This is a genomic window from Yeosuana aromativorans, assembly GCF_014646655.1.
GTDB lineage: Bacteria > Bacteroidota > Bacteroidia > Flavobacteriales > Flavobacteriaceae > Yeosuana > Yeosuana aromativorans.
The window spans coordinates 57,672-115,342 of sequence record NZ_BMNR01000003.1 but is presented as its reverse complement, the minus strand read 5'-3'; the positions used below and the strand labels follow the sequence as shown (position 1 = coordinate 115,342).

48 protein-coding genes (1 of these 48 only partly in view) are annotated in these 57,671 nt (G+C 34.9%); 29 read left to right on the top strand and 19 right to left on the bottom strand.

The annotated features are described in order from the left end of the window. Positions 1–9: 9 nt before the first annotated feature. The 5 genes from IEW94_RS07365 to IEW94_RS07345 all read right to left on the bottom strand — a co-directional run bounded on the left by IEW94_RS07365 (position 10) and on the right by IEW94_RS07345 (position 10,200). A complete protein-coding gene (locus IEW94_RS07365; protein WP_188651560.1) occupies positions 10–2,772 on the bottom strand; it encodes an alpha-amylase family glycosyl hydrolase in 2,763 nt (920 codons plus the stop codon). Positions 2,773–2,839: 67 nt separating this feature from the next. Next, entirely contained in the window at positions 2,840–4,516 is a 1,677-nt protein-coding gene (locus IEW94_RS07360; RefSeq protein ID WP_188651558.1) for a SusE domain-containing protein, read from the bottom strand. A gap of 18 nt (positions 4,517–4,534) precedes the next feature. Beyond that, positions 4,535–5,662, bottom strand: coding sequence for a SusE domain-containing protein (locus IEW94_RS07355; RefSeq protein ID WP_188651556.1), 1,128 nt, complete (start codon positions 5,660–5,662; stop codon positions 4,535–4,537). A 15-nt stretch (positions 5,663–5,677) separates the two neighbouring features. Beyond that, on the bottom strand, positions 5,678–7,279 hold the full coding sequence (locus IEW94_RS07350; protein ID WP_188651555.1) for a RagB/SusD family nutrient uptake outer membrane protein: 1,602 nt from the start codon (positions 7,277–7,279) through the stop codon (positions 5,678–5,680). Between the two features lie 11 nt (positions 7,280–7,290). Further along, positions 7,291–10,200 (bottom strand): SusC/RagA family TonB-linked outer membrane protein, encoded by a 2,910-nt coding sequence (locus tag IEW94_RS07345; protein WP_188651552.1) that lies wholly within the window; start codon positions 10,198–10,200, stop codon positions 7,291–7,293. Between the two features lie 277 nt (positions 10,201–10,477). On the opposite strand from IEW94_RS07345, the gene IEW94_RS07340 reads away from it, so the two are divergent. From IEW94_RS07340 to IEW94_RS07230, 23 genes are all read left to right on the top strand, one after another. Then, positions 10,478–11,551, top strand: coding sequence for a LacI family DNA-binding transcriptional regulator (locus tag IEW94_RS07340; RefSeq protein ID WP_188651544.1), 1,074 nt, complete (start codon positions 10,478–10,480; stop codon positions 11,549–11,551). A gap of 130 nt (positions 11,552–11,681) precedes the next feature. Further along, on the top strand, positions 11,682–13,043 hold the full coding sequence (locus IEW94_RS07335; RefSeq protein ID WP_188651542.1) for an MFS transporter: 1,362 nt from the start codon (positions 11,682–11,684) through the stop codon (positions 13,041–13,043). A gap of 3 nt (positions 13,044–13,046) precedes the next feature. After that, complete coding sequence (gene pgmB / locus IEW94_RS07330) at positions 13,047–13,742, top strand: beta-phosphoglucomutase (protein WP_188651540.1); 696 nt, start codon at positions 13,047–13,049, stop codon at positions 13,740–13,742. A 95-nt stretch (positions 13,743–13,837) separates the two neighbouring features. Further along, positions 13,838–16,144 carry a maltose phosphorylase MdxK gene (gene mdxK, locus IEW94_RS07325; protein ID WP_188651538.1) on the top strand — a complete coding sequence of 769 codons (2,307 nt, stop codon included), beginning with the start codon at positions 13,838–13,840 and terminating at the stop codon, positions 16,142–16,144. An 18-nt stretch (positions 16,145–16,162) separates the two neighbouring features. After that, on the top strand, positions 16,163–18,091 hold the full coding sequence (locus IEW94_RS07320) for a glycoside hydrolase family 13 protein (protein ID WP_188651536.1): 1,929 nt from the start codon (positions 16,163–16,165) through the stop codon (positions 18,089–18,091). A 1-nt stretch (position 18,092) separates the two neighbouring features. Beyond that, on the top strand, positions 18,093–19,067 hold the full coding sequence (locus IEW94_RS07315) for an alpha/beta hydrolase (RefSeq protein ID WP_188651534.1): 975 nt from the start codon (positions 18,093–18,095) through the stop codon (positions 19,065–19,067). Position 19,068: 1 nt separating this feature from the next. Beyond that, positions 19,069–21,456, top strand: a complete 2,388-nt coding sequence (locus IEW94_RS07310; protein WP_188651532.1) for a glycoside hydrolase family 31 protein — start codon at positions 19,069–19,071, stop codon at positions 21,454–21,456. Between the two features lie 3 nt (positions 21,457–21,459). Next, the gene (locus tag IEW94_RS07305) at positions 21,460–22,890 is read left to right on the top strand and encodes an alpha-amylase family glycosyl hydrolase (protein WP_188651530.1); all 1,431 of its coding nucleotides are present in this window, start codon (positions 21,460–21,462) and stop codon (positions 22,888–22,890) included. A 68-nt stretch (positions 22,891–22,958) separates the two neighbouring features. Then, a complete protein-coding gene (locus IEW94_RS07300; protein ID WP_188651528.1) occupies positions 22,959–23,825 on the top strand; it encodes an acyl-CoA thioesterase in 867 nt (288 codons plus the stop codon). Between the two features lie 13 nt (positions 23,826–23,838). Continuing rightward, positions 23,839–24,507, top strand: a complete 669-nt coding sequence (locus tag IEW94_RS07295) for a glycerophosphodiester phosphodiesterase (RefSeq protein ID WP_308423688.1) — start codon at positions 23,839–23,841, stop codon at positions 24,505–24,507. After that, positions 24,504–25,715, top strand: a complete 1,212-nt coding sequence (locus IEW94_RS07290; protein ID WP_188651524.1) for a BaiN/RdsA family NAD(P)/FAD-dependent oxidoreductase — start codon at positions 24,504–24,506, stop codon at positions 25,713–25,715. The genes IEW94_RS07295 and IEW94_RS07290 overlap by 4 nt, the downstream gene beginning before the upstream one ends. Then, positions 25,716–26,255: a DUF1697 domain-containing protein gene (locus IEW94_RS07285; protein ID WP_188651522.1), complete on the top strand. Its 540-nt coding sequence runs from the start codon at positions 25,716–25,718 to the stop codon at positions 26,253–26,255. After that, the gene (mvaD, locus tag IEW94_RS07280; RefSeq protein ID WP_188651520.1) at positions 26,256–27,335 is read left to right on the top strand and encodes a diphosphomevalonate decarboxylase; all 1,080 of its coding nucleotides are present in this window, start codon (positions 26,256–26,258) and stop codon (positions 27,333–27,335) included. A gap of 27 nt (positions 27,336–27,362) precedes the next feature. Then, positions 27,363–28,292 (top strand): mevalonate kinase family protein, encoded by a 930-nt coding sequence (locus tag IEW94_RS07275; RefSeq protein WP_188651518.1) that lies wholly within the window; start codon positions 27,363–27,365, stop codon positions 28,290–28,292. Positions 28,293–28,343: 51 nt separating this feature from the next. Then, the gene (locus IEW94_RS07270) at positions 28,344–29,249 is read left to right on the top strand and encodes a geranylgeranylglycerol-phosphate geranylgeranyltransferase (RefSeq protein WP_188651516.1); all 906 of its coding nucleotides are present in this window, start codon (positions 28,344–28,346) and stop codon (positions 29,247–29,249) included. A 73-nt stretch (positions 29,250–29,322) separates the two neighbouring features. Then, positions 29,323–30,195 carry a pseudouridine synthase gene (locus tag IEW94_RS07265; RefSeq protein WP_188651514.1) on the top strand — a complete coding sequence of 291 codons (873 nt, stop codon included), beginning with the start codon at positions 29,323–29,325 and terminating at the stop codon, positions 30,193–30,195. Between the two features lie 333 nt (positions 30,196–30,528). Next, on the top strand, positions 30,529–31,929 hold the full coding sequence (locus IEW94_RS07260) for a type III PLP-dependent enzyme domain-containing protein (protein WP_188651512.1): 1,401 nt from the start codon (positions 30,529–30,531) through the stop codon (positions 31,927–31,929). Then, entirely contained in the window at positions 31,919–32,845 is a 927-nt protein-coding gene (locus IEW94_RS07255; protein ID WP_188651510.1) for an arginase family protein, read from the top strand. Before IEW94_RS07260 ends, IEW94_RS07255 begins: the two co-directional genes overlap by 11 nt. Beyond that, positions 32,832–33,809, top strand: a complete 978-nt coding sequence (locus IEW94_RS07250; RefSeq protein WP_188651509.1) for a deoxyhypusine synthase family protein — start codon at positions 32,832–32,834, stop codon at positions 33,807–33,809. The genes IEW94_RS07255 and IEW94_RS07250 overlap by 14 nt, the downstream gene beginning before the upstream one ends. 2 nt (positions 33,810–33,811) lie before the next feature. Next, a complete protein-coding gene (locus IEW94_RS07245; RefSeq protein WP_188651507.1) occupies positions 33,812–34,141 on the top strand; it encodes a hypothetical protein in 330 nt (109 codons plus the stop codon). An 11-nt stretch (positions 34,142–34,152) separates the two neighbouring features. Continuing rightward, positions 34,153–34,383 (top strand): hypothetical protein, encoded by a 231-nt coding sequence (locus IEW94_RS07240; RefSeq protein ID WP_188651505.1) that lies wholly within the window; start codon positions 34,153–34,155, stop codon positions 34,381–34,383. A gap of 9 nt (positions 34,384–34,392) precedes the next feature. Then, a complete protein-coding gene (locus IEW94_RS07235) occupies positions 34,393–34,806 on the top strand; it encodes a VOC family protein (protein ID WP_188651503.1) in 414 nt (137 codons plus the stop codon). A gap of 186 nt (positions 34,807–34,992) precedes the next feature. Next, positions 34,993–35,325: a hypothetical protein gene (locus tag IEW94_RS07230; protein WP_188651501.1), complete on the top strand. Its 333-nt coding sequence runs from the start codon at positions 34,993–34,995 to the stop codon at positions 35,323–35,325. Positions 35,326–35,346: 21 nt separating this feature from the next. Here the strand turns inward: IEW94_RS07230 and IEW94_RS07225 are convergent, their stop codons facing one another. Both IEW94_RS07225 and IEW94_RS07220 read right to left on the bottom strand, forming a co-directional pair. Next, entirely contained in the window at positions 35,347–36,675 is a 1,329-nt protein-coding gene (locus IEW94_RS07225) for an MptA/MptB family glycosyltransferase (RefSeq protein WP_373286598.1), read from the bottom strand. Positions 36,676–36,707: 32 nt separating this feature from the next. Then, on the bottom strand, positions 36,708–37,820 hold the full coding sequence (locus IEW94_RS07220; protein WP_188651499.1) for a TolB family protein: 1,113 nt from the start codon (positions 37,818–37,820) through the stop codon (positions 36,708–36,710). Between the two features lie 89 nt (positions 37,821–37,909). On the opposite strand from IEW94_RS07220, the gene IEW94_RS07215 reads away from it, so the two are divergent. Then, a complete protein-coding gene (locus IEW94_RS07215; RefSeq protein ID WP_188651497.1) occupies positions 37,910–39,136 on the top strand; it encodes a M20/M25/M40 family metallo-hydrolase in 1,227 nt (408 codons plus the stop codon). On the opposite strand, the gene IEW94_RS07210 is transcribed toward IEW94_RS07215, so the two are convergent. From IEW94_RS07210 to IEW94_RS07200, 3 genes are all read right to left on the bottom strand, one after another. Next, a complete protein-coding gene (locus IEW94_RS07210) occupies positions 39,133–40,638 on the bottom strand; it encodes a cellulose synthase family protein (protein WP_188651495.1) in 1,506 nt (501 codons plus the stop codon). The genes IEW94_RS07215 and IEW94_RS07210 overlap by 4 nt on opposite strands. After that, the gene (locus IEW94_RS07205; protein ID WP_188651493.1) at positions 40,635–41,327 is read right to left on the bottom strand and encodes a glycosyltransferase family 2 protein; all 693 of its coding nucleotides are present in this window, start codon (positions 41,325–41,327) and stop codon (positions 40,635–40,637) included. Before IEW94_RS07205 ends, IEW94_RS07210 begins: the two co-directional genes overlap by 4 nt. Positions 41,328–41,443: 116 nt before the next feature. Beyond that, on the bottom strand, positions 41,444–41,875 hold the full coding sequence (locus IEW94_RS07200; protein WP_188651491.1) for a hypothetical protein: 432 nt from the start codon (positions 41,873–41,875) through the stop codon (positions 41,444–41,446). Positions 41,876–41,977: 102 nt separating this feature from the next. On the opposite strand from IEW94_RS07200, the gene IEW94_RS07195 reads away from it, so the two are divergent. Both IEW94_RS07195 and IEW94_RS07190 read left to right on the top strand, forming a co-directional pair. After that, the gene (locus IEW94_RS07195; RefSeq protein ID WP_188651489.1) at positions 41,978–42,985 is read left to right on the top strand and encodes a glycoside hydrolase family 113; all 1,008 of its coding nucleotides are present in this window, start codon (positions 41,978–41,980) and stop codon (positions 42,983–42,985) included. Between the two features lie 97 nt (positions 42,986–43,082). Then, entirely contained in the window at positions 43,083–43,817 is a 735-nt protein-coding gene (locus IEW94_RS07190) for a metallophosphoesterase family protein (RefSeq protein WP_188651487.1), read from the top strand. Here IEW94_RS07190 and IEW94_RS07185 read toward each other — a convergent pair. The 9 genes from IEW94_RS07185 to IEW94_RS07145 form a co-directional block, all read right to left on the bottom strand. Next, on the bottom strand, positions 43,814–44,506 hold the full coding sequence (locus tag IEW94_RS07185) for a TIGR04283 family arsenosugar biosynthesis glycosyltransferase (RefSeq protein ID WP_188651485.1): 693 nt from the start codon (positions 44,504–44,506) through the stop codon (positions 43,814–43,816). The genes IEW94_RS07190 and IEW94_RS07185 overlap by 4 nt on opposite strands. Then, positions 44,499–45,203, bottom strand: a complete 705-nt coding sequence (locus tag IEW94_RS07180) for a DUF547 domain-containing protein (RefSeq protein ID WP_229669480.1) — start codon at positions 45,201–45,203, stop codon at positions 44,499–44,501. The genes IEW94_RS07185 and IEW94_RS07180 overlap by 8 nt, the downstream gene beginning before the upstream one ends. Then, complete coding sequence (locus tag IEW94_RS07175; RefSeq protein ID WP_188651483.1) at positions 45,200–46,084, bottom strand: sterol desaturase family protein; 885 nt, start codon at positions 46,082–46,084, stop codon at positions 45,200–45,202. The genes IEW94_RS07180 and IEW94_RS07175 overlap by 4 nt, the downstream gene beginning before the upstream one ends. A gap of 66 nt (positions 46,085–46,150) precedes the next feature. Further along, positions 46,151–46,963 (bottom strand): purine-nucleoside phosphorylase, encoded by an 813-nt coding sequence (locus IEW94_RS07170; protein WP_188651482.1) that lies wholly within the window; start codon positions 46,961–46,963, stop codon positions 46,151–46,153. Then, positions 46,956–47,633 (bottom strand): TIGR04282 family arsenosugar biosynthesis glycosyltransferase, encoded by a 678-nt coding sequence (locus IEW94_RS07165; RefSeq protein ID WP_188651480.1) that lies wholly within the window; start codon positions 47,631–47,633, stop codon positions 46,956–46,958. The genes IEW94_RS07170 and IEW94_RS07165 overlap by 8 nt, the downstream gene beginning before the upstream one ends. A 1-nt stretch (position 47,634) precedes the next feature. Continuing rightward, the gene (locus IEW94_RS07160; protein ID WP_188651478.1) at positions 47,635–48,126 is read right to left on the bottom strand and encodes a rhodanese-like domain-containing protein; all 492 of its coding nucleotides are present in this window, start codon (positions 48,124–48,126) and stop codon (positions 47,635–47,637) included. A 3-nt stretch (positions 48,127–48,129) separates the two neighbouring features. After that, positions 48,130–49,185: an arsenosugar biosynthesis radical SAM (seleno)protein ArsS gene (gene arsS / locus IEW94_RS07155; RefSeq protein WP_188651476.1), complete on the bottom strand. Its 1,056-nt coding sequence runs from the start codon at positions 49,183–49,185 to the stop codon at positions 48,130–48,132. 60 nt (positions 49,186–49,245) lie between these two features. Further along, positions 49,246–49,581: an arsenosugar biosynthesis-associated peroxidase-like protein gene (locus tag IEW94_RS07150; RefSeq protein WP_188651474.1), complete on the bottom strand. Its 336-nt coding sequence runs from the start codon at positions 49,579–49,581 to the stop codon at positions 49,246–49,248. Positions 49,582–49,680: 99 nt separating this feature from the next. Beyond that, a complete protein-coding gene (locus IEW94_RS07145; protein ID WP_188651466.1) occupies positions 49,681–50,109 on the bottom strand; it encodes a hypothetical protein in 429 nt (142 codons plus the stop codon). A 219-nt stretch (positions 50,110–50,328) separates the two neighbouring features. Between IEW94_RS07145 and IEW94_RS07140 the strand changes: the two genes are divergently transcribed. The 3 genes from IEW94_RS07140 to IEW94_RS07130 all read left to right on the top strand — a co-directional run. Next, positions 50,329–53,127 carry a helix-turn-helix and ligand-binding sensor domain-containing protein gene (locus tag IEW94_RS07140; RefSeq protein ID WP_188651464.1) on the top strand — a complete coding sequence of 933 codons (2,799 nt, stop codon included), beginning with the start codon at positions 50,329–50,331 and terminating at the stop codon, positions 53,125–53,127. A 229-nt stretch (positions 53,128–53,356) separates the two neighbouring features. Further along, positions 53,357–56,380 carry a SusC/RagA family TonB-linked outer membrane protein gene (locus tag IEW94_RS07135; RefSeq protein ID WP_188651462.1) on the top strand — a complete coding sequence of 1,008 codons (3,024 nt, stop codon included), beginning with the start codon at positions 53,357–53,359 and terminating at the stop codon, positions 56,378–56,380. A gap of 11 nt (positions 56,381–56,391) precedes the next feature. Further along, positions 56,392–57,671, top strand: the 5' portion of a protein-coding gene (locus IEW94_RS07130) for a RagB/SusD family nutrient uptake outer membrane protein (RefSeq protein ID WP_188651460.1). The gene runs 244 nt beyond the window's last position; the window shows 1,280 of its 1,524 coding nt (coding positions 1–1,280); its start codon is at positions 56,392–56,394; the stop codon falls past the right edge of the window.

The following is a 57,671-nucleotide window of genomic DNA, read 5'->3' as shown; positions in this document are numbered from 1 at the left end:
ATCTAAAATTTAAAACTTGATTAATTTAGAAGACGTTTCTTCTAATTGGTTGTTTTTGGCTTTAATGATATATATTCCTTTGCTTAAAGTTGAAATATTAAAAAGATGTTCTTTGCCAAATTCACCTTTAAATGATTTAATGAGTTTCCCGGTCAAATCATAAATCTGTAAACTATTTATAGTTTTATTGATTTTAAAACTATTTGTTACTGGATTAGGATAGATTTTAATGGAATTGCTCATTAAACGTTCTTTAACATCTAAGCTTTGGCTTTGGGAGTATAATCTATATTCACCTGGTTGAAGACTTAATGAGGCCGTTGGGTTTGTCACATTTATTGAAGTTTGGGTAAAGGCCTCATACCAAGTTCCAGTTGCTGGGAAATTGGGATTTACTGATTGTGTGGTCACATCAAAATTGGCCACAATGACAACATCCATGTTGCCTGCGTTATCGTATAAATTAATACGTTTTACTAGTCCTCCAACATTTAAACTATAATTGTCTGTATTAAAAGTTGACGGAAATTGTTTTTTTAGTGATATCATTTTAGCCGTTACGTTGTACAAATCCTGTCTATCAGGATCAGAATCATAACCCAAGGTCCACGCTACAGGTTTTCTATCAGTTCTACAGCTTCCATCATTAATATTGGCGGCACAGTTAATGCTTTTATCATAACCAAGTTCGCCGAATTGCCAAAGCATTTTTGGGCCTGGGATTCCATAAAATATAGCACTTGCGGCCTCTTGCCTGTTTAAAGCGGTACTTAAATCTTTAACGTTATAGCTTCCGCTTGAATTTCCATAAGCTAGATTTTTAACCATCAAGCGTTCTTCATCATGGCTTTCCATATAGCCGACAACATGTGGACTGTTCCAGCCTCTACTTTGATAAGATAACCATGATACATCACTGCCCGTAGAATATCCCATGGTATTTTGATTAAAATTATAGTTGAGATTTCCCCAAAGCATAAATCCATAATTGGACAAAACGGTCTCTTCGGAATTGTCCGCAAAATGTTCTAAGATAAGATACTCGTTTGATGAGACATTGGTCCAAATATAATTTCCGTAATCTTCAAGAATAGCAATTCTTGATGCATCATAATTTCCCCATGCAGTAACATTACTTGGATTGTTGGTCTGTGTAAATCCTTTAGATAAATCGAACCTAAAACCGTCTACTTTAAATTCATCAACCCAATATTTTAGGGTTTGTTTTACATAGGTTTTGGTATAAGAACTTTCATGATTAAAATCGTATCCCACATTATAAGGATGTTTGGCAACTGGGTTTAACCATGGGTTATCTGATGCAGGTCTATTGTTGACTGCATCCCAATACATCTGCACCAAAGGACTTTGCCCAAAAGCATGGTTATATACCACATCCAGAATAACAGCAATTCCTCTTTGGTGGCATGCATCAACAAATTCCTTCAAATCATTTGGAGTACCATAAGCTTTATCTAAGGCTCCATGAAAGGATGGATTATAGCCCCAACTATTGTTGCCTTCAAATTCACTAACAGGCATTAATTCAATGGCATTAACCCCTAACTGTTGCAAATAATCCAGATGGGTCATGGCATCCTGAAACGAATCTGTCTCGGTGAAATCCCTGATGAGCATTTCATAGATAACCAGATTTTCTTCGTTAGGTTTTGTATACGAAGTGGTTTGCCACGTATACGGTGTTTCATTTATTTTAAAGGTAGAAACAATACCTGTGGTTTTACCTGTTGGATAAGCCATCAGGTTTGGGTAGGTGGTAGAAGTTATATATTGGTCGTTATCAGGGTCTAGTATTTTGTGACAATACGGGTCAGCTACTGTTAAGCTATAATCAATATAGTATTGATAAGCATATTCTGTATCAGGATCTAAACCAGATACGGTGAGCCAGAATGTATCGCCATCTTTTTTCATTTGATAATTAGAATCAAGAGACCAATTGTTAAAACCACCAATTAAGAAGACATCTGTTTTATTTGGGGCTTGTAAAACAAACGTGACCGTTCCGTCTCCGTTATCATTAAATCCGTTTTCTAAACCAGTTGGTAATGTTTGATTTTGAGTGAGTGTTTTTACATAAACTGAAATATCCTGGGTTTTTGTTTCGCTATTTTGTGTGGCAATTGCCTGTAAAGCGTAACTTCCCGTAGATGTAAAGGTGTATGATTTTGAAATTGAGGTGGTGTTTGAGGCCGTTTGAACAGAAGCATTATTGACTTTCAATTCTAAATTGGCATTGATACTAGATGTTGCGCTAATGGTAATATTATCATTTAAGTTATAAACGCTTTTATCTGAAGGGTTTGTAAAGGCCACGTTTAAACCGGCGGCATAAATGGGTAGTTTAATATTTCCAGTTTGAGGTTGTCCACTGGTTGCACTGCTTCTAAAAACAAACATTAAATTAGTAACCACTTCGCCAGTTGTTATATTATAATAGTTGGTCACATTTTTTGGATCTGTTTTTAATTCATAGGTGTTCGTGCCAGTTCTGGTTAATTTAGGTTGTGTCGTGTTGTTTCCCCAAGTACCAATAACATGTTTCCAGTCGTTATCATCCACTGATGCTGTTGTCAAAACACCAGTATGGGCATACACATCTCCCGCATATCCTTCTAAAGGAGAACCTGTAGCATCAAAAGTAATTGTTACAATATCAGAAACCGTTGAGATTGCTGGTGAAATTGTTGTTGTTTGTGAGTAGGTAAATGAAACAATTAATAAAAAAAGAAATATAAAAAGTTTTTTCATAACATTACTTTTAGAAACAATCAAGGGCTACCTCATGAGATAGCCCTTGAAGAGATTTATGTTAAAATTAATTTATTGTATATGTTGGATGAGCTGGATCTGAAAAATCCAATACAAATGAATATGTACCCGCTACAGCAACAATATTGGCTCCACCAGCTTCTAAAGTGCCGTCAGCTCCATCATCTCCATAGTTAACATCCCAACTGTTATTTGCTCTAAATTTATACTCACCATCAATTAATGTAACATTGTTAAGAATCCAAATATCATCAAATGGTCTTGACCAATCTCTTGTAAACTGAGCGTCTGGAGTTGCTCCCCATTCATTATAAGCTCCCCCAACAAGCCCCCAGACATAGTCAATAGGTTCTAGAGTATATGTGTTATCGTTAAGATTAACTGTTGCAATATAAATTCCGGCAGTGACTACAATATTTGCACCACCTGGGTCAAGTGTGCCATCAGCACCATCATCACCCCAATTGGTGGCCCAAGCATTATTTAATCTAAACTTCATTTCACCATCTAATAAAGTCACAATTCCTCTGAACACATCTGAATATTGATCATACTCTAACTTAAAGTCTGGAGTTGCTCCCCATTCATTATATGCTCCTCCTACAATTCCCAAAGAAAATGGTTCAATAGTATAAGTAAGATTATTCAAATCCATAGTTATTTTATAATCACCTGCAGTTGAAATGACAATATTAGCGCCACCGCTATCTAGTGTTCCATCAGCTCCATTATCACCATAATTATTGTCCCAAGCCATGTTTTCTCTAAACTTAATTTCACCGACAGGCAAATTAACATAAGCAACTAAAACGCCATCAATGTCAGTAGTCCAGAAAGGTAAATCTGGAGATCCACCCCAACCTGTTACTTCTCCAACAACACCCCAGTTTGTAGATAAATCCAAAACAGTAAGATATGTTGTAACAGTAATAGTAACTTTATCTGAAATTCTCTCCAATACACTTCCAGAATTTTGATCTGTGATGACTGATCTAATTCTCAAATCTAAATCACCAGTAGTATCTGGTAAGATTCCGCTAGATATTGCAGCATTATTTAATTGAGAATTTGTCAATGAAAGACTATTGTCATTAGTGACTTTCCCCATATCAATAGGATTGGCAAAATCTGATCCTGCAGTTCCTCCCTCCAAGAAATAAACAACATCAACCCCCAAAGTAGATTCCAAAACTGAATCTTCCCATTGAACATTTACAGCTTCTACTTTATTATTTGCAATTGATAATGAAAAAGAATCACTATTGCCAGGATTAGTGAATATAGGTGCATTTAGTGGATAGGTTGTTACTAAATATAAAATAGTGTTACTGTAAGTGCTTCCGCCTTTTACACGAATGTAAATGGCGATATCTCTAAATGTTGTCGCTCCTGCATTTCTAATAGCTGTATTTAGGTCTTCAACGCTAATTGAAAAAGAGTTGTTGTCTACAGTACCAAGGCTCACTGGTGATGTAAAAGCATCATCAAGCGACATTTCAACATCATATGACCCACTTCCTGTAACTTCATCATTCCAAGAAATTGTGAAGGCATTATTTGCAGGTAAACTAAAGTTTAAAAACACACTGCTTATACCAGGCTCTTGTAAAGTAAAAGCAGGATCTGGTGATGTAATCTGAAAACTTTGTTCAGTATTGCAACTCACAAAAACAAGTGAGAATGCAAGCAGAAAAAAGCTTATTTTTTTAATATATTTTTTCATGTTCTTTTTTTTAAAGGATTATAAATTCAATGGAATCATGATATAACGACCATTTAAATCGTCATACCAAACATCATAATCATCTTCTACAATTACAGGAATAGAACCGCCATCAACAATTGCAACACCTGAAAAGGATGTAGTGCTTCCCATAGTAGCTGAGTCAGCTAAAAATGTAACATCTCCAGGCGTTAAATGCAAACCAGTTGCATACCATATATGTCCATCAAACGCAAGTGGTGTCATTGCGGTTGTTCCAACACTTGACCCCTGAATAGATATAGAAGCAGGACTTGTAATACCCGATGCATCAAAAGGTTGAGTTGTGTATGTTTTTGTTGAGAAGTCTATTGTAAATGTATAATACCCGTCTGTTGGGACCCCAAAACGACCAGGGTCATTACTTTGTGTGCCTGGATTTCCGGCTATACCTCCAGAAGTTTTAATATCGTCACTCCCTTCGTTATCTGTCACGCCCCATTGTGGCTGCCATAAACCTCTGGTTTCAAGAACTTTAAATCTTCCTGAATTGTAATCTCCATTTGATCCTTTAAAATATCCTGTAAAGTGAAATAAATTAGGGTTTTCACTATCTCTAAATAAAGGCGTATTGTTTGCGTTGTTGTTCCAATTATCAGGAGTAGCATTTCCAACTAGATAATAATCATTAAATACATAGTTAAAGTATGGATATACATTAAAACTAATACTGTTTGAAGGTACAGGTAATCCATTTTGCGTTCCTATGTTAGATACAACCCTAGCATAAAGTGTTGCCCATTCAAACGGATTCAAACCAGCGTTCCCCGCGGCAGCGTTTAATTCACTAACCGAAAGTGTAATGGTGTTGTTTCCGTTTACAGTAGCTGGAATTACGCTATTTGTAAATGAATCATCAGCAGATATCTCTAATGAGTAATTAACAGAAGCTTGTTGTCCATAATCTGCTTCAGTCCAGTTAAAAGTTATAGCAGGGTTGTTAGTGTTAGCTGCATCTAGCTCTATATCTGATATTGCTAATTCAGATAATGTAACTGGGCTTGTTTCAGACACCACAAACTTATCTGTAGTATCATCACATGAACTAACCAGCAAGAAAGCAAATGCTGTTAGCATTAAAATTGATATGTTTTTCAAATTTTTCATTTTGATCATTTTTTATTAATACCCTGGGTTTTGAGTTAAATTTGGGTTTGCAGCCATACTTGCTGTAGGTATAGGGTACAAGTTAAAGTAAGATGGAAGTGAAATACCATTGCTACCGTTGCCTTTCCATGCCCAGTTGTAGTTGCCACCAGTGAATTTACCAAATCGTATCAAATCTTGTCTTCTATGAGCTTCCCAATACAGTTCTCTAGCTCTTTCGTCAAGAATAAAATCTAGCGTTAAATCACTTGAGGTTATTGTATTTGGGTTATGGGCTCTGGTTCTAAGTGCATTGATATAACCAACAGCAGTTGCTTGGTCACCACCACCACCTCTTAAAAAGGCTTCAGCATACATTAAATATACATCGGCTAATCTAAATAAAGGGAAATCTGTATCTACAAATGTTTGATCAACCCCAAAGCCACCAGTAGAGGTTGCATTTGAATACTTTTGAACAATATAACCTGAATCTTTATCAGAAATATCAGTAATGTCTATTGAACGGCCATCAGAGATAATTGTGTTTCTGTCATCATTAGCAAAGGCAGCTCCCCAAAGATTGGCAAATTGTTTTCTTACCCTTAAGGCGCCTCCCCAGCCACCTTGGCTCACACCAACTTCTGTTCCGTTTTGCTCAATACTGCCTACAGAACCATTGATCATAACTGTTGTTGGGCCATAGTTTTGGGTGGTTAAACCGTCTGAAATAATTGGAAAAATAATTTCATTTTTAGCATCGTTGGTATTGTTGTCAGCCATAAAATTATAGAGATAATTAGATGCTAGTGTATAACCGCTTCCAATTATTTTGTTGCAGTAAGTAATACAATCTGAATAATGATCTTCACCTATATAAACTTGAGCGTTTAAATATATTTTGGCTAAAATCATATACGCTACTGCTTTATCAGCACGGCCGTATTCATTTTGTCTGGCATCTACCAAATCAGTATCAATATCTTTTAATTCTGATTCTATAAATGAGAACAACTCGGCTCTGCCATAAACTGGAGGTTGAGAATTAAGAGGGTCATCTTCAGTAACAAAATTTGCTTTTCCAAAGATATCCATCATGTAATAGTAAGCCATGGCTCTCATCAATCGAGATTCAGCTCTGTAAGCTGGCATGTCGCTTCTAACAGATGCAGACACGTTTCTTTCGTCCAGTTTTGCATCAGTGGTCTCTCTTAAAAAGTTATTGGCCAATGCAATTGAAAGATGTGCTCTACTGAACATACCTAATAACAATGGGTTTTGAGCGGTCCAAATATTACGTTGGATTTCTCTGGTACCTGGGTCGTTTTCATAAGACCAAATCATTTGATCTGCAGAAAGCGTTTGCACATATAAAAGTACACGTCCAAATTGACTGGTACCAGCATCAATGTTTTTAAGGTTTGAGCTTCCTGCACCATCGGTTCCGGTTAATGCTAAATTCGCATATATACCAGCCAAAACTTGTTTGTAAGCGGTTTCATCTTTAAAAAGATCTTCACTTAAAACAGTTTGATCATCTTTAGGTGTAATATTTAAATCGTTTGTACAAGATGTTATTGTAGCGATAAAAAGTATTACAAAACCTAGTGTTTTATATATTTTAAATCTTGTTTTCATAGTTTATTTTTTTAAAATTTAAAATTAGCTCCAACTAAAACGTTTCTTGATCTTGGGTAAATCAAGTTGTCAATACCGTCAAAGACTTCTGGGTCCAATCCACTATAATTAGTTATAGTAAACACATTTTGAACTCCAGCCCACAAGCGTATACTTTTCAAATCTTTAGTTATGTTGTTAAAAGTATATCCAAGTGTGATATTATCCATTTTAAGGAACGAAGCGTCTTCTAAATAGATATCTGAAATAATGACATCAGATGTTCTTTGGAAATTGGTGTTTAATACTGATTTTGGTAGATTGGCCAACACAGCATTGTCTTGTATTCTCTCATATTGAGCATTGGAAGAGTTTACGTTGTTGTAAACATAATTTCCTAAGTTGGCTCTTAAATTGAATGCTAAATCAAAGTTTTTGTAATCGATGTTGGCTTGAAATCCTAAAATCACGTTGGCACCTGGACTTTCTTTTAAGTAACGGTCATCATCATTGATGATGTTGTCACCATTTAAATCCACATAAGCACCTTCTATTGGGTTTCCAGATACGTCATATAATTGTTTAAACACACTAAATGAGTTCGGTGCTTCACCTTCTCTTAATAACTGAATGTTGTTTCCGGTACCACCTGCAATACCTCCTGTTCTAACATCTTGTCCAAGAGCTAGCTTTTTGATTTTTCTATCTAAAAAGGTTGCGTTGAAGTTAAAGTTTACATTAAAATCATCTTGTTTAACAACATCGGCATTTAATGAATACTCTATACCTTGAATTTGTAACTCACCAATGTTTTGGATGATACTGTTTGAAAAGTTTGTTCCATCTGCTACTGATGCTGTAAATAACAAGTCAGTAGAATTTTTTTGGAAAAAGTTTAGTGAGCCAGACAGTCTTTCATTGAACAATCCGTAGTCAATACCAAATTCAATAGTTGCTGTTTCTTCCCATTTTAAGTTAGGGTTAATTTCTGAAGCAATTAATGAATTAATAACTTGATTGTTAAATTGGTATTGTGAGTTGGCATCGCCACCTCTGTAACGATTTAAGAAAATGTCTTTTTCGTTTACAGCTTGTTGACCTGTAATACCATAACCAGCTCTAAGCTTCAAGTTGGAAATGACTTTGGAATCTTTCAAGAAATCCTCATCACTTATGTTCCAAGCTACTGCAGCTGCAGGGAAGTCACCCCACTGATTGTCTTTGCTAAAACGAGATGTGCCGTCACGTCTGTAGGTAAGTGTCAATAAGTATTTATCTAAAAAGGTTAGGTTTGCTCTACCAAAGAAACCAATCAACACCACATTAGGGTCAGCAAATGTTGAAGGAAAACTTCCAGGATCTCTCATGTTTCCTGTGTTACTTCCACTGTTAGTGAATTGCTGATAAGAGTAACCTGCGGTCAATTCTGTTCTTACCTTATTGAATTCCTTATTGTACGTTAAATATCCATCTAATAATTTATTGGTTCTTGTTTGAAAACCTCTTGATGAATTTCCTTTTACAGGATCGTTTGTGGGAACTAAAGTTGATGTATAATTTATGGTTTTTGCTTCTGTTTCGTCATAACCTAAATTTAATACGGCTCTTAGTTCAGGTAAAAAATGGAATTTGTAATCAAAGTTTAAATTGCCATAAGTTCTGTTTGAATCACCTGTATTGTTAGTTTGAAGTAATGATGCCACTGGGTTGGTAGTACCAAGTAATAGAATGTTTCCATTTCTATGTTGATAGTAACCACCAAAAGGAGAGGCTGGATCATATATAGGCTGGGTTGGGTCGTAATGTATGGCGGCCCCAATTTGACCTGAATCTCCAAACCTGTTATCTTCATAAGATAGGTTTGCGTTTAAATTCACTTTCAAATGATTATCAAAAAACGTTGGGTTTAAAGCTAAACTCAAGTTTCTTCGTTCAAATTTTGAAGTCAATAAAGCTCCTTGTTGATTGGTAACCCCAAACGAGAACCTCGCAGGAAGGGCTTTAAAAAGCGCTCCTTGTAAAGATACATTGTGCTGATTGGAAAATGTGTTTCTAAAAATTTCATTTTGCCAATCTGTACTGGCAGCACCTAATAAACTTGTGTTCATTGTTGTGCCATTAATAGGTTGTGAATTTACAAGTTGTCTAAATTCACTTGCAGAAAACACATCTATTCTATCTGTTAGCTCTCCAAAGCTAAACTGAGCATCATAAGTGGCACTAAAAGTTGATTTCCCCTTTTTAGTAACAATGATGATTACCCCGTTTGATGCTCTTGACCCGTAAATGGCCGTTGCAGAGGCATCTTTTAAAACAGAAAACGAATCAATGTCGTTAGGGTTGATACTTGCTAAAACCCCTCTAGATCCGCTTACTCCATTATTGTCAATAGGTAATCCGTCAATTATGATAAGTGGGTCGTTGGATGCGTTAATGGAAGATCCACCACGAATTTTAATTTGAGATCCGGAACCTGGTGCTCCACTGGTAGTAATGCTTACACCAGCAATTCGACCGCTTAATAAATTTTCAGGAGTCACAATGTTACCCTTTGTAAAATCTTTCTCAGTAATGGATTCTACTGAGCCTGTTGCGTCTTTTTTGGTTGTCGATCCATAACCAATAATAACTACCTCGTTTAATTGGGCAGCATTCTCTTCAAGTGCAACATCTAATGTAAGTTGCCCAGTATACGTAATTTCGGTTGATTTGTATCCTACATAAGAAAATACTAATACATCTCCGTTTTTTACGTTGATTTGATAATTACCATCAAAATCCGTTGCCGTTCCAGTTGATGTGCCTTTAATAATGACATTCACCCCCGGAAGCGGTATTGATGTTGATTGTTCTGTTACCGTTCCTTTTAATGTTGTTTGTCCAAATATGCAAATTGGGACTAAGAATAAGAAAAACAGTAAGCTGTTTACAGTTGTTTTCATACAATACTTTTGAATTAGTGTATTAAAAATTAGTTTGTTATATTTTCACTTCTCATGTAAAAACATCGTAAACTTAATGTAAACTTTTAAGAAAATTTTATGATATCCGCAACGCAAACGTTTTCGTGTTGACAACTTTTACGAAATCCGTAACGGAAACGTTTGCGTGTTGACAACTTTCATGTTTTCCCAATAAATCCAAAGAAAAACATTAAATTAGCTAAACTAAAAATCCACCCCTAAGATGTAAGTTTAGTTACATTTTTTATAGGAACTTATGAAACGAAAAGTAACTCTAAAACAAATAGCCAAAGAACTGGATGTCTCCATTTCAACAGTTTCACGCGCCTTAAGCAATAGTAAGGAAATTGGAGAAGAAACACGGCAAAAGATTCAAGCCTTTGCCAAGTTTTACAACTACAGGCCCAATAATATTGCACTGAGTTTAAAAAACAAGAAAACCAAAACCATAGGGATTTTGATCCCGGAAATTGTCCATCATTTTTTTTCTACGGTCATTCGTGGGATTGAGATTGTAGCTAACAAAAGAGGCTATAATGTTATTATTGGGTTGTCTAATGAGTCCTTCAGTAAAGAGGTCATCAATATGGAAATGCTTGCCAATGGTAGCATTGACGGGTTTATTTTATCCATTTCCAAAGAAACATTGTTACAGCAGGATTACCACCATTTTAAGGAAACCATAAGCCAAGGTATTCCAATAGTGATGTTTGACAGGGTCATCAACGAGGTGGATTGTGATAAAGTCATAGTGGATGACTACAAAGGCTCTATCAATGCTGTAAAAAAATTGATTGCAACAGGCTGTAAAAACATAGCACTCATTACAACCATGGATTATGTGAGTGTTGGAAAGTTAAGAACGCAGGGGTATTTGAAGGCCTTGGAAGATCATCGAATAAATCCTAAAGCGAGTTTGATTTTAAAACTGGATGACAGTCTAGCGCTTGAAGAACATCTCGATATTTTAGAACGGGAAATTGAACAATTCTTTAAAAACAACGACAAAATTGATGGTATTTTTGCAGTTAATGAGCTGTATGCGGTAACGGCCATGAAAGTGGCAAGGAAACTTGATTTTAGAATTCCGGAAGATATTCAGGTCATTGGATTTACCGATGGCGTTTTGTCAAAACACGCCAGGCCAAGTTTAACAACCGTAAGCCAACATGGCCAAAAAATGGGCGAGCAGGCAGCTAACTTACTCATTGATAGGTTGGAACTTGATGATGAAGAGGACGACGTGTATGTGGATGAAAATGAAATAGATATGGATTTTAAAACGGTGGTCATTGAAACAGAATTAATAGAAAGAGAATCTACGAAATAAAAAATTATTAGGATACATAAAATTATTTTTTATCTTTGACCCAAATCAAAACTTATATTTTCACTTCTCAGAAATAAGTTTTGATAAGTAATATGCTTATCAAAATAGTAATAATTAAACTTTACTATTTATGGAAAAGCGTAGACTGAGTTTCTGGGAAATCTGGAACATGAGTTTCGGATTCTTGGGAATCCAAATGGGTTTTGCCCTTCAAAATGCCAACGCAAGTAGAATTCTTCAAATTTTTGGAGCTGATGTAGATGAGCTATCTTGGTTTTGGATTATAGCACCACTTATGGGGCTTATAGTTCAACCCATAATTGGTCATTACAGCGACAAAACTTGGGGGCGCTTTGGTAGAAGAAAACCTTATTTTTTAACGGGCGCTCTCTTGGCATCAATCGGTTTGATTTTAATGCCTCAGGCCGACATTTTTATAGCGTTTTTGCCAGCCTTGTGGGTTGGTGCAGGTATGCTTATGATTATGGATGCTTCCTTTAACATTGCCATGGAACCGTTCCGGGCTTTGGTTGGGGATAATCTTAGAACAGACCAACGCACATTAGGGTTTAGTGTTCAAACTGCCTTAATAGGTTTTGGCGCTGTTGTTGGTTCTTGGCTTCCCTATGCTTTAACCAATTGGTTTGGTGTTTCCAACAGAACTGTTGAAGGAGAAGTTCCTTTTAACTTGATCTTATCGTTTATTATTGGTGCTGTTATACTGATAATCTCCATTTTAGTAACTGTTTTGTCCACAAAAGAATATTCGCCTGAAGAACTTGCAAGTTTTGAAGATGAGCAAGCGCATACAGATGCCTTGAAAAAAGATGGCGAAGAACACAAATCCAGCTTATTTGACATTTTTGACGATTTCAAGAAAATGCCTGTTACCATGCGCCAATTAAGTTGGGTGCAATTTTTTTCTTGGTTTGGGCTATTTGGTATGTGGGTCTTTGCAACACCGGCCATTGCACAGCATATGTATGGCTTGGCTTATACAGATAGCAGCAGTTCGCTATACCAAGATGCTGGTGATTGGGTGGGCGTTTTGTTTGGGGTTTACAATCTCGTATCAGCATTCTACGCATTTGCATTACCTTATATTGCTAAAAAATTAGGTAGAAAACGAACCCATGCCACGTCACTGATTATTGGAGGATTAGGTTTGCTGTCCATTTATATTATGCCAGATAAAAACTGGCTCATTCTATCTATGATTGGTGTTGGTATTGCTTGGTCCAGTATTTTGGCCATGCCCTATGCCATATTAGCAGGATCTATATCTCCCAAAAAAATGGGTGTGTATATGGGTATCTTCAATTTCTTTATAGTTATTCCACAAATTATCAACGCATTAATAGGCGGGCCATTGGTTAAGTATGCTTATGACAACCATGCCATTTTTGCCTTAATGGTCAGTGGTGCTAGCTTTTTAATTGCAGCAGCATTGGTCTATAAAGTCAAAGATGTTGATGATGTAGTACAAAATTAAATTATGGGTAAAAAAGGATTTATATTCGATTTAGATGGGGTTATTGTCGATACTGCTAAGTACCATTATTTGGCATGGAAAAAATTGGCTAACCAACTTGGTTTTGAATTTACGCCTGAACAGAATGAAATGTTTAAAGGTGTAAGCAGAAAACGGTGCTTAAACATTCTTTTGGATATTGGAGGAATAAAGGCGTCACAAGAGCAATTTGATACTTGGATGGTTGATAAAAATGACGATTACTTAGAATATATTGATAACATGGATGAATCAGAAATTCTTCCTGATGTCAAAAAGACTTTACAGTATCTAAAAGAAAACAATATACCAATTGCTCTAGGTTCAGCAAGTAAAAATGCGCAACCTATTTTAGAAAAAGTAGGCTTGTTGCATTATTTTGATACAATTGTAGATGGCAATCATGTAACTAAAGCCAAGCCTGATCCGGAAGTGTTTTTAATAGCTGCTCAGGCTATCCGCATTACACCAGAAAATTGTATTGTTTTTGAAGACTCCCTAGCTGGCATACAAGCTGCAAATTCAGCTAATATGATTAGTGTTGGCATTGGGGAACATACTATTTTAAAGGATGCAGATTTTGTATTTAAAGATTTTACACAGATAAGTTTAGAGTTTTTAGAAAAACTTATCAATTCAAAAAAGAGTGATTTAATCAATCATGTCACAAATGATAATTGAAAATTAAAAATGAAACATCCATAAAAGAAAGTTGAGGACGAACATGGCAATTTTATGGATGTTCCATCTGACCGATAAAAAAATATGAACAACAGATGAATCAAGATTATATAAAACCAGATAATTGGTCAATTATAGAAGAAGGCTTTGACATCAACAAGGTAAAATCTTCAGAAAGTTTATTCAGCATTGGAAACGGTGCCATGGGACAACGTGCCAATTTTGAAGAACACTATTCCGGTCCAACATTCCAAGGAAGCTACATTGCAGGTGTGTATTACCCCGATAAAACACGAGTGGGCTGGTGGAAAAATGGCTATCCTGAATATTTTGCCAAAGTGCTCAACGCTCCAAACTGGATAGGAATCAACGTGAGTATTGATGGCGAGGCTCTGGATTTATTCAATTGTCTTAAAATTGAAAATTTTCGCAGAGAGCTTAACATGAAAGAAGGTTGGCTGTCAAGAAGTTTTAAGGCAACGCTTCAAAACCAAACCCAAATCAATGTTGAAACAAAACGTTTTTTAAGTCTGGACATTGATGAGATTGGTGCTATAGAATATCATGTTACACCACTAAACAAAGATGCCGAAATACAATTTTATCCATATTTGGATAGTGGCATTACCAATGAAGACACCAATTGGGATGATAAATTTTGGGATGTCTTGACGGTTGAACATGACGACAATCAAGCGTTTATCATGTCGCGTACCATGAAGACACATTTTTATGTGTGTACTTCCATGCAAACCTATTTATCATTAAACGGAACCATTTTAAATCAAGATAAAATAGTAGAGGAGCGTGACAATTATATTGAATTTCAGTACCAAAATAAAGTGATTAAAGGAGATACCTTAACGCTTACCAAATTTGGAGGTTATACCGTAGATAGGAACCATGATAAAAAAGAATTATGTTCAGTAGCCAAACGAACCCTTAACGAAGTTTCTAAATTGGGCTTTCATGCGCTCTTGGATTTGCAAAAGAATTCTTGGGCCAAAATTTGGGAAATGGCCGATATTACCATTGAAGGCGATGTGAAGGCCCAACAAGGCATTCGGTTTAACATTTTTCAATTAAATCAAACTTATTTGGGGAAAGATGCTCAATTGAATATAGGTCCTAAAGGCTTTACGGGAGAAAAATATGGTGGTAGCACTTATTGGGATACGGAAGCATACTGCATTCCATTTTATTTGGCCACAAAAGATCAAAAGGTTGCTAGAAATTTGTTGGAATATAGATACAGACATCTAGACAGAGCCATTGAAAATGCCCAAAAATTGGGCTTTAAAAACGGAGCGGCATTATACCCAATGGTGACCATGAATGGAGAAGAGTGCCACAATGAGTGGGAAATCACTTTTGAGGAAATCCACAGAAATGGTGCTATTGCATTTGCTATCTACAATTATCATCGTTATACGGGAGATTACAGTTATATTCCAGAAAAAGGCTTAGAGGTTTTAATAGGTATTGCCCGTTTCTGGCACCAACGCGCTACGTTTTCCACGCTAAGAAACCAATATGTAATCCTTGGTGTTACAGGACCTAACGAATATGAAAATAACGTCAATAATAATTTCTACACCAACTATGTAGCCAAATGGTGTATAGATTATGCCGTTGAAAATATTGAAAGAATTGAAGCAGAATATCCTTCGGATTTTATAAGAATCATGAATAAGGTTAAACTATCTAAAGCAGAACTGTCACAATGGAAAGCTGTTGCAGACAACCTATATTTCCCGTTTTCTGAAGAACATAACATCTATTTACAGCAAGATGGCTTTTTGGATAAAGAATTAATAACGGTTGCAGATCTCGATCAATCGCAACGCCCTATCAACCAAAAATGGTCTTGGGACAGGATTTTGCGTTCGCCATATATTAAACAAGCAGATACGCTTCAAGGCTTTTATCTTTTTGAAGACCATTTTACCACCGAGGAACTGGAACGCCATTTTGATTTTTATGAACCATTTACAGTTCATGAAAGCTCTTTGTCGCCCTGTGTTCACAGTATTCAGGCAGCAAAATTGGGTAGAATGGAACAAGCTTATACCTTTTATTTGCGAACTTCTAGATTGGATTTAGATGATTATAACCATGAGGTTCATGAAGGGCTTCATATAACCAGTATGGCCGGGACTTGGATGAGTATTGTAGAAGGATTTGGGGGTATGCGGATTAAAAATGGGGTGCTGTCATTCAGTCCTAAAATACCAAAACAATGGAAAACCTTTTCATTTAAGATTAATTTTAGAAACCAAATACTTAAAGTGAATGTATGCCAGAATGAAACTCATTTTGAGTTGGACGGAACAGCCGCTTTAAACATTTTGGTTAATGATAAATTGGTGACTATACACCCAAATAGTTTAGTAACGGTATAATTTATAAAATTTGAAAAAATGAAATATTTAATTTATATCGTTTCAATTATTGTGATTACCTTTTGTTCATCATGTAAACAAGAGTCTTCAAAAAAACCAATAGACAGTATGGCTATAGAACCATTTACTGAATTCAATGAAATTCAAAGAGTGGAACCTTCAAATTGGTGGGTTGGATTTAAAAGCTCCAAACTTCAGCTATTGGTTAAAGACGATTCTATTTCGATGGCTAAACCAGAGATTTCATACGATGGTGTTTCCATTGAAAAAGTGAGCAAAGGAACCAGTCCAAATTATTTGTTCATTGACTTAAATATATCAGAATCTGCAAAAGCTGGCAAGTTTAATATTGTTTTCACATTTGATAATGGCACTCAAAAGACTCAAACCTATGAGTTGAAATCAAGGTCAAAACCAGCTGAAGATTACAAAGGGTTTGATAGTAGTGATGTGATTTACTTGATTACACCAGACCGTTTTGCCAATGGCAATCCATTAAACGATGTGTTTGCCTATTTAAATGAAAAAACCATAGACAGAAAGGATGATTATGCAAGACATGGAGGCGATATCAAAGGCATTACAGACCATTTAGATTATATTCATGACATGGGGTTTACGGCTATTTGGCCAACACCATTGCTAACAAATGATATGTACCGAGCATCTTACCATGGTTATGCTATGACCGATTTTTATCAGGTTGATCCGCGTTTTGGTACTCTGGATGAATATAAAAAACTGGCCGATAAAGCTAGGGAACAAGGTATGAAATTGATCATGGACCAAGTGGTCAATCATTGTGGAAGTGAGCATTGGTGGATGAAGGATTTACCGTTTGATGATTGGGTTAATCAACAAAAATCATTTGAGGATAAAACTGAGCTAAAAAAATCCAGTCACAGACGAACCATCAATCAAGATTTATATGCCTCGCAACAGGATAAACACGACATGAGCGATGGTTGGTTTGCACCCACGATGCCCGATTTAAACCAGCAAAATCCGTTTATGGCCACATATCTTATTCAAAATAGTATTTGGTGGATTGAAACCTTGGGCTTGGGAGGCATCCGGCAAGATACTTATCCATATTCCGATAAAGCATTTTTAGCAAAATGGGCAGGAACCATCATGACAGAATACCCTAACTTTTCAATAGTGGGAGAAGAGTGGAGTTACAATCCTCTGTTGATTGCCTATTGGCAAGATGGCCATGTAAACAAGGATGGCTATGATTCCAATTTAAAATCACCCATGGATTTTGCTATGCAAAAGCAAATAGTCAGTGCGTTAAATGAGGATGAACAATGGGATACAGGTTTGGTAAAAATGTATGAAGGTTTGGCCAATGATTTTGCTTATGCAAGACCCAAGGACATCATGATTTTTCCTGACAATCATGACATGAGTAGAATATTTACACAATTGCATGAAGATGTGGCTAAGACCAAAATGGCCGTTGGTTATATTTTGACCTTGCCAAGAATTGTTCAAATATATTACGGCACTGAAATTTTAATGAACGACACTGCAAAACCGGGTGACCATGGTTTGATCAGATCTGATTTTCCTGGTGGTTGGGAAGGTGATGCTACAAATGCCTTTACGGGTGAAGGATTGACCGATGCCCAAAAAGATATGCAATTGTTCATGAAAAAACTGTTGAATTACAGAAAAAACAGCAATGCCATCCATGAAGGTAAAACCATTCATTTTGCGCCTCAAAATGGTGTTTATGTGTTGTTCAGAATTCTTGATGATGAAGTTGTAAGCGTTATTTTAAACAAATCTTCTGACACCAGTTTAGAACTGTCGCGCTTTGAAGAAGTTGGGTTGCAAGGCAAACAAGTAAAAGACATTATAAGTGGTGAGGTTAGCACATGGGGAGACAACATTGCAATCAATCCTAACGGGATAACACTATTTACTACCAAACTAAACTAACATGCTAAATTTTAAGTTAATAGCATCTTTTTTAATTATCACGTTATTTATTTCTTGTAAGCAGGATAAAAAAAACGCTATTTCTAATAATAAAATTCATGCGTATCAATTAAAAGATATTCAGCTTTCAAGTGGAACATTACAACGTATTGATAGTTTTCCATCTAAATATATTCGGTCAAGGACAGTCGACATATGGTTGCCCGATAATTATTCTGAAGCAAAAAAGTATGCAGTCTTGTATATGCATGATGGTCAAATGCTTTTTGATAGCACAACCACTTGGAACAAACAGGAATGGAAAGTTGATGAAATAGCGTCAAGATTAATGCAAGAAGGCATAACCAGAAACTTTATTGTGGTTGCTTTATCAAATACAGGTATACACCGTCAAAGTGAATATTTCCCAGAAAAACCATTTCAAAAATTAGTAAATAAAGATTCTATTTTCAAAAGCGCACAATTATTTAATCAAGGAAATTTCTTCAATGGACCTATACAATCTGATAATTATTTAAAGTTTATAGTTAATGAAGTTAAACCTTTTATAGATTCTCAATTTTCCGTTTATACTAATAGAGAGAATACTTTTATTATGGGCTCAAGTATGGGAGGGTTGATAAGCATGTATGCTATTTGTGAATATCCCGATGTTTTTGGTGGAGCAGCTTGTCTCTCTACTAATTTTTCAGGTATTGTTCCAGAAGAAAATGATGACATTTCTCATGTGTTTTTTGATTATCTTCAAGAAAATATACCTTCACCAAAAACACATAAGTTTTATTTTGATTACGGAACAACATCAACCATAGAAGAGTATTATCCAAGGTATGCTCCAGAGGTGAATGCCGTTTTCGCCAAAAAAGGCTATGACACAAAAAATTTTAAAAACTTAAAATTTGAAGGTGCTGAACATACTGAAAATTCTTGGAATAAACGTCTGGATATCCCACTAGTCTATTTGTTAAAAAAATGAGATGAGGTTTTTAAAATTTAGCATAGTATTTGTTTTTATTGGCAGTCAGTTGTTTTCACAAAATGCCAATAGAATATTCAATGACCTGCAAGAGAAAGACCATCATCTTGAGGTTTACGTAAATGACGGCACTTATCGGTTTCAGTTTTACAATTCCAAAATAATAGAAACTTCCTTTATTCCTAAAGGAGAGACTTTTAATCCAAAATCGCATGCGGTTGTTTTAAATCCTAAACCTGTCAATGCTCAATTACAACAATCAGATGCAAGTGTTGAATATCATTCAGAAGGGATTTCCGTGTTCATTCAAAAACAACCCTTTCAAATATCTTATTCTTATAAAGGGAAACCTATTATTTCAGAAAAAGCAGGTTATGTTAAAAAGGATAGTTTAGAAACCATTCAATTCAATCTTACAAAAGATGAGGTTTTATATGGCGGCGGCGCTAGAGCTTTGGATATGAACAGGCGCGGCTACCGTTTGCAACTATATAATCGGGCCCATTATGGGTATGAAACCCATTCTGAATTGATGAACTTCACCTTACCAATTGTGCTGTCATCAAAACAATATATGGTTCATTTTGATAATGCGCCTATTGGTTTTTTGGATTTAGACAGCAAGCATAATAATACCCTGGCCTATGAAACTATTTCAGGACGAAAAACATACCAGGTTATTGCGGGTGATTCATGGATGGATGTTATGGATAATTACACCAACTTAACAGGAAAGCAACCCATGCCGCCCCGTTGGGCTTTGGGTAATTTTTCAAGTAGATTTGGCTATCATTCACAACAAGAAACCGAGGCAACCATAGCCAAATTTAAAGAAGACAGTATTCCTGTTGATGCCATTATTTTAGATTTATATTGGTTTGGAAAAGACATTATGGGAACTATGGGCAATCTTCAGGTTTACAAGGATTCTTTTCCTGATTTTGAAGGTATGGTATCGCGTTTAAAAAGCAAAGGTGTTAAAACGGTTTTGATTACAGAGCCTTTTGTGTTAACAACATCAAAACGGTGGCAAGAAGCTGTTGATGAAGATATTTTAGCAAAAGATTCCATAGGAAATCCAGGCACCTACGATTTTTATTTTGGACATACAGGTTTAATAGACATTTATAATCCAAAAGGCGAACAGTGGTTTTGGAATATTTATAAAGGCTTGGCCAATAAAGGCGTTGCTGGATTTTGGGGCGATTTGGGAGAGCCAGAAGTCCATCCCTCTTGGTTAAGGCACTTTACTGGAACCGCTGATGAAGTTCACAATATTTATGGTATGGATTGGGCGCGTTTGGCGTATGAAGGGTATCAACGTGATTTCCCAAATACGCGACCGTTTATTTTAATGCGGGCAGGCTATTCCGGGGCACAACGCTATGGACTTATCCCTTGGTCGGGTGATGTTAATAGAACTTGGGGCGGTTTGCAGTCACAACCAGAAATTGCCCTTCAAATGGGTATGCAAGGGCTTGGGTACATGCATTCGGATTTGGGAGGTTTTGCAGGTGCCAATTTAGATGATGACTTATATGTTAGGTGGTTGCAATATGGTGTTTTTCAACCTATTTACAGACCGCATGCTCAAGAAGAAGTACCCAGTGAGCCTGTTTTTAGAAGCGAAAGAGCTAAGGCACTCGCAAAAGAAGCTATTGAATTGCGGTATAAATTATTACCCTACAATTATAATCTTGCTTTTCAAAATAATCAAACAGGAGCACCTCTTATGAGGCCTTTATTTTTTGAGGAAGCAAGCAACGTATCGTTATACAAGGATGCTTCAGAATATTTTTGGGGCCCTGATTTTTTAGTAGCTCCCGTATTAAAAGATAGCGTAACTACCAAAGCGATTTATTTTCCAAAAAATAATAAGTGGTTTGACTTTTATACAGATGAAACATTTGAAGGCGGACAAACCAAAGACATACAAATCAAAGAAAATTCCATTCCAACCTATGTAAAAGCTGGCGCATTTGTTTTGATGGCCAAGCCCATGCAGAACACTGAAAATTACACGGGTAGTAATTTAGAATTGCACTACTATAATGATGCTTCAATAACAGAAAGTGAGCGTCATTTTTACAATGATGATGGTTTAACTCCCAATGCTTTTGAAAAAGGTCAATATGAACTATTGGATTTTGAATACGAATTGGAGCGCAATGGTATTGAGATTGAACTTGAGTGTGAAACAGGCAAACATTATACAGCTTCAACCAAGAAAATCGATCTCATTATACATCATTTTCAAACGGAGCCAAAGCGCATCAAGATTAACAATAAGAAAGTTGATTTTGATTGGGATGAACAAAACAACACGCTTACCATACCAGTTATCTGGAATACAAACAAAGAATTAGAAATTAAAGTTAAAACTAAATAAATCATGAAAAAACTAATCTCATTTTTAGTAGTCTTATCCATTGTTTTTTGTTCATGCAAACAGGAGCAAAAAGTTGATAAAACCAACAACGAACCGACTTCAGAAATAGCACCGGTTTCCGATACAGTAATGGAAAACGCAGTGATTTATGAAGCAAACATCCGTCAATATTCACCCGAAGGAACGTTTGATGCGTTTACCAAAGACATTCCCGAATTAAAACAATTGGGAGTGAAAATTATTTGGTTGATGCCCATTAACCCCATTTCACAAACCAAGCGCAAAGCTACGGGTGGTGATTTTGCTTCAAAAATTGAAGATGAAGCAGAACGCAATAAAATGCTAGGAAGTTATTATGCCGTGTCAGATTACACTAAAGTCAATCCAGAATTTGGTACCATTGAAGATTTTAGAGAGTTGGTAAAAACGGCTCACCAAAATGGCATCTATGTTATTTTGGATTGGGTACCTAACCATACAGGTTGGGATCATGTTTGGATAAAAACACATCCTGAATTTTACGTGAAAAATGCCAAAGGAGAGATCACAGATCCTTTAAATGATGATGGCACCTCAAAAGGTTGGGGTGATGTCGCACAACTGGATTATTCCAATATGGCTATGCAAGACCAAATGATAAAGGATATGATGTATTGGGTTGAAGAAGAAAACATTGACGGGTTCCGTTGTGACCATGTAGAACCCACTCCGGTTTCTTTTTGGGAAAAAGCAATTCCACAGTTAAAATCAAAAAAAGAGATATTCATGTTAGCTGAAAATGATGATCCAAAATTCATGAAAGATGATTTGTTTGATATGGAATATGGATGGAAACTCCTTCATTTAATGAATGATATGGCTAAAGGCAAAAAGACCTTGCATGATTTTGATACCTTGATGAAAACCATTGATACTCTTTATGAAAAAGATGATATCCTGATGAATTTTACAACCAATCATGATGAAAACTCATGGAATGGAACACTCAAGGAACGTATGCCAAACAACAAAGAAATATTTACCACATTAACATATACATTGCCAGGCATGCCATTGATTTATTCAGGGCAAGAATACGATTTAGATCACGCATTGAAGTTTTTTGAAAAAGATTCTATTCCCAAAACCAAAGGGCCTTATTTTGAAGTCTTAAAAAAACTTGGTGCTTTAAAAAATACAAATCCAGCACTAAATGGTGGAAAGCAAGCTGCATCGTATCAAAGAATGCAAACCGGGAATGATGATGTGCTGATGTTTAATAGGAGTAAAGCAGGAAGCACCGTAACATTTATAGGCAATTTTTCCGATAAGGAACAATCAGTAACAATTGATTTGCCCGAAAACACGACAGATTATATGACCAATTCGCCTTTGAAACTGGAATCTGGAAAACTAATTCTAAACCCATGGGAGTATAAAATACTGGCTAATTAATTGATTTTTTTGCCAAAAGCTGAAGTGATTTTAATAGCTTTATAAATTCAAAAAAAGTAAAGCAAAAAATGACTTCAGTTCAAGATTTATTAGACCTTTTAATTCTAGAAAAGGTTGATGATTCTCAATTTATAGGATATAGCAAAACAGTTGGGAGCAAACGCGTGTTTGGCGGACAAGTATTGGCGCAAGCCATCAATGCAGCATGTAGAACCATAACAAACCAACGCATTTTGCACTCCATGCATGCCTATTTTTTGGAGGCAGGAAAACTGGATTTACCAATTCAATTCAACGTTAGTTGTGTTAGGGACGGTGGTAGTTTTTCCGTGCGGAGAGTTACAGCCCAACAAAATGGAACGACTATTTTTATTTTGTCGGCTTCTTTTCATAAAAAAGAAGCGGGTTATAACCATCAAATAGCTATGAAATCGGATATAAAGCAACCTGAAGACTTGCTAAGTTGGACCGATATCCTGCATCAATATGGTGATTTTTTACCAAAAAGTTTAAAGGTGTTTTTTGAGATTGATCGCCCCATTGAGTTTAAACCAACAGTTGTGGTCAACCCTTTAGAGCGAGTGGATTTACCGCCGTTTAGTGATGTGTGGTTTAAGTTAAAAGGCAACGTAAACAATCTGGATTTAGCAACCAAACAACAAATTTTAACCTACATTTCAGATTATAATATTTTGGTTTCGGCCCTGAACCCACATGCTAGCATAGCGCATTGGGGAAATACCCAAACAGCTAGTTTAGACCATTCCATGTGGTATTTCAGGGATTTTGATTTTGATGATTGGTTATTGTTTTCTATGGAATCACCGAATGCCTCAAACGCCAGGGGATTTGCTAGGGGCAATATTTTTTCAAGGGACGGAAAGCTTGTAGCTTCTGTGGCACAGGAAGGTTTGATGCGACCATTAAATAAGTAATAAAATGCGAAAAATGGGACATCGAGGAGCTAAGGCGTATGTTGCGGAAAACACGTTGGAGTCTATTCAAAAGGCAATGGATTTTGGTGTGGATGGAATTGAAATAGATGTGCATGTTTGCGCTTCAGGTGAGTTGGTTGTTTTTCATGATTTTACATTGGACAGAATGACTAATGGAACTGGAGAAATAGCCAAGCACACACTGTCTCAATTAAAACAGTTACAAGTAGCAGGCAACAATAAAATTCCAACTCTGAAAGAAGTTTTGGAGCTTATCGATAAGACATGTCTTTTAAACATAGAATTGAAAGGACGACATACCGCTGTTAAAACTTGTGAGGTTGTAGAAAAGTATGTCAACGAAAAGGGCTGGAAATATACCGATTTTATTGTCTCCAGTTTTCAACACCATGAATTGGAAGATGTATTTCGAGTAAATAAAAAAATTTCATTAGGCGTTTTAACAAAGGCCAGTGTTACTGAGGCTATCGAATTTGCTAAAACCATTAATGCAGTTGCCATCCATCCAAACGTTGCATTACTGACAAAAGAAAATGTAAAACAAGCCCAAGCAAAAGGATATCAAGTCAATACTTGGACTGTAAATGATGCTGAAACCATTAACCGAATGAAACGTTACGGCGTTGATGGTATTATTTCTGATTTTCCAGATAAATTATGATTGAAAAAGATGTCATCATTATTGGAGGTGGTGCGGCAGGTTTTTTTGCGGCGATTAACATTGCTGAGCAAAACCCTCATTTACAGGTAGCCATTTTAGAAAGAGGCAAAGAAGGTTTGCAAAAAGTAAAGGTGTCTGGAGGCGGACGCTGTAATGTCACGCATGCAGAATTTATTCCGCAGGAATTGGTGCAGAATTATCCTCGTGGTGAAAAGGAATTATTGGGGCCTTTTCATCAATTTACGACTGGCGATACAATAGAGTGGTTCGAAAAGAGAGGCGTGGAACTGAAAACAGAAGAAGACGGACGCATGTTCCCGGTGTCAAACTCCTCTCAAACCATTATCGATTGTTTTTTAAGGGAAGCTAAAAAACATCACGTGGACATTTTATATAATCACTCGGTCAAATCAATCCAAAATCAAAATAATTTATGGCAAATAGAAACGTCCCAAGGACTGTTTTCTTGTGAAAAAGTATTAATCGCAACAGGAAGTAATACCAAGATATGGAGTCTTTTAGAAACTGTTGGGCACAGTATTGCGAAACCAATTCCATCATTGTTTACATTCAACATTAATGATAAACGCATCAAAGATATTCCTGGTGTGGTAGTCCAAAATATTGGAATTCATGTGGTTGATTCAGATCTGTATTCAGAAGGGCCTTTATTGATTACTCATTGGGGTATGAGTGCCCCCTCTATTTTAAAACTCTCAGCTTTTGGAGCTTTGGAACTGGCAAAGCGTGACTATAAATTTCAAATTGAAATTAATTTCATTAGAAAGACTTATGAAGATTGTATGTCCGTTCTCAAGGATTTGAAATTGTCTTTAGCTAAAAAGACAGTTTTTAAATCCACTCAATTTGAGCTACCAAAACGACTGTGGCAACAATTGGTACTGGCATCCCAAATGGATACTGAAACCCGTTGGGCTGATATGAACAAATTACAATTGGAAAATTTTGTAAACCAATTGACACAAGCCATTTTTAAGGTTGACGGAAAAAGTACGTTTAAAGAAGAATTTGTAACGGCTGGTGGCATTGATTTAAAAGAAGTCAACTTTAAAACTTTTGAAAGCCGAATTCATAAAAACTTGTTTTTTGCAGGTGAAGTATTAAACATCGATGCCGTTACCGGAGGGTTCAATTTTCAAAATGCCTGGACCAGTGCGTATATTGCAGCCAAACATATTTCAAAATAAATGGAAATTTACATAGCACTTTTAAAAGGCATTAACGTGGGTGGGCATAAAAAAGTACCCATGGCAGAATTACGAAAACTGCTGTCTAAATCTGGTTTTGAAAACGTTCAAACGTATATTCAAAGCGGCAATGTGATTTTCAAGTCATCAGAAAAAAACACTCAAAAAATAGAGGAAACCATCAAGAATGCTATTTTGAATTCTTTTGAATTTGAGGTTTCTGTTCTGGTCATGACACGGCTTGATTTGAAACGTATTTTTGATGATTGCCCCTTTTCAGAAGACAAAAAGAAAGCCAGTTATTTCATGATGCTGCACGATGCTCCTGATGAGACGTTAATACAAGTGGCTTCAGAAAAAGTTTATGAAGGTGAGGAGTACCTAATCATTAATGATTGTACATACTATTTCTGCGCTAAAGGCTATGGTCAGGCTAAATTCAATGTGAATTTTTTTGAACGTAAACTAAAAACATTTGCAACGGCAAGAAACTACAACACAATGGTAAAGTTATTATCTTTGTCTTTAGAAGCAGAATAAATGACAGAGCAAAATTTCATACCAAAAGCGTTTTCAAAATCCGTTGAAAAAGGATCTTTTACTTGGTCATCGCCAAGCAACATCGCGTTGGTAAAATATTGGGGTAAAAAGGCTGATCAAATTCCAGAAAACCCATCCATCAGTTTTACATTGGATGCTTGTAAAACTACTACAACACTTAGTTTTTCAAAGAAAAACAGTTCGAGTGATTTTTCATTTGACGTGTTTTTAGATGATGAAAAAAAAGATGATTTTAAACCAAAAATTAAAACGTTTTTTAAGCGTATTGAACGATATGTTCCTTTTTTAAAAGACTACCATTTTAAAATTGAAACCTCAAACACGTTTCCGCATAGTTCGGGTATTGCCTCATCAGCCAGTGGTATGAGTGCTTTGGCCTTGTGTTTAATGAGTATAAAAAGAGAGCTGAACCCTGATATGCCCAATGATTATTTTCACCAAAAAGCCTCCTTTTTGGCGCGATTGGGTTCTGGAAGTGCTTGCAGAAGTATTGAGGGCGATTTGGTGGTTTGGGGCCGACATGTTGAGATTGATGGCAGCAGTGATTTATATGGTATAAAATACCCTTATGAAGTCCATCCTAATTTTGAAAATTACCAAGACACCATTTTATTGGTTGATAAGGGTGAAAAGCAGGTCAGCAGTACAGTAGGTCATAATTTAATGCATGGTCATCCATTTGCAGAACAACGTTTTGGTCAAGCCCATAGTAACCTTTCAAAATTAATTGATGTGTTTAAAACGGGTGATTTGAATGCGTTTATACAAATTGTAGAAAGTGAAGCCTTATCGCTCCACGCCATGATGATGACCAGTATGCCCTATTTTATTTTGATGAAACCAAACACCTTGAAAATCATAAATAAAATATGGGAGTTTAGACAAGACACAGGATTACATGTTAGTTTTACCTTGGATGCCGGAGCAAATGTGCACGTATTGTATCCTGCAAATGAAGCTGAATCCGTTTTAGAATTCATTAAGAATGAATTAGTTGCATATTGTCAAAATGGACATTATATTTGCGACAAAATTGGTTTTGGAGCAAAACAATTGTAACTTTAAATCCCAAAACCTATTTAGTTAATGAAAGGACCGCTTTTTTATTCTAAAATATTGCTCTTTGGAGAATATGGTATTATCAAAGATTCCAAAGGCTTATCAATTCCTTATAGCTTTTATAACGGTGCTTTGAAAAAGGACCCACAACCTTCTGAAATTGCCATAAAATCAAATGAAAGTTTAAAGCGATTTGTAACCTATTTGGAAGGCATTAACTCTGAGTTGGTACGGTTTGATATTGATTTGCTTCGCGACGATGTGAATGCGGGTATGTATTTTGATTCATCCATTCCGCAAGGTTATGGTGTAGGTAGTAGTGGTGCTTTAGTAGCGGCAATTTATGATAAATATGCATTCGATAAAATAACTGTTTTAGAAAATTTAACCCGAGAAAAGCTATTAAAGTTAAAGGCCATTTTTTCTGAAATGGAATCGTTCTTTCATGGCAAATCCTCAGGATTGGATCCATTGAACAGTTATTTGAGTATTCCTATTTTAATCAATTCACAAAATAATATTGAGGCTACTGGTATTCCTTCTCAATCAACTGATGGGAAAGGAGCCGTATTTTTATTGGATAGTGGTATCATTGGTGAAACCGCTCCCATGGTTGGCATCTTTATGGAAAACATGAAACAGGAAGGGTTCCGTAATATGCTTAAGGACCAGTTTATTAAACATACCGATGCTTGTGTGGATGACTTTTTAAAAGGCGACATCAAATCGTTGTTTAAAAACACCAAACGCTTGTCAAAAGTTGTTTTAAATCATTTTAAACCTATGATTCCTCAGGAATTTCATGAACTTTGGAAAAAAGGTATCAAGACCAATGAATACTATTTAAAACTTTGCGGTTCTGGCGGTGGCGGTTATATACTTGGTTTTACTGAAGATATTGAAAAGGCTAAACAAGCACTAAAAGGCTATAAATTAGAAGTGGTTTATAGCTTCTAAAACTTTCTGTCATCTTGAATGTTTTCAAGATTTTATTTAAACCTCATAGTTATGTTAAATCGAAGGCAGAAACACATATTAATCAAGTTTTTTAGTATGTTTTCTGTTGTACGAGGCTATAATATTCTGGTCATTATCATAGCGCAATATCTTACTTCAATCTACATTTTAGCACATAACAAACCCCTTAGGGAAGTTATTTTTGATGATAATCTTTTTATGCTGGTTTTAGCTTCTGCAGCAACCATAGCAGGTGGTTATATCATCAATAATTTTTATGATTCTGAAAAAGATTTAATCAATCGCCCAGAAAAGTCCAAGTTGGATAGATTGGTCAATCAAAACACCAAACTGTCGTTTTATTTTATATTGAATTTTATGGCCGTGGTTATGGCTAGCTATGAATCTTTTAAAGCGGTTGTTTTCTTTTCAATCTATATTTTTGCAATTTGGTTTTATTCACATAAATTAAAAAAACTGCCTTTTATAGGGAATTTAACTTCAGCGATATTAACCATCACACCGTTTTTTATCATTTTCGTTTATTACAAGAATTTTGAGCCAGTTATTTTTGTGCACGCCACGTTTTTGTTTTTGATTATTTCTATGCGAGAACTCACTAAGGATTTAGAAAACATTAAAGGAGATTTGGCATTGAACTATAAAACAATTCCAATAGTGTATGGCGAAAAAGTCTCTAAAATAATGTTGACTGTTTTGACTTTTTTAACCTTGGTTCCAACCTATTTACTGTTATTTCGTTTTAAAATTGGGTACATGTACTTGTTCTTTTATTTAAGTTTGGTTTTACTGCTCATTTTTCAAATTATACTGTGGAATTCAAGAACCAAGACGCACTATCTCATTCTTCATAATATTTTAAAATTGATTATTTTGCTTGGGGTTTTCAGCATACTGTTAATTGATGTGGATGTGGTATTGCACAGACTGTTTTAACGGGTTTTAAATCGTAAATCAAAAATCGTATTTCGTAAATTTAAAGAGTATCTTTGCACAAAATAAAATAACAATGAGTAGACATCAAGGTAGTAATGGAAAAGGAAAAGCATCAGGAAGAGGTACTGGAAATAGCCGCTCAAAAAGTTATGCCAGAGGAAATGCACCAATTAAAAAAGCTGTAGGAACACCTAAACCAACAGGTTCTCCTAAGCCTATTTCAAAGAAATCATCAAATCCTGATGAAATCAGATTAAATAAATATGTGGCCAATTCGGGTGTTTGTTCACGTAGGGAAGCCGATGTGCATATAGCAACCGGTTTGGTAACGGTCAATGGAAAAGTAGTCACAGAAATGGGCTATAAGGTTAAGATTGATGATGAAGTACGATATGATGGCGCTAGAATAAATCCCGAGAAAAAAGCGTATGTATTGCTAAATAAACCTAAAGGTTTTGCTACAACCACAAGTGAAGGCAAAGGCAGAACCGTTATGGATTTAGTTGCCAACGCAACTACGTCTCGCATAAAACCCATTGGGCGTTTAGGCCGAAATTCAAAAGGATTGTTGCTGTTTACCAATGATGAGGTTGTTATGGAAAAATTTACCAATTCAAAACATGGGGTGTCACGGTTATTTCATGTTGAATTGGATAAAAATTTAAAACTGGAAGATTTAAAAAAAATCCAGAATGGCTTTAAGGTTGAAGGGAAATTGATTTCGGTTGAAGAAATAAGTTATATTGATGGTGCTTCAAAAAAGGAAATTGGATTAAAAATCAAGAATACAGGCAATACCATTATCAGAACTATTTTTGATTATTTAAAATATGAAATTATTAGTTTGGATTGTGTAGCCATTGGTCACCTAACCAAAAAAGATCTTCCGCGGGGTCATTGGAAACATTTAACACAGCAGGAATTGAATACCCTTAAGATGCTGTGATATAACGTATTGAAATGTTTTTAAAAAAAATAAAAAAAAAGTTTAAAATTCAATTTTTTATATTTCATTTGTAATGTATTTAGCTGAACAAAATTGAAATATGTTTCTACGTTTGGGCTTATGGGCATTAAGAAGTCATGTTCAAAAGCAACTTTTAGATTAAGTAACCAAATTTTAAAGCTGGCTTCTATCTATTGTATAAAATCTAGCCAGCATGTGAATGGTTTTATTCCTACCACTTGTGCCCAAAAGCAAATTTGATTTTCTCATGAATGATTGTTTTTATAACTTGTAAACAAAATATTTTGAGAATTTTATATCTGATAGAAAATAATGAATACTAAATATATTGACCTTATTGGCCAAACCTTTGATTTCCCGCAAGAAGAATTTAAGCTGGAAGATAAAAACCTTCAATTTCATGACATCGATTTAATGGAATTGGTAGAAACCTATGGAACGCCATTAAAGTTTACCTACTTGCCCCAAATATCAAATAATATCAACAGGGCCAAAGGCTGGTTTGCCAAAGCCATCAAAAAAAATAAATACAAAGGAAAATACAACTATTGTTATTGTACCAAAAGTTCCCATTTTAAGCATGTTTTAAATGAAGCACTTAAAAATGATATCCACATAGAAACCTCTTCAGCCTTTGATATTGATATTGTTGAGAACTTAAAAAGGGAAGGTAAGATAACCGAAGAGACCTACGTAATCAGTAACGGATTTAAGCGTGCTCAATACGTTGAGAATATTGCGCGATTAATAAACAACGGACACAAAAATTGTATTCCAATTATTGATAATTATGAGGAAATCGATTTATTATCAGAACAAATAAAAGGCAAATTCAACATAGGTATTAGAATAGCTTCTGAAGAAGAGCCTAAATTTGAGTTTTACACATCTAGACTAGGGATTGGTTACAAAAACATTGTACCGTTTTACAACAAACAAGTAAGGGACAATAAAAAAGTAAAGTTAAAAATGCTGCACTTTTTTATCAATACAGGCATACGGGACAACGCTTATTACTGGAACGAATTGTCAAAATGTTTAAAGGTTTATGTCAGTTTAAAAAGGATATGTCCTTCATTGGACAGTTTGAATATTGGAGGTGGCTTCCCCATAAAAAATTCATTGGCATTTGATTTTGATTATGAATATATGGTTGATGAAATAATCAATCAGATTAAGCTTGTCTGCGATGAGGAAGAAGTAAAAGTGCCTAATATTTTCACTGAATTTGGGAGCTTTACCGTGGGTGAAAGCGGTGGTGCTATTTATGAAGTGCTGTACCAAAAACAACAAAACGACCGTGAAAAATGGAATATGATCAACTCGTCGTTTATTACAACATTGCCTGATACTTGGGCCATTAACAAGCGGTTTATTATGTTGCCCGTTAATAGATGGTATGATAGCTATGAGCGTGTCCTGTTAGGAGGTCTTACTTGTGATAGTGATGATTACTACAACAGTGAGCAACATATGAACGCTATTTATTTGCCAAAATACAATAAAGAAAAACCTTTGTATATTGGCTTTTTTAATATTGGTGCGTATCAAGAAACTATTGGAGGTTTTGGCGGATTGCAACATTGCTTGATACCCTCACCAAAACATATTTTAATAGATAAGGATGAAAACGGAAACCTTACAACAGAATTATTTAGTGAACAACAAAAAAGTGAAGACTTACTTAAAATTTTAGGTTATAATGGACAATAAAACGTATGCTGGGATTCCAGAGGAATTTTCTAAGCAGGAGCAGGCCAAAATTGTGTTAATACCTGTTCCTTATGGTAATGCAAATACATCTCAAAAAGGGCCAGAAGCTTTTTTAAAGGCCTCTGAAAACATTACCCTATATGACATTGAAACAGATACAGAAGTATACCGACAAGGCATTTATTTAGCTGATGCTGTAACAGAATCTTCGGCTGAAACTATGGTTAATGCGGTACACCAATCAGCAAAAAAATATATAAAAAAGAATAAGTTTGTAACGCTTGTAGGTGGTAACCATGCTATTTCAATTGGTGCTATTCGTGCTTTTAATGAGTGTTTCAATAGTTTAACGGTACTTCAAATTGATGCCCATGCAAACTTATTGAAGACTTACAAAGGATCTTCTCTGCATCCAGATTGCGCACTGTATGAAGCTAGCCAAACCACCAATCTTATTCAAGTAGGGGTTCGTTCCATGAATGCCATTGAAAAAACGGTCATGGATGATGAGGACAAAATATATTTTGCCCATGATATGGCAGTGGATGATACTTGGATGGATTCCGCAATTGACCAAATGACAGATAATGTGTATATTACGTTTGATTTGTCAGCTATTGACATTTCCATAATGACATCTGTTGCCAAACCAGAACCAGGCGGTTTGTTTTGGTATGAAACCTTAGAGTTTTTAAGAAAATTATTTGAAGAAAAAAATATTGTAGGGTTTGATTTGGTAGGATTGTGTCCTAATGAATTAAATGCTGCTTCAGACTTTTTAACAGCCAGACTGTATTACAAAATGTTAAGCTACAAGTTTGCTGAAGAAAATGTGGATGATGATTATGACAATTCGTACGAAGGCTTAAACCAAAAAAATAACGTTTCAAAATTTGATGATGATGACGAATACTAAAGGTGCAATTTCTAATTTTATTGAAAAATATTACTTACACTTTAATGCGGCTACGGTTGTAGATGCAGCAAAAGCTTATGAAGCACAGTTGGAGCAAGGTTCTAAAATGCTTGTGTCATTGGCGGGTGCCATGAGTACTGCGGAGCTGGGCAAGATATTTGCTGAGATGATCCGTCAGGATAAAGTGCAAATTATATCTTGTACTGGCGCCAACCTAGAAGAAGATATCATGAATTTGGTTGCGCATTCACATTACAAACGCGTTCCTCATTATCGTGATTTAACGCCTCAGGAAGAGTGGGATTTGTTGGAGCAAGGATTAAATAGGGTAACAGATACTTGTATTCCAGAAGAAGAAGCCTTTAGGCGTTTACAACAACATATTTTTAAAATTTGGAAAGATGCCGATGATAAAGGGGAGCGTTATTTGCCACATGAGTTTATGTACAAAATGCTATTATCGGGCGTTTTGGAAGAATATTATGAAATTGATTTAAAAGACTCATGGATGTATGCGGCAGCAAAGAAAAATTTACCTATAATTGTTCCAGGATGGGAAGACAGTACTATGGGAAATATTTTTGCTAGCTACGTACTTAAAGGAGAGCTTAAGGCAAGCACCATGAAATCGGGGATAGAGTATATGACTTTTTTGGCTGATTGGTATACCGAAAACTCAAAAAATGGTATTGGTTTTTTCCAAATAGGAGGTGGTATAGCTGGTGATTTCCCAATTTGTGTAGTGCCCATGTTATATCAAGATATGGAACGAACAGACACACCGTTTTGGAGCTATTTTTGCCAGATAAGTGATTCCACAACAAGTTATGGTTCGTATTCTGGTGCGGTTCCAAATGAAAAGATAACTTGGGGAAAATTAGATATTAACACACCAAAATTTATAATTGAAAGTGATGCAACCATTGTAGCACCGCTTATTTTTGCCTACTTATTAGATATGTAATTATGAATAAAAGAGACAACCTAAAACGCGTCATTGTAGACTTTAAAAAGCTAACGCCCGAAATTTTGGGACTGTTGGTTGAAAAATATCCTGACGGATATGATGAAGAGCATATTATCACCTTTAGAAATGCTAAAAACGAATTGGTTGAAGCTGTTGAAGTTAATACCGATGACACCAAATACCTCATTAAGGTAAGTACCAAATTGGTGAAAACCATGGAAAATTATGATGAGGATGATTATGAAGATTATGACAATGACGATCCAGATGCTATTCAAGATCCAGATATTGATGTAGCTGAGGATTCTGAAGAGATGGATTTGGATTAATAGTTATTAAGATGATTGAAGCTGTTTTTATATCTTACAAAGACGGTTATTTTAAGTTTTTGTTTGAAACGGGTGAAGAGATGGTTTTTGAAGAGGTTCATCCAAGAGCCTTAAAACAATACGATTTAAAAAACGATAAAAGTTTAATAGGAAAATCTTTTTTGGTATCTTTCATAGAAGTTATTGAAGATGCCGATGAGGATTTTGTTATTTACAGGATAGAAAGTTTAAAACCTCTTTAATCTCATTATATGAATACGCCATTTCACATTTCATTGCCATGTGTTAGCATAAAAGAAACAAAGAGCTTTTATGTGGACTGTATTGGTGCTACTTATGGTAGGAATACTCAAAATTGGATCGATGTTAATCTGTTTGGCCATCAAATTACATTTATCAAGGCCAAAAAATTTAATTTCAATAATCCAAACTACATTTTTGAAGGTAAAATATTGCCGTCTTTTCATTTTGGTGTAATTGTAGATTTAGACACTTGGAAATCCATTTACTCAAAACTCGATGGATTTAAACTTGACTTGGTTACTGAATCTACGTATTTAAAAGATCAATTAGGAGAACATCAGTCTTTTTTTGTTAAGGATCCTAATGGATATATGTTGGAATTTAAGACATTCAAACAAACAACAGATATTTTTAAAGCTTAAAAAGAAATCCATCCTTACCACATGTAAAATCAACGCAAGGTTTTACTAAAAGCATTTTCAGACTTGAGGTGGCAAATATCTGAAGACAACATACCATTTCATTTAACCTTTTTACAAGCAAAACCCTAGGTTTTTTAATGAGAATATGGGGGGGTGTATGTGCTTGTGAAACAAATAACAAAACCCATGAAAACATTATTTTTAATGATTTCCTTTTTGATAGTACCCCTTTTTACTCCAGTGGATCAAGCATCAACTACAGTAGAAGCTACTTATGACGGTCATGAAGATTACGGTTATAATTTTATTGCCAAACATCCTGATAATGATGAAGAATATACCTTAACCTTCCAAGAAGTAAGTGATGCCGTTGCAAAGGAATTTGATTTAAAATCAGAAGCCTTAATAGGAACTAAGTTTAAAATCACGTATACAACCAAAATAGTGGTTACCAAAGACGAAGATAATTACGAGGATGAAAATGAAATCAATACCATTACAAAGCTTGAAAAGCTGTAATTGATTTATTAAAAGACTTTTTTAGGCTACCATTTTGGTGGCCTTTTTTATAAATACCTCCCAAAAAAACACACTATAAACTAAAACATATTCCAAAGTAATAACCCAAAGGGTTTCAGTGTTATTTGTGTTGGTGTAAGCTAAATAACTTAATATCACTGCAAAGCTCCAGACCAATGGGAATTTATATTTGGTAAAAACAGAAATTATTAAAAGTGTTGCTATATACCATGGGTGAACGGTTGTACTGGTAAAATAGTAAAAAGATAGTACAATCAGCATATTGCTTACCAACTCGAGCGTTGTTTTGTTTTTCTTTAAAAAAGCCATAAACAAAACAAATAGAACCACTAGAACAGGAATTATTTTCCCTATAATATGTATTTCATTATATCCTCTAAACAAATAACCTATTTCTCTGGCTATGTAATACAAACTAGCATTAAATTCAAACTCTTGAAACCACAAAGCAACTGTTTGGGTATAATTTGACAAAAGCCCAGACGAAATAAAAGGTGTAAAAAACAATATGGTTGTCAAGCCAATAATTGCGTAAAAAAGGATGCTTTTTTTCCAGCCTAGTTTTTGGAAAAACAGAGGTAAAAATATAAGAGGTATTAATTTTACGGATATAGAACAAGCCAGTATTACAGCAGCGGTTTTCCAACGGCCTATTTTAAACAAGTATAAACCCCATATTAAAAAGAATATCATGACACTTTCAAAATGAAGGTTTCCAGTGAGTTCAATAATGATAAATGGATTGAGTATATACCAAAAAATATGATGAATAGGAATGTTTAATTTTTCTAGCAATTTTTTTCCAAAAAAAAGCGTTCCAAAATCGGCCGCAATGATAATCAATCGCATGACTATTGCCGAGCCTAAAATACTGTTACCAGCAAATAGGCTTGCAATGACAAAACAAAGTTGGTTTAAAGGCGGATAATTGGTGTAATGGCTAGCGTTTAAAATACCCATACCATTGTAGAGTTCTTGAGCTTGCTGTATTGGAAAAATCCCTTTTGAAATAAAGGATTCAGGTGTGTGCAAATACGGATTTAACCCTTCCAAAATCATTCTCCCATCCCATATAAAACGATAAAAATCTTGGGATAAGTTTGGAATGGAAAAGAGAAATATTAACCTGAATATAAATGCTATTGCACTTAAAAAAAGGGTATTGTGTTTATTGATTTGTATAAGCTTGTAAAACAAAAAGCATAAAGCCGAATAAAGCATAATGAGCTTTATATAATCGGTTCTTACCAAATCGTAGGCAAAACTGAAATAAAAGAGTGCTGTTATTAAAACAAATAATATTGAGGAGTTATATCGTTTTAAAAACAAAAGTATGGAAGTTTAAATCAGTTATATTTTTATCAATCTACCCATTCGGCAATGAACAAGTTGGTGTCTCTACCACCACCATTGTTTCTATTTGATGAAAACGCCAAATATTTACCATTGTTTGAAAATACAGGAAATGCATCAAATGTTTCACTGTGGGTTACACGTTCCAGATTTTTCCCATCAATATCAATCATGTATAAATTAAAAGGAAACCCTCTTTCTGATTCAAAATTGGAAGAAAACAACACTTTTTTTCCTGAAGGAAGGAAAAAAGGACACCAGTTGGCATTTCCTAAGTTAGTAATCTGTTTTAGGTCACTGCCATCCACATTACAAATATACAGTTCCATATTGGTTGGTTCCACCAATCCATTCGCCAAGAGGTCTTTATAAGCCTTAATTTCTTCATCTGTCTTTGGTCTTGAAGCACGGAAAATCAATTTTGTGCCATCAGGAGAAAAGAATGCACCACCGTCATAGCCTACTTCATCAGTAACTTGCTTCACGTCACTTCCGTCTATATTCATGGTGTAAAGTTCTAAATCGCCGCTGCGGGTTGAGGTGAATACAATTTTATCACCTTTTGGAGAAACGGTTGCTTCAGCATCATAACCAGGCTCATTAGTAAGCTGTGCAGTGATGTTACCATCAAGATCGGCTACAAAAATATCAAAGGAATCATATACGGGCCATACATACTTTCCATTTTGTCTTAACGGAACCTCTGGACAGTTTTCATTATCCAAATGTGTAGAGGCATAAATAATATGCTTGTTGTCAGGAAGAAAGTAGGAACAGGTTGTACGGCCTTTTCCTGTACTAATCATTTTAGGTTTTGAATCCTTAAATGTATCACCATAATTCATTAAAAATATTTGGTCACAATTAAGCCCCCAGTTTTTATTGTTAGACTGAAAAACCAATTGTTTATCATCAAAACTCCAATAAGCTTCAGCATTATCACCACCAAAAGTAATTTGTTTAATGGATTTAAAATGCTTCTCTTCAGGAAAAATCAAGGAATCTTTTTTTACTTCTACAGTTGATGTAGAAGTTGTTTTTTCAATTGATTGCTGATTGTTTTTATTATCCTTGCAAGAAAGAAAACATAAAATGGCAGATATAATTATGACAAATTTCATTTTTAAACTATTTTTAATAAAAATAAGGATTCTTCCGTATTGATGAATTACTTATTCAAAATTTTATCAAACTTAACAAAATCAAACTTATGAAGCCAATATGTGTCTTGTTTGTCATCGCGTTGTTTATATCATGTAAAAGAGAAAAACCTGTTGAAATATCCATGAAAGATGATGTTGTTGTTTTGGCATCAGACAGTCTTCATGGCAGGCAAACCGGTACGCCTTATGAGATTATGGCAGCCAACTATATAGCTGATAGATTCAAGAATATAGGGTTAGAACCTAAAGGCACAAACGGATATTTTCAGGAATTTTCATTTATTGATAAAAGCGATCCCCATGGTAAAGTAACCTATGTAAGTAAAGCCGAAGATAGCACCACAACAGGAACCAATGTGATTGGTTTTTTAAATAATAATGCTGAAAACACCATTGTTATTGGAGCTCATTATGACCATTTAGGTATGGGCATTGAAGGGTCATTGTATAGGGGTGAAACACCTCAAATCCATAATGGAGCCGACGACAATGCAAGTGGTGTTGCAGCTATGTTACACCTTGCGGCTGGTTTAAAGAACAAGGACACCAATAACAACTATTTGTTTATAGCTTTTTCTGGTGAAGAGATGGGCTTATTGGGTTCAAATTATTTTGTTAAAAACCCAACCATTGATTTAAAAAAAGTAGACTATATGCTGAATATGGATATGGTTGGCCGATTAAACAAAGAAAAATCCATTGCAGTTTATGGTGTAGGTACATCCCCAATTTTCAAGCAAGTGCTTTTTGCCTATAAAGGGGATTTAAAAGTGACTGAAAACGAATCAGGTGTAGGGCCAAGCGACCATACATCATTTTATTTAATGGATATTCCTGTGCTGCATTTCTTTACTGGTCAGCATGAAGACTATCACAAACCTTCTGATGATTCTGATAAATTAAATTATGAGGGTATGGAGACAATAACCCAATACATTTTATCCATTATAACAGAATTAAATGATGATGGAAAATTAGCTTTCAGAAAAACAAAAAATGAAAGTGAGGAAGTACCGGCATTTAAAGTAACCTTGGGAGTTGTGCCAGATTATTTATTTAGTGGTAAAGGCATGCGGATTGATGGTGTAAGTGAAGATAAGCCTGCACAAAAAGCGGGCATGCAAAAGGGTGATGTTGTTATTAAAATGGGTGATTATGAGGTTAGTGATATGATGAGTTATATGAAATCTTTGGGAAAATTTGAAAAAGGAAACACCACTCAAGTTACCATTAAACGAAATGACAGTACACTTGTGTTGAATGTCACTTTTTAATTGTGATGCCTTTTGAAATTTGATGAAATAGAATTAAAAAACACATAACCAAAGCCAATAAAAAGCATTAAATGGAATGGGAATAGACCAAAGTCACCCCCTTGGTTTCCAACTATAAAGGCACTGTACATGCCAAATGCAAAATACAGCATTAAAAGACCTTCAAAAATCACATTTATTGAAATGCTTTTTTTAATGTATTTGTTTTCTTTCCAGGTGTCTTTAAGTGAATTTATATTGAATTTAGGAGTTCTAATAAATTCGCTTTTTTTGCCTAAGTGACCTTCTAAAACAGCAATAGAATTATGTAATGAAAAGCCCATGGCAATGGAGAAAAAGGTAAAAAACATACCAATATATTTAATGAAATTCTTGATACCGCTACCATAAATGTTTTTGTACATAATCCAATAGCAAATAAAGAAAATAATGGTGCTTATCACAAAAAAGCTCATCACATAGAAGTATGGTTTTAAGTGAGCATATTCATTTTTAATGTAAAGCATAGGAATACTTAAAACGGCAACTATCAAAACATTTAAAAACATGGTGCTGTTAAGTAAATGTAAAACCCCATGCACTTTGGTTTTGGCAGAGATATTTTCGTTTTTGAGAATGCGCCAAAGCATTTTTCTAAAGTTTTCGGCTCCACCCTTATTCCACCTAAACTGTTGTGACCTGGCGGCACTTATAATTACAGGAAGTTCCGCAGGGGTTTCTACATCTTCAAGATATTTGAATTTCCAGTTTTTAAGTTGGGCTCTGTAGCTTAAATCAAGATCTTCTGTTAAGGTATCACCTTCCCAGTTTCCGGCATCTATAATACATTCTTTTCTCCAAACACCAGCAGTTCCGTTAAAATTGATAAAATGTCCCTTGCTGTTGCGGCCCACTTGTTCTAAAGTAAAATGGGCATCCAGTGCAAAAGCTTGAATTTTTGTCAGTATTGAATAATTACGGTTAATGTGTCCCCAACGTGTTTGAACAACACCTATATGTTCGTCTTTAAAATAAGGTATGGTACGTTTTAACCAATCTTTTTTGGGCAGAAAATCAGAATCAAAAATGGCAATAAATTCGCCTTTGGCAATCTTAAGACCTTCTTTAAGTGCACCAGCTTTAAAGCCTGTTCTGTCGGTTCTGGTAATTTGTTTAATATCAAGACCGGTTTGTCTTAGCTTCTCAATATGGTCATGAGTTGTCTTAACTGTTTCATCGGTTGAATCATCAAGAACTTGTATTTCCAGTTTATCTTTAGGGTAATCTATTTGTGCAATGTTGTCCAGCAACCGTTCCATAACATACATTTCATTATAAACAGGAAGTTGTATGGTAACGTAAGGAACCTCTTCTGGTTTTGAAAAATCATAAGTTATACAATGGTCCTCATGCTTTTTGGATGCTAAATAATTGAATAATAGATTTAGCTGGGCCAATGCATATGTGAAAATAAGTAGAAGGGCAACGGTATAAACAATTATAGTAAGCGTAACTAATATCATTTTTTAATACTGTATTTAAAAATCCAACCTAAAATTATAAGGCCAGCAAAGATACTACCTTTTATGGTTCCTGATACTTTTGAAACACCTATTCTTTGTTTGTATTTCACAGGAACTTCAATGTACGATAATTTTTGCTTTAAGGCCTTTAATTGCATTTCAACAGTCCATCCGTAAGTCTTGTCTTCCATATGCAAATCTAATAACTTTTGATATTTTATGGCTCTAAATGGACCTAAATCTGTAAAACGTGCACCGTACATGAATTTCATTAAAAAAGTTGCAAGCCAGTTGCCAAACACTTGTTGCGGTGTCATGGAATGGGGTTCTCGTAACGCTTTTGTTCGTGCTCCTATTACCAAATCTATGTTATCATCAATAATTGGTTTTACCAGTTTTGAAAGTTCTTCAGGATAATCACTGTAATCGCCATCTAAAAACACTATTATATCCGGTTTTTCAGAATGGGCAGCTATATAATCAAGCCCTTTTAAACAAGCAAAGCCATAACCTTTATTAGTTTCAGTTAATACTGTTGCTCCAGCTTTTATTGCGTTTTTTGCAGTCTCATCATTGGAATTATTGTTGACCACGATAACTTCATCAACAATTTTTGGTATGTCATTGATGACATTTGCTATAGAATGTTCTTCATTATAAGCAGGAATGATGACTTTAATTCTGGGCATTAAATACTAACAATCAATGTGCAAAAGTACAATATTTTATGAATTTTTTAACGTTTTGTGAAGTTCATTCCAATAATCTTGAAATTCTTGTCTCCCCAGCGCAAATTACTGCACATTTATTTTTTGTATTCTTCTTGTTGAGCTGGAACAATATGCTTGTCAAAATACCAAGAAGACCATTTTTCTAAGGTTAAAAAGATACCAATGCCGAATATGATGGTAATGAGGATCATCAAGATTAAATTCTTTTTTTTACGTTTGGGATCTATGGAGCATTGATTTTGTTTTTTTCGATATAAATAAATGCCATAGCCTCCAATGATTACACCCAGTCCTCTCAATATCCAAGACCCAAGCCCAACGGATCCATCTTCGGCATAAAAGAAGTCAGCAAAAGAAATGGCATAAATCCCACCCATTAGGCCAAACATAAACAATACGGCAGGAGCTACACAGCAAATTATACCTGCAATTCCTGCTGGAATAGCATATTTTAAAGCCCATTTTAAGGCATTGGGTTCTTTGTTCTCGGTTTGATTGTTTTTCATTTTATGGTAATCATTAACTATTCAACGCTTTTGTCGTAAGATTTGTTAAAACCTTAATGACATATCTACGGTTTGTTTAAATTTAGATGTTAATTCAAACTTATGAAGCTAATTTATGCATTTTGTTTCTGTTTTTTGCTGAACAACTGTGCGATAACTACGCAGTATCCTTCAAAAATAAATGGGGTAAGCTATGTGGCTTCAAGAGATTCCATTACAGAAATACATATCAAACCTTTGTTGAACATTCATGCCAATTATGCATCTATCATGCCGTTTGGGTTTATTCGTGATTTGTCACATCCCATAATTCAATATAATTCAAAACGACAATGGTTTGGTGAAACAAAAGCTGGTGTAAAACATTACATCCATGCGCTAAAAACAAATGGTATACATATTATGATAAAACCTCAAATATGGGTTTGGAAGGGTGAGTTCACCGGAGATATTACCATGAAAACAGAGGCAGATTGGAAGGCTTTTGAGAATTCTTACACCCAATTTATTTTGGATTATGCAGAAGTGGCCCAAGAAATTGGTGCCGATATTTTTTGCATTGGTACTGAATTGGAACATTTTATTGAAGCCCGTCCAAATTATTGGAAAGAGTTAATCAAAAAAATAAGACAGGTCTATAAAGGTAAGTTAACCTATGCGGCCAATTGGAATGAATATAACCAAACCCCGTTTTGGAATAAGTTGGATTATATTGGGATTGATGCCTATTTTCCAGTAAGTGATTTAAAAACACCAACGGTAGAGGCCTGTAAATTGGGATTAGGCCGTTGGAAAACCGAAATGAAACACACCTGTGATAGTTTAAAAAAACCTGTTTTGTTCACTGAATTTGGTTATAGAAGTGTTGATTTTTCAGGAAAGAAACCTTGGTTGACAGATAGGCAAATGGGTACTGTTAATTTGCAGGCACAAACCAATGCTACCCAAGCTTTTTTTGAAACGTTTTGGAACGAAGATTGGATAGCCGGGGGCTTTATTTGGAAGTGGCATCATAACCATAAGACTGCTGGTGGAAACAATAATACGCGGTTTACGCCCCAAAACAAACCTGCAGAACAAGTCATAAAGGATTTTTATTCAAAAAAATAAGTTTCAAATGGATTTAATTATTTGGTGTTTTTCAATGGTTGTCAAAAAGCGTGATTTATTGGTTAAATGGAAACCGTTAATTTTGTAAAAAAGACTAATGATGAGAACTTTTGTGGTTGGTGATATTCATGGCGCATTAAAAGCATTGGTTCAGTTGTTGAATAAGCTGGAGGTTAAAGAAGAAGACACATTCATTTTTATGGGTGATTATGTTGATGGGTGGAGTGAATCAGCACAGGTTATTCAGTTTTTAACGGAATTCTCCCAAAAATTCAATTGCATTTTCATAAAAGGGAACCATGATGTTTGGTGTGAAAATTGGTTGAGATTCAATACTGTTAACAAAACCTGGTACCTGCATGGCGGAAAGGAAACCATGGAGAGTTATAATGGTTTTTCAGAGGATGAAAAAAAGAAACATTTAGAGTTTTTTGACAACTTAAAACTATATCATATTGATGACAAAAACCGATTATTCATTCATGCAGGGTTTACATCGATGCATGGTGTCGAAAAAGAAGTTGTTGAAGAAGCGTTTTATTATGACAGAACCCTTTGGGAAATGGCAGTGTCTTTAGATAAGCACTTAGATGAAGATTCGGAATTATACCCAAATCGATTGAAGCATTACCATGAAATTTATATAGGACATACACCAACTATTAATTATAACAGTTATGAGCCTATGAATGGCGCCAATATTTGGAATGTTGATACTGGCGCAGCTTTTTATGGTAAGCTTTCAGCAATGGATATTAATACAAAAGAGGTTTTTCAAAGTGATGTTGTAAGGACATTGTATCCAAACGAAAAAGGGCGTAATCCTTTTTAACCAATATGTTTTTTGTAATAAGTATGTAGTGCTTTTGCATCGGCACCCAACCAGTATTTTAAATGAACTATAAAAAAATGGTATTGCAGTTTCCACACACCTTGTTTTTTATAAAGCCGGGCCGATGTGAGGATGGATTTTTGAATCACTTTAAATGAAGTGGATGTAAACAGTTTTTTTATTATGATGTTATCTTCATAAATGATATAGGATTCATTAAATCCGCCTATTTTTTGGAATAATTCCTTTGTTACAAACAAGCTTTGGTCACCGCCACGACAAATAAACCAAGGGAACTTTGTAAACCATCCCATGAGCTGTAACCACCAATGATTGCTATCAAATTGCATTTTAAAGCAACCGGCCAAATGGCCTTTATTGACTTCATCAATAATAAGGTTATCAAAATTTTTTGGAGGAAACGAATCCGCATGTAAAAAATACAGGATATTTCCTGAAGCCTGTTTCGCGGCAATATTCATTTGTTTGGCACGTCCTTTTTCAGAATGAATAAGTGTGATGTTTTTGAATGTTGAAACAATTTTAATGGAATCATCGGTACTACCGCCATCTACTATAATGATTTCTGAAATATTTTTTTCAGAAGTAGTATTTAAAAGATAATTCAGCAGATTGGCTATGGTATCAGCTTCATTGTAAATAGGAATAATAATTGAAAGCTTAGTCATTTAAATTCCAATTGTAGTCTTTAAATTTGATTGTGGCGCTACCAGAAATCCCAATGTGGGTATACTGATTCAAAAAATCAATTAATGAGCCATGTTGTTTAAAATCTTTTTTAAACCATTGAAATATTTTAGATAACTCAAGGCTATTTTTAGAAATCGTGTTTTTGGTTGAATCGGACAAAAATTCAATAGCAGCATTGGTTAATTGCGTATTTAATTCTGAAGCTGTAAACGCTTCATTTTGCAATTTAGGACAAGATACCGATGCACAAACTATGGCAAAATGGATTCTGGGTTCGTCCATCTTTCTCAAGATATCATGTTCGATATGGTTTAATGACATGGTTTGTCCATTGATGATGATAAACTTTTTGTCCCATGGGTTTTTAATATCCTTGATGCTTTTAACCGGATAGTTATCAATAATCAATTTTACGGTAAAGGCATTGTAAGCATTGATCCAAAAGGCCAAGGTCTCATTTTTTGACCATGTTTTATTGGGCTTTGCTTTGGATAATTTTTGAAGATAGATGTTTAGGTTTTCAGGATGCGATTGAATTGATTTATAATCAACACGGCCATCATTGGTGACATATTTTTGTAGTATGGAAGTCCATAATGAATGGTCAAAATTTTGACTGTGTGCTGATAGATTTAGAAATAAGCAAAAAATAAAACTGAAATAGACTTTCATCATTTTTTGCTTAATGGATATAATTCCTGATTGACAAAATCTTTGGGAAATGTGTCATCACCTTCAAACCCTAATTCAATATCCCTGCCGCTATGCGGAATATAATCGGTTTTAAACAAGTAATCCCAAATACTGAGTGTAATGCCGTAATTCACACCATATGTTCTGTTTTTAGGCAGTTCTTTGGCATGGTGCCAAATATGCATTTTGGGGTTGTTCAAAACATACTTTAATGGGCCGTAGTTCCAACCTAAATTGGCATGGTTTAAATGCCCAATGGCAATATTGAAAAAAAACACAATGGCAACATCTTGTGCATCAAACCCGCCAATAATGGCCAAAGGAATATAGAGCAAGGATTTGTAAACCACAGGTTCCATCCAATGATAGCGCAAATGGGCTGCAAATCCCATTTGTTTAACGGAGTGGTGTACTTTATGAAAATTCCAAAGCCATGGCACACGATGCAATAATCTATGCGTGTTCCATTGTACAAAATCGGATATCAAAAAGAAGATGAGTAATCCTACTGGTTTTGGTAGGTCATCAACATCAAACAGTTGAAAACTTGAAATTGATAATCCAATGGTTTTTAAAATATCGTTGAAAAATTCAGCAACTGTATTTGATAGTGCAATAAGCACAATAAGGTTCAGAAGAAAAAAATTGAAAAACATGTAAAACGTATCCAACCAAAAATCCTTTCTAAACAGAGGCTGGTCTTTGCGCCACGGGAAAAGAATTTCCAAGCCCCAAACCAATAGTGAAATACCAATTAAACCATAAAAGTAATTATCCCAGTGGTTAATGGAAAACAACTCATGTTTGAGGTAGTTCCAGTAACCAAAATAGGATTTTTTTATGATGTCTAAATATTTTTCCATTTAAAAAGACGATAACAAGGTTATTTTTGGTCAATGTAGATATCAAATGAACTCATGAACTCATAATTATAAGTTCTTAATCAATTCTTTAAAAAGTGTAATCATATCAGGTTCTGCTTTGGCCGCCATTGCCAAAATATCATTAATATCAACTGGTTTTAGGTTATTTGGGTCGCACTCATCCGTTAAAACTGACACCGCTGCCGCTTTTAGTTTTAAATGGTTAGCTACAATAATTTCAGGAACGGTGCTCATGCCAACTGCATCGGCTCCAATGGTTTTTAGCATGCGGTACTCTGCTCTCGTTTCCAGTTGCGGTCCCACAACACTGGCATAAACACCTTTATGGAGATTGATGTTATGTTCTTTTGCAATGGTTTCAAATTTAGAATTGATGTCTGCATCGTAAGGAGCGCTCATATCCGCAAAGCGTTCTCCTAAATGTTCTACTCCTTTAAAGGCCAATGGTGAACTTCCTTGTAGGTTAATGTGGTCCTCAATTAGCATCAATTCCCCTTTTTTAAAGTTAAGGTTTATGGCGCCTGCAGCATTGGAAACCAAAAGGGTATGGATGCCCAATTGTTGCATAATGCGAACGGGATAGGTGACATCTTGTAACGAATAGCCTTCATAAATATGAAAACGTCCTTGCATGACCACCACTTTTTTGCCTTCTAGATTTCCATAGATAAGTTTGCCTTTATGGAACTCTACTGTGGCCGTTGGGAAGTTAGGGATATGATTGTAACTTACCTCATGAAGAATATCTATTTCATCTACAAGTTGTCCCAGGCCTGTTCCTAAGATGATGCCAATATCAGGGTTTTCAAACCCTTTGGATATTAAATAATCAGTGGTTTCTGTAATGTATTTAATCATTTGTGCTGTAATATTTCTTTAATTCTTGATATGGTTTAACATCATCAAAGGTATCAATATCATTTAATTCTTCTAACAAGCTAAAGTTACTATTTTGAATATCATCTAGCGTATCTTTTAACACAGAAGATGAGTCCCAATCCTTGTTTTTAAAAATGGAATTGTGTAATGTTTTCATGCCCAACAAATAGTAACCGCCATCTTTTGCTGGCCCTACAACAAAGTCATGCGTGTTTAACATTTGAAAGGCGTCATTTACATTATTTGCTGTGAGGTCTAAAATATCACTTCCAATAATGATGATTTTTTCATAACCCAGTTGAAATAACTCAGAAAAGGCATTTTCCATTCGGGCGCCCAAGTCGTAACCATATTGCAATTTTTTTCTGAACACATCAGGGTTCCACAAATCATTTTTTTTAATGGTTTCAGAATAAAACACATATTTATCAGCATTCACTTTTGCAGAAATTGTGGCAGTATGGTTAAGTAAGTGTTTGTAAATATTCAGGGCCGCTTCATCACCAACCGTTTTTGCCAAACGGGTTTTACATTTGCCTAATTCCGGGTTTCTGGTGAAAATAATAAGAGCACTTTTTGAGGTTGGAAAATAAAAATTAGTTGCTAATTCATTATCAGAGCCTGAATCCTTTGTGCTTAATAATCCCATTTTAAAATACTTTAATTCCTCTTTTTAGCCATTTGCCCCATTCTTTAGAAAAAACATGAACAGAATCGGTTTCTTGTTCTTTAGAATTATAGACGGGGAACATATTGTTTTTCCACTCAAAGATACCACCATAAAGATTGAAAACATGATTGTAACCTACTTTTTTTAGTTTTGCGGCAATTGTTTCTGATCGAATTCCAATAGAACAATAAACCACAATCTCTTTATTTTTATCAGGAACTTGTTTGAGAACAGAATCTATTGAAAACTGGTTATATCCAATCCAAATAGCATCTTTAATATGGCTTACTTTATATTCGTTTTTTTTTCTGGCGTCCAAAATAACAGCTTGCGTTTTTGGCATGGCCAATTCTTGAACAGACATATAAGGAATCTGTTTTTTGTTGTATTGATTTAATAATTTAGAAAGTGACTCTTGGGCATTGCCAAAAAAGGTCGCAAAAAAGAGCAGTATGAACAGATTTAATTTCATGGCTTAAGTAACACTACCTTGACAACTGCTTCCGGCTCCTGCGGTACAGCCATAGCAATGCTGGGAAATGGCAATTGGCCGCCCTTTTAATAAATATTCATTGTATTCTGAAATATGTTTAACCTTACTATTTACAGGCAATTGAAGCATTTGGTTAAAATCACAATCATATAAATAACCATCCCAACTTACGGATAATGTGTTGGTGCACATCACGTTTTTAACAGCTTCCGGATTGTAGGCTTCAACCAATGTATACATATAATCCTCGTAATTATCAGACGCTATCAAATAGTCTAAAAACCGACTGATTGGTAAGTTTGTGATGGCAAATAAATTATGGAAATGAATGTTGAAATCTTCCAACAAGGCTTTTTTGAAATCTTTTTCCAAGGACGCTTGATTTGCTGGTAAAAAAGCACCCGATGGATTGTAAACCAAATCCAATCGCAAGTTACTATCGGGCATGCCATATCCTACGGCATTTAATTCTTTTAGAGCTTCAATGGATTGACTAAAAACACCCGTTCCTCGTTGTTTATCAGTTTTTCCTTGAGTCCAATGTGGCATGGAAGACACTACATGTACATTGTGTGATTTGAAAAACTCCGGCAAATCGGCAAATTTTTTATTGGCCTTTATAATGGTAAGGTTGGAACGTACAATAAAATCCTTGATGCCAATTTTTGAGGCTTCATCAACAAACCAACGAAAATGTGGATTCATCTCTGGTGCGCCACCTGTTAAATCCAAGGTATGAGCACCTGTTTTTTTAATGACTTCCAAACACTGTAACATGGTTTCCTTGGTCATGATTTCTTGTCGGTCTGGACCAGCATCTACATGGCAATGTTCACAAACCTGATTGCACATATATCCCACATTAATTTGAAGGACTTCCAGTGTTTTTGACCTGAGCGGGAATTGACTTGTTTCAGCAATTTTATCAGCAAATTTGGGTAAATCCTCACTTTGAAAGATTCCGTTAGATAAAATTTCAAGTTGTCGTTTACTGTTTGCTAAATCGCTTTTTCGTTTATGTAAAGATGCTGTAACCAAAATTTAAGATGATTTGAGATGTGTATAATGTGTATAATAAGACGATGTATTCAAAAAAACTTACATATCAAGCTTATTAACTTTATTCATCATTTGCACACCATGAACTAAGGATGCGCCACCACGAATGGCCGCCGCTACATGAAGTGCTTCCATCATTTCCGCTTTGGTAATGCCACGTTGTAAGCCATCACCTGTATAAGCGTCAATACAATAAGGGCATTGAATGGTATGGGCAACCGCTAGGGCAATCAAGGATTTTTCGCGCTCTGATAAAGCGCCTTCCTCAAAAACCTTTCCGTAATAGTCAAAGAATTTTTTCCCTAGTTCTTCATTCCAGTCTGAAATGTTTCCAAATTTTTTTAGGTCTGCCGGGTCGTAGTATGTCTTTTGCATAAGGTTAAATGTTTTTCTATAAAGATATGAATCTAACCTTATTTGTCGAGTCATTTAAACAGACTTAACAAAAGTTTTGCAAAAGGGTGAAGCGTTAATTTAAGATTTCAGCTTTTCTATTTCACGTTCTATAAATTCCATATTGGAAATATCAATATCTACATGGTGTAGTGCGCCTTCTGTAGTACAAAACACATCATAACATAAATTTTTCAGGTTATCGTTAAGCTTAAACAACATGGCCTGAGTAACTTGATGCGGATTTGATGTAAGTAGCGCCATTTGCTTTCGTTTGTCATTCAGCACATCTTCAACCCAATTGCCATAACTTAGAAGTTCATCTGGCGTCATCTTTATATTTGAAAGTCTTAAGTCAACAATAAAATTGAAATTGGCATCATAGTCTTTGTCATCAATTATGGATTGTTTTAGTTTTTTTAAACCTTCAAAGGTTAAATCGTTTTGATGGAATTGTATAATGAGGTTTAATGGCTTAATAATTAAGTACTTGTAAATACTATTATTCATTCTTAAGGGGCGTTAGTTTGTTTTTAAAGGTATTAAAAAATTGATATATGTCAATTTTTTTAGATATTATTATGTAATTGGCTGATTTAATGGTGATTTGATTCATTTCAAGCGAAAAACAGTCTTAAACCTTTAATTATATTTAAAATAAACTAGATTTGATATCATTAACTTTTTGTTATGTATTTTAGTTTGTTATTAGTTTGAAACTTTTAAATAATGCGATTACAATTAAATATTCAAGTTGCTTTATTCTTTTTACTGTTAACAGCGTTTTCGGCACATGCGCAATACACACCATATTTTCAAAACTTTTCTTTGTCTGAATATAACGCCGGGAATCAAAACTGGGGTGTTTCCAGAGATGAAAACGGATTGCTTTATGTGGCCAATAATAATGGCTTACTGGAATATGATGGGCTAAAATGGGATTTTTTTGAGCTTCCAAACAAAACAACCATTCGGTCAGTTTTAGCTTATAATGGTTTGGTTTTTACGGGTTCTTATGAAGAATTTGGGTATTGGAAAAAAAATTCTAAAGGGATATTGGTCTATAATTCTTTAAGTGATCTTGTAAAAAAAGATATTTCACCAGATGAGGAAATTTGGCAGATTTTATCCTTTAATGAAGGAATTGTGTTTAGGTCATTTCAAAACATATATTTATATAAATTTGATGGAGATATTAAAAAGATAAAACCTAAATCTACTGTTATTTCTTGCAGTTTGGTTGATGGTATATTATATGTTTCTACATTAAACAATGGAATATTTGAGCTTCAAAATGATAAATTAATTCCTATAATAGAAGATCCAATTCTAGAAAACACCAAAGTCTTGTCTGTAGTGAAGTACAAAGGTGAATTATTGATAATGACATCATTAAAAGGGTGTTTGGTTTTTGAGAATAACACACTTCATCCAATAGATTTTGAAGTTAATGAATTTATAAAACAGCATTTATTAAATGGATTTTCAAAATTATCCAATGGGAACATGGCTTTTGGAACTATCAAAGACGGCATCTATTTTACGGATGATAATGGTAAGGTCATGTTTCATGTGAGTAAGGAAAATGGGTTGATTAACAATACGGTTTTAAGTCAAGATTTAGATACTGAAAATAAGTTATGGCTTGGGCTAGACAATGGATTGGCTTATATTGATTTGAACAATCATAATTATTTTTATAATGATGTTTCAGGTAGGCTAGGTGCCGTTTATGATGTTATTAAGTTTAAAGGTGACATTTACTTAGGAAGTAACACTGGATTATTTTATATAGACAAAGAGAATAAATTGCAATTCATAAAAGGGTCTCAGGCACAAGTATGGAACTTAAAAGAAATTGATGGCGAGCTATTTTGTGGGCATAATGAAGGAACATTTTTGGTTGAGGATTATAAAATCAAAAAAATATCATCAAATACAGGAGGCTGGGTCATTAAAAAAGTTCCTGAAGAAAGCAACACCTATATACAAGGAACCTATACGGGACTGGTAAAGTTTAAAAAGGAAAACAATCATTGGAATGTTAAGCGTTTTAGAAAGACAACAATGCCTATCAAATATTTGGTATTTGAAGATCAAAGGACCGCTTGGGCTGCTCATGCCTATAAGGGATTGTACAAAATTAAATTTAATAGTAGCCTTGATTCTATCGTCAGTGTTGAAAATTATAATTCTAAAGGACAATTTTCCGATTTTAATGTTAGGGTATATAAAATAAAACATGATATTTTCTTTAAAACAAATGATGGTTGGTTGAAGTATGAACCCATTTTGGATAGCATAGTGCCTTCAAAATTGTTAAACGACAATTTCGGAAAAAACTCTTATATCATTTCTGAAGATGACGTTGAGCCCCTAGCTTTAAAAAAGCCATATGATGCCATAAGTTTCAGGTCATTGACAAGTGATGATAAAGAAATATCACTATCAAATAATAATTTTGAAAACAGGCTAATTGTTGGCAATGAAAACATTTCAAAAATTACAGATTCAACTTTTGCCCTAAATTTAAATAATGGTTTTATGTTGATTGATGGCGCATCCCATGTACACCCAATATTGGAAAAACCTACAATTGACAAAATTGAAATTGATAAAGAATTGATTGATCTAGAATCAAACAAAGCTTTAGAGATTAATTTAAAGAGTAGTTTTGGTGTTTCGGTATCGTCACCTAAATCAAACAACCATTTTTTTGAATATGCCATTGAGGAATTAGATTCAACCAAATGGAAAAAATTAGACAAAAATCATTTAGAGCTTTCCAATCTTAAAGATGGAACGTATACCATTCTGGTCAGAACAAGTAACAACTTAGGTAACTCATCGGATAGTTGTAAAATTAAACTAAATGTTTTGCCTCCTTGGTACAAAGCCACAGAAGGAATTGTTCTTTATATAGTTCTAATTCTAATTGGGCTTGCAATTTTTTATTATTTCAATAAGAGAAAATTAACTAGGGAGCAACGTCTTTTAAAAATAAAATTTGCCAGAGAGCAGCAAGAAATTCTAAGGGAAAAAACCTTGGAAAATGAAAAGCGTATTGTTCAATTGAAAAATGAATCGTTAAAAAACGAAGTTAAATTAAAAAGCAAACAGCTAGCCAATACAGCAATGGCTTTAGTCAAAAAGAACGAGACTTTACAAGAAATAAAAAAGGAACTCAATCATAATAAAGATAGTTTTGATAATGTGTATGCCTATAAAAAGTTATTGAAAAAAGTGGATAGTTCCATTGCTCATAAAGATGAATGGAAAATATTTGAGTATAATTTCAATCAAGTACATGAAGATTTCTTCAAAGGTCTTAAGGCCAAACATCCTAAGTTGACACCAAAGGATTTAAAAATATGTGCCTACATTAAAATGAATTTAGCAACCAAGGAAATTGCACCTTTGTTAAATGTTTCCGTAAGAGGTTTAGAGACACACAGATACAGATTAAAGAAGAAATTAAAATTAGAGAATGATATTTCTTTGTCCAATTATTTGATAAATTTTGAATAATCTACTTCAAAAACTACGTTATTTTAATATTTTAACACGTCAAAACTACGTCATATAACGTTTTAAACGCAATATTTACTCACTTTTTTGTAACTTAATGATACGTCAATAATAGCTGTTTATAAGTAAAATGGCTTAGTGACGTATTTAAAGCGTAAACTGATTTTATTACAAAAGTTAAATTCATTTTATCTTGTACTCAACTAAACAAATTAATTCAATCATGTATATGAAAGCAAAAATTATTCTTTTATTACTAACTCTACTCACCGTTAGCGGTTATGCCCAAAATATTACGGTTACGGGTACGGTCACTAGTTCTGAAGACAGTCAGCCAATTCCGGGGGTGAATGTCATTGTGCAAGGAACCAGCAGGGGAGCGAGCACAGATTTTGATGGAAACTACTCCATTAAAGTAGACAGTGGAGAAACCTTAGAGTTTACCTCTATAGGCTTCAAAACAAAAACTATAACTGTTAACAATCAAAGTGTCATCAATGTGGCTTTGGACATCGATGTTGAATCATTAGACGAGATTGTTTTGGTTGGTTATGGTACACAGAAAAAATCTGATTTGACGGGATCTATTGTCACAGTTAAATCTGAAGACGTGGAAAGAACACCAACAGCCAATGTGATGCAGTCACTGCAAGGTAAAGTGCCTGGAGTACAAGTTGTAAGTACAGGCTCTCCTGGGGACTCGCCTACCATTAGACTTAGAGGTATTGGGTCTTATAATAATGATAATACTAAACCATTATATGTTGTTGATGGCATGTTTTATACCAATATTGATTTTTTAAATACCAAGGATATTGAATCCATTACAGTCTTAAAAGATGCATCTTCTTCAGCTATATATGGTGTTAGAGCGGCCAATGGTGTTATTATTATTAAAACAAAGACAGGAGGAATTGAACAGAAACCTAAGTTTGAATATGATGGTTACACGGGCGTTCAGTTTGCTCAAAACGTTTTGAAATTGGCAAATGCAGAGCAATTCACAACTATGGCTTATGAGTCGGGTTCACAGGCCGATATTAATTTTATATTAAATGCCATGCAGCGCTACGGGCGTAGTAGAGTCAATCCAAATGTGCCAGATGTTAATACAGATTGGTTTAAGGAAATTTTAAGACCAGGCTTAATTCAAAGCCATAGCTTAGGGGTTACTGGAGGTTCAGAGAATGTAACATATTCTGTGGGCGCCAATTATCTTTCTCAAGAAGGTATTTTAGACATGAAAAATGAATATGAACGATTTAATGTTCGTTCTAAAATTGATGTAAAACTTTCCGATAGATTTAAAATAGGTGTTAATTCGGTTTTTAGTAATGCCACAAAATATAATGCTGAAAATGCCGCTTGGTTTCAAGCCTATTTTGCAGTACCTATAATGCCTGTTGTAGATCCTGTAAATGATGCGTATATGGTTAATGCTTTCCCTGATCATTATTCTAATGCACAGGTTTTAGGTTATCGTAATACGCAAAATCCATTTCCTGCAATGCGTTACAATAATAATCAATTGAAGATTCGTAAACTGTTATCAAGTATTTATTTTCAAGTTGATTTGATACCTGATAAGTTGAACTTTAAAACAACATATAATCACGATTTTTCAGTAATCAATGAACGCTATGTTAACCTGCCCTATAATTTGGGTAATAATGTTGACAGGATTTCCAGCATCAACAGAGTAGACAATACCTACTCAAACCAAATTTGGGACAATATTTTAACCTATACAGATTCATTTGGAGACCATAATCTAACCTTAATGGGTGGTACATCCTACAGAGATGAAGCTAATGACAATCTTAGTGCAAACGGTTCCAATATCAAATCAGTTGATTTGGAAACGTCATGGTTTGTTAACGCAACAGATGTTACTTCAAGAGTTGGAGGTGGAAGTGTAGGCAGAAGATATGGTGTTTCTTATTTTGGTAGAGCAGCTTATAATTTCAAGGATAAATATCTGTTATATGGAACAATAAGAGCCGATGGTTCATCAAAATTCACTAAAGATCCATGGGGTTACTTTCCGTCAGTGGGTGCTGGCTGGGTGATTTCCAATGAGAATTTTATGAAAAACAATGGTGTTTTTGATTATTTAAAATTAAGAGCCAGTTGGGGTAAATTGGGTAATGATAATGTTGCCGCTAGTTCTGGAACAAATACCATCACCTCTATTTCAACAGATATAGGAGATATTGAAACAAATGGAATAACATCCAGTAGTACATATACTGACAATACTTGGGAAGTTATTGAAGAAAATAACTTCGGGATTAACTTGGGTCTGCTTGACAATAATTTGACTATTGATGCAGACTATTATATTAGGGATACCAAAAATGCCATCATGCCCGTTTTTGTGCCTATTATTAATGTTACAATAGAGAAAAATTCAGGTGTGATTAGAAACCAAGGTTTGGAATTGGCCGTTAATTGGAACAAAACAGTATCACCAGATTTCAGCTATTCAATTGGCACTAACTTTACAACGTTAAAAAACAAAACAATAAGCCTCACCGATCCAAAAGGATACATTGACGCTGGTAGTGCTGAATTTAGACAAAGAACCATAGTGGGACAACCAATAAAAGCATTTTACGGCTATCAAACAATGGGTGTATATCAAAATCAAGCCCAAATTGATGCAGATCCCATAGCGGTTGCCAACAATTTGGTTCCTGGTGATTTAATTTATAAAGACGCTAATAATGATGGTGTTATCGATGATAATGATCGTAAGGTATTAGGATCTTACTTACCAAAAATCATGTATGGAGGTAATATAGGGGTTTCTTATAAAGATTTTGATTTATCAGTAAGCTTCTATGGCCAAACAGGAAGTAAAATTTTAAACAGAAAACGTGGTGAGATTATTTTCACCAATGACACCAATATGGATGCTGATTTGGCCATCAACAGATGGCATGGAGAAGGCACTAGTAATTCATATCCATCATCAGCAGGCCTACGTAAAGGATGGAATCAAAAATTAAGTAATTTCTGGGTTGAAGACGGCGATTTTTTTAGAATTCAGAATATCCAATTAGCCTATACTTTAAAAGGTGAAAAACTTTTTGGCAAAAACATGCCAGAAACCAGATTTACGTTAACAGCAGATCGTCCATTTACATTTTTCAAATACAACGGATTTAATCCAGAGGTTTCCGATGGAGTAGACAGACAGACATATCCGGTTCCGGGTGTGTATACCTTTGGTGTTAATATAAAAATCTAAAAAAATTGAATATGAAAAATTTAAAAAACAAATTTAGTTTAAGTGTCTTATCACTTATTTTAATAAGCTTTCTTTCATGTAGTGATAAGTTGGATATTAAAGCAGGTCAGGTCAATACAAGTGATGTAGATTATAGTGATACAGATCAAATGATTCAACCATTAATTGGAGCCTATAATGCATTTGCTACCAGAGGATGGGAAGAATATTTATTAATGGCTGTTAGAGGAGATGATGTAAATGCAGGTGGAGATCAAGTACCACTACAGGATACGGATAACTATATTTATAGCCCAGACAACTGGATGTATAATTCGCTTTGGAATTTACATTATGCAGATATAGTTAGTGTAAACAACGCTGCCTCTTTAATTGAAAATTATAAAGAACTTGCAGATCCAAGTGATTATGACAGAGCCGATCAATATATAGCCGAAACCAAAGTGTTAAGGGCTTGGTTACATTTTAATTTATCCAGATTATGGGGTAGCATATTTATTATCAATACGGCTATTCCAGATAATGAAATTGAAGCAGGTGTAGCTACCAAGGATGAAGTAATGCAATATATTTCAGATTTAATGGATGAAGCTATGCCGTATCTTCCAGATATGCGACCAAATGAACGTCAAGATGTTCCAGGAGGTGTTACCAAGTACACAGCTTTGGCTTTAAAGGCCATGGCAAATCAAGAACTTAAAAACTATCAAGGTGTTGCTGATGCCGCTGGTGCAATAATAGCTTCAGGGAAGTTTTCGTTGTTTCCAGATTTTTATGAGGAATTTAAAAAGCCTGGTGAGTTGAGTGATGAAAACTTGTTGGAAATGCAATATTCAGATTACAATTCAGGAACAGGCGATACATTCTATCATTTGTACGCACCATTCGGACCAGCAAAATATACACCTGCAAGAGCAAATGCAGAAGGAGGATGGGGTTTTTATGAGCCTAGTTTAAAGTATATCAAGTTTATGCTTGATAGAAATGAAACGGTACGTTTAGAGACTAGTGTATTGTTCACCAATCAGGGAATTGCTGAAATACAATCAGATCCAAACTATGCAACCTTGCCTTCTTTTATTTCAAATACAACCAGGGATGGGGATGTTATAGAGGATAATGTGCGTACACTGTTTTCAAGCGGAAAACACTATTTGCCGTCTATTCAATTAACCGCTGGTAGAAACAATTATGGAGCTGGTAAAAATAATATTTGCATTCGTTATGCAGAGATTTTACTCATGTATGCCGAAGCGTTAACACATGGTGCTACAGGTTCAGCAATGACGGC

Excerpts from the sequence above, each read along its gene's own strand:
- IEW94_RS07150 (WP_188651474.1), bottom strand. The coding sequence starts at position 49,581 with ATGCAAAAGACATACTACGACCCGGCAGACCTAAAAAAATTTGGAAAC.
- IEW94_RS07320 (WP_188651536.1), top strand. The coding sequence starts at position 16,163 with ATGAAATATTTAATTTATATCGTTTCAATTATTGTGATTACCTTTTGT.
- mvaD (WP_188651520.1), top strand. The coding sequence starts at position 26,256 with ATGACAGAGCAAAATTTCATACCAAAAGCGTTTTCAAAATCCGTTGAA.
- IEW94_RS07335 (WP_188651542.1), top strand. The coding sequence starts at position 11,682 with ATGGAAAAGCGTAGACTGAGTTTCTGGGAAATCTGGAACATGAGTTTC.
- IEW94_RS07255 (WP_188651510.1), top strand. The coding sequence starts at position 31,919 with ATGGACAATAAAACGTATGCTGGGATTCCAGAGGAATTTTCTAAGCAG.
- IEW94_RS07180 (WP_229669480.1), bottom strand. The coding sequence starts at position 45,203 with ATGATGAAAGTCTATTTCAGTTTTATTTTTTGCTTATTTCTAAATCTA.
- IEW94_RS07250 (WP_188651509.1), top strand. The coding sequence starts at position 32,832 with ATGACGAATACTAAAGGTGCAATTTCTAATTTTATTGAAAAATATTAC.
- IEW94_RS07340 (WP_188651544.1), top strand. The coding sequence starts at position 10,478 with ATGAAACGAAAAGTAACTCTAAAACAAATAGCCAAAGAACTGGATGTC.
- IEW94_RS07275 (WP_188651518.1), top strand. The coding sequence starts at position 27,363 with ATGAAAGGACCGCTTTTTTATTCTAAAATATTGCTCTTTGGAGAATAT.
- IEW94_RS07265 (WP_188651514.1), top strand. The coding sequence starts at position 29,323 with ATGAGTAGACATCAAGGTAGTAATGGAAAAGGAAAAGCATCAGGAAGA.
- IEW94_RS07365 (WP_188651560.1), bottom strand. The coding sequence starts at position 2,772 with ATGAAAAAACTTTTTATATTTCTTTTTTTATTAATTGTTTCATTTACC.
- IEW94_RS07145 (WP_188651466.1), bottom strand. The coding sequence starts at position 50,109 with ATGAATAATAGTATTTACAAGTACTTAATTATTAAGCCATTAAACCTC.
- IEW94_RS07160 (WP_188651478.1), bottom strand. The coding sequence starts at position 48,126 with ATGAAATTAAATCTGTTCATACTGCTCTTTTTTGCGACCTTTTTTGGC.
- IEW94_RS07290 (WP_188651524.1), top strand. The coding sequence starts at position 24,504 with ATGATTGAAAAAGATGTCATCATTATTGGAGGTGGTGCGGCAGGTTTT.
- IEW94_RS07305 (WP_188651530.1), top strand. The coding sequence starts at position 21,460 with ATGAAAAAACTAATCTCATTTTTAGTAGTCTTATCCATTGTTTTTTGT.
- IEW94_RS07350 (WP_188651555.1), bottom strand. The coding sequence starts at position 7,279 with ATGAAAACAAGATTTAAAATATATAAAACACTAGGTTTTGTAATACTT.
- IEW94_RS07140 (WP_188651464.1), top strand. The coding sequence starts at position 50,329 with ATGCGATTACAATTAAATATTCAAGTTGCTTTATTCTTTTTACTGTTA.
- IEW94_RS07210 (WP_188651495.1), bottom strand. The coding sequence starts at position 40,638 with ATGATATTAGTTACGCTTACTATAATTGTTTATACCGTTGCCCTTCTA.
- IEW94_RS07310 (WP_188651532.1), top strand. The coding sequence starts at position 19,069 with ATGAGGTTTTTAAAATTTAGCATAGTATTTGTTTTTATTGGCAGTCAG.
- IEW94_RS07240 (WP_188651505.1), top strand. The coding sequence starts at position 34,153 with ATGATTGAAGCTGTTTTTATATCTTACAAAGACGGTTATTTTAAGTTT.
- IEW94_RS07230 (WP_188651501.1), top strand. The coding sequence starts at position 34,993 with ATGAAAACATTATTTTTAATGATTTCCTTTTTGATAGTACCCCTTTTT.
- IEW94_RS07235 (WP_188651503.1), top strand. The coding sequence starts at position 34,393 with ATGAATACGCCATTTCACATTTCATTGCCATGTGTTAGCATAAAAGAA.
- IEW94_RS07190 (WP_188651487.1), top strand. The coding sequence starts at position 43,083 with ATGATGAGAACTTTTGTGGTTGGTGATATTCATGGCGCATTAAAAGCA.
- IEW94_RS07300 (WP_188651528.1), top strand. The coding sequence starts at position 22,959 with ATGACTTCAGTTCAAGATTTATTAGACCTTTTAATTCTAGAAAAGGTT.
- IEW94_RS07170 (WP_188651482.1), bottom strand. The coding sequence starts at position 46,963 with ATGATTAAATACATTACAGAAACCACTGATTATTTAATATCCAAAGGG.
- IEW94_RS07175 (WP_188651483.1), bottom strand. The coding sequence starts at position 46,084 with ATGGAAAAATATTTAGACATCATAAAAAAATCCTATTTTGGTTACTGG.
- IEW94_RS07270 (WP_188651516.1), top strand. The coding sequence starts at position 28,344 with ATGTTAAATCGAAGGCAGAAACACATATTAATCAAGTTTTTTAGTATG.
- IEW94_RS07135 (WP_188651462.1), top strand. The coding sequence starts at position 53,357 with ATGAAAGCAAAAATTATTCTTTTATTACTAACTCTACTCACCGTTAGC.
- IEW94_RS07260 (WP_188651512.1), top strand. The coding sequence starts at position 30,529 with ATGAATACTAAATATATTGACCTTATTGGCCAAACCTTTGATTTCCCG.
- IEW94_RS07165 (WP_188651480.1), bottom strand. The coding sequence starts at position 47,633 with ATGGGATTATTAAGCACAAAGGATTCAGGCTCTGATAATGAATTAGCA.
- IEW94_RS07345 (WP_188651552.1), bottom strand. The coding sequence starts at position 10,200 with ATGAAAACAACTGTAAACAGCTTACTGTTTTTCTTATTCTTAGTCCCA.
- IEW94_RS07360 (WP_188651558.1), bottom strand. The coding sequence starts at position 4,516 with ATGAAAAAATATATTAAAAAAATAAGCTTTTTTCTGCTTGCATTCTCA.
- IEW94_RS07220 (WP_188651499.1), bottom strand. The coding sequence starts at position 37,820 with ATGAAATTTGTCATAATTATATCTGCCATTTTATGTTTTCTTTCTTGC.
- mdxK (WP_188651538.1), top strand. The coding sequence starts at position 13,838 with ATGAATCAAGATTATATAAAACCAGATAATTGGTCAATTATAGAAGAA.
- IEW94_RS07205 (WP_188651493.1), bottom strand. The coding sequence starts at position 41,327 with ATGCCCAGAATTAAAGTCATCATTCCTGCTTATAATGAAGAACATTCT.
- pgmB (WP_188651540.1), top strand. The coding sequence starts at position 13,047 with ATGGGTAAAAAAGGATTTATATTCGATTTAGATGGGGTTATTGTCGAT.
- IEW94_RS07215 (WP_188651497.1), top strand. The coding sequence starts at position 37,910 with ATGAAGCCAATATGTGTCTTGTTTGTCATCGCGTTGTTTATATCATGT.
- IEW94_RS07355 (WP_188651556.1), bottom strand. The coding sequence starts at position 5,662 with ATGAAAAATTTGAAAAACATATCAATTTTAATGCTAACAGCATTTGCT.
- IEW94_RS07285 (WP_188651522.1), top strand. The coding sequence starts at position 25,716 with ATGGAAATTTACATAGCACTTTTAAAAGGCATTAACGTGGGTGGGCAT.
- IEW94_RS07315 (WP_188651534.1), top strand. The coding sequence starts at position 18,093 with ATGCTAAATTTTAAGTTAATAGCATCTTTTTTAATTATCACGTTATTT.
- IEW94_RS07245 (WP_188651507.1), top strand. The coding sequence starts at position 33,812 with ATGAATAAAAGAGACAACCTAAAACGCGTCATTGTAGACTTTAAAAAG.
- IEW94_RS07185 (WP_188651485.1), bottom strand. The coding sequence starts at position 44,506 with ATGACTAAGCTTTCAATTATTATTCCTATTTACAATGAAGCTGATACC.
- IEW94_RS07295 (WP_308423688.1), top strand. The coding sequence starts at position 23,839 with ATGGGACATCGAGGAGCTAAGGCGTATGTTGCGGAAAACACGTTGGAG.
- IEW94_RS07195 (WP_188651489.1), top strand. The coding sequence starts at position 41,978 with ATGAAGCTAATTTATGCATTTTGTTTCTGTTTTTTGCTGAACAACTGT.
- IEW94_RS07200 (WP_188651491.1), bottom strand. The coding sequence starts at position 41,875 with ATGAAAAACAATCAAACCGAGAACAAAGAACCCAATGCCTTAAAATGG.